General features: G+C 70.6%; 62 protein-coding genes and 2 pseudogenes (2 of these 64 running past the window's edge). 30 read left to right on the top strand and 34 right to left on the bottom strand.

Annotated features, from left to right (window positions below):
* Together OHA89_RS01795 and OHA89_RS01800 are read right to left on the bottom strand one after the other, a co-directional pair.
* A protein-coding gene (locus OHA89_RS01795; protein WP_266615625.1) for an MFS transporter crosses the window boundary here: on the bottom strand, nucleotides 1-182 show its 5' end (the start). Its footprint begins 1084 nt before the window's first position; the window shows 182 of its 1266 coding nt (coding positions 1-182); its start codon is at nucleotides 180-182; its stop codon lies beyond the left edge, outside the window.
* Entirely contained in the window at nucleotides 179-718 is a 540-nt protein-coding gene (locus tag OHA89_RS01800; protein WP_214933824.1) for a transcriptional regulator, read from the bottom strand. The genes OHA89_RS01795 and OHA89_RS01800 overlap by 4 nt, the downstream gene beginning before the upstream one ends.
* Before the next feature lie 409 nt (nucleotides 719-1127).
* On the opposite strand from OHA89_RS01800, the gene OHA89_RS01805 reads away from it, so the two are divergent.
* Nucleotides 1128-1388 carry a DUF6444 domain-containing protein gene (locus OHA89_RS01805; protein WP_353962586.1) on the top strand — a complete coding sequence of 87 codons (261 nt, stop codon included), beginning with the start codon at nucleotides 1128-1130 and terminating at the stop codon, nucleotides 1386-1388.
* Nucleotides 1389-1434: 46 nt separating this feature from the next.
* Nucleotides 1435-2055 (top strand): hypothetical protein, encoded by a 621-nt coding sequence (locus tag OHA89_RS01810; RefSeq protein ID WP_266615936.1) that lies wholly within the window; start codon nucleotides 1435-1437, stop codon nucleotides 2053-2055.
* Between the two features lie 25 nt (nucleotides 2056-2080).
* Here the strand turns inward: OHA89_RS01810 and OHA89_RS01815 are convergent, their stop codons facing one another.
* Complete coding sequence (locus OHA89_RS01815; protein WP_266615629.1) at nucleotides 2081-3046, bottom strand: GlxA family transcriptional regulator; 966 nt, start codon at nucleotides 3044-3046, stop codon at nucleotides 2081-2083.
* Between the two features lie 71 nt (nucleotides 3047-3117).
* Between OHA89_RS01815 and OHA89_RS01820 the strand changes: the two genes are divergently transcribed.
* The 6 genes from OHA89_RS01820 to OHA89_RS01845 all read left to right on the top strand — a co-directional run bounded on the left by OHA89_RS01820 (nucleotide 3118) and on the right by OHA89_RS01845 (nucleotide 5689).
* The gene (locus tag OHA89_RS01820; protein ID WP_406364980.1) at nucleotides 3118-3768 is read left to right on the top strand and encodes an HD domain-containing protein; all 651 of its coding nucleotides are present in this window, start codon (nucleotides 3118-3120) and stop codon (nucleotides 3766-3768) included.
* Between the two features lie 256 nt (nucleotides 3769-4024).
* Nucleotides 4025-4684 (top strand): alpha/beta hydrolase, encoded by a 660-nt coding sequence (locus tag OHA89_RS01825; protein WP_406364981.1) that lies wholly within the window; start codon nucleotides 4025-4027, stop codon nucleotides 4682-4684.
* Between the two features lie 17 nt (nucleotides 4685-4701).
* Nucleotides 4702-4842 carry a heme-binding protein gene (locus OHA89_RS01830; RefSeq protein ID WP_266615635.1) on the top strand — a complete coding sequence of 47 codons (141 nt, stop codon included), beginning with the start codon at nucleotides 4702-4704 and terminating at the stop codon, nucleotides 4840-4842.
* The gene (locus tag OHA89_RS01835) at nucleotides 4839-5087 is read left to right on the top strand and encodes an alpha/beta fold hydrolase (RefSeq protein ID WP_266615637.1); all 249 of its coding nucleotides are present in this window, start codon (nucleotides 4839-4841) and stop codon (nucleotides 5085-5087) included. Before OHA89_RS01830 ends, OHA89_RS01835 begins: the two co-directional genes overlap by 4 nt.
* Complete coding sequence (locus OHA89_RS01840) at nucleotides 5084-5377, top strand: alpha/beta fold hydrolase (protein ID WP_266615639.1); 294 nt, start codon at nucleotides 5084-5086, stop codon at nucleotides 5375-5377. Before OHA89_RS01835 ends, OHA89_RS01840 begins: the two co-directional genes overlap by 4 nt.
* A 9-nt stretch (nucleotides 5378-5386) precedes the next feature.
* Nucleotides 5387-5689, top strand: a complete 303-nt coding sequence (locus OHA89_RS01845; RefSeq protein ID WP_406364982.1) for an alpha/beta fold hydrolase — start codon at nucleotides 5387-5389, stop codon at nucleotides 5687-5689.
* A gap of 366 nt (nucleotides 5690-6055) precedes the next feature.
* Here the strand turns inward: OHA89_RS01845 and OHA89_RS01850 are convergent, their stop codons facing one another.
* Together OHA89_RS01850 and OHA89_RS01855 are read right to left on the bottom strand one after the other, a co-directional pair.
* The gene (locus OHA89_RS01850; protein WP_266615642.1) at nucleotides 6056-6778 is read right to left on the bottom strand and encodes a DUF4232 domain-containing protein; all 723 of its coding nucleotides are present in this window, start codon (nucleotides 6776-6778) and stop codon (nucleotides 6056-6058) included.
* Nucleotides 6771-7295, bottom strand: a complete 525-nt coding sequence (locus tag OHA89_RS01855; protein ID WP_266615644.1) for a SigE family RNA polymerase sigma factor — start codon at nucleotides 7293-7295, stop codon at nucleotides 6771-6773. The genes OHA89_RS01850 and OHA89_RS01855 overlap by 8 nt, the downstream gene beginning before the upstream one ends.
* A 104-nt stretch (nucleotides 7296-7399) precedes the next feature.
* Here OHA89_RS01855 and OHA89_RS01860 point away from each other — a divergent pair, with 104 nt between their 5' ends.
* The gene (locus tag OHA89_RS01860) at nucleotides 7400-8065 is read left to right on the top strand and encodes a DUF4232 domain-containing protein (RefSeq protein WP_266615646.1); all 666 of its coding nucleotides are present in this window, start codon (nucleotides 7400-7402) and stop codon (nucleotides 8063-8065) included.
* Between the two features lie 351 nt (nucleotides 8066-8416).
* The gene (locus tag OHA89_RS01865) at nucleotides 8417-9367 is read left to right on the top strand and encodes an SDR family NAD(P)-dependent oxidoreductase (protein WP_266615648.1); all 951 of its coding nucleotides are present in this window, start codon (nucleotides 8417-8419) and stop codon (nucleotides 9365-9367) included.
* A 452-nt stretch (nucleotides 9368-9819) separates the two neighbouring features.
* Here the strand turns inward: OHA89_RS01865 and OHA89_RS01870 are convergent, their stop codons facing one another.
* Complete coding sequence (locus OHA89_RS01870) at nucleotides 9820-10311, bottom strand: hypothetical protein (protein WP_215145508.1); 492 nt, start codon at nucleotides 10309-10311, stop codon at nucleotides 9820-9822.
* 462 nt (nucleotides 10312-10773) lie between these two features.
* Between OHA89_RS01870 and OHA89_RS01875 the strand changes: the two genes are divergently transcribed.
* Nucleotides 10774-11214 (top strand): VOC family protein, encoded by a 441-nt coding sequence (locus OHA89_RS01875; RefSeq protein WP_406364983.1) that lies wholly within the window; start codon nucleotides 10774-10776, stop codon nucleotides 11212-11214.
* 208 nt (nucleotides 11215-11422) lie between these two features.
* Here OHA89_RS01875 and OHA89_RS01880 read toward each other — a convergent pair whose 3' ends face one another.
* On the bottom strand, nucleotides 11423-12061 hold the full coding sequence (locus tag OHA89_RS01880; protein ID WP_266615651.1) for a LysE family translocator: 639 nt from the start codon (nucleotides 12059-12061) through the stop codon (nucleotides 11423-11425).
* Nucleotides 12058-13668 (bottom strand): DUF885 family protein, encoded by a 1611-nt coding sequence (locus OHA89_RS01885; protein WP_406364985.1) that lies wholly within the window; start codon nucleotides 13666-13668, stop codon nucleotides 12058-12060. The genes OHA89_RS01880 and OHA89_RS01885 overlap by 4 nt, the downstream gene beginning before the upstream one ends.
* Nucleotides 13669-13764: 96 nt before the next feature.
* On the opposite strand from OHA89_RS01885, the gene OHA89_RS01890 reads away from it, so the two are divergent.
* Together OHA89_RS01890 and OHA89_RS01895 are read left to right on the top strand one after the other, a co-directional pair.
* Nucleotides 13765-15240, top strand: coding sequence for a PLP-dependent aminotransferase family protein (locus OHA89_RS01890; protein ID WP_406364986.1), 1476 nt, complete (start codon nucleotides 13765-13767; stop codon nucleotides 15238-15240).
* A gap of 209 nt (nucleotides 15241-15449) precedes the next feature.
* Complete coding sequence (locus OHA89_RS01895) at nucleotides 15450-15977, top strand: 2'-5' RNA ligase family protein (protein ID WP_406364987.1); 528 nt, start codon at nucleotides 15450-15452, stop codon at nucleotides 15975-15977.
* Nucleotides 15978-16215: 238 nt separating this feature from the next.
* Here OHA89_RS01895 and OHA89_RS01900 read toward each other — a convergent pair whose 3' ends face one another.
* Both OHA89_RS01900 and OHA89_RS01905 read right to left on the bottom strand, forming a co-directional pair.
* Nucleotides 16216-16803, bottom strand: coding sequence for a pentapeptide repeat-containing protein (locus tag OHA89_RS01900; protein ID WP_406364988.1), 588 nt, complete (start codon nucleotides 16801-16803; stop codon nucleotides 16216-16218).
* Nucleotides 16804-17599: 796 nt separating this feature from the next.
* Nucleotides 17600-18730: an NADH:flavin oxidoreductase gene (locus OHA89_RS01905; protein WP_266615658.1), complete on the bottom strand. Its 1131-nt coding sequence runs from the start codon at nucleotides 18728-18730 to the stop codon at nucleotides 17600-17602.
* Nucleotides 18731-18952: 222 nt separating this feature from the next.
* Here OHA89_RS01905 and OHA89_RS01910 point away from each other — a divergent pair, with 222 nt between their 5' ends.
* A complete protein-coding gene (locus OHA89_RS01910) occupies nucleotides 18953-19456 on the top strand; it encodes a MarR family winged helix-turn-helix transcriptional regulator (protein ID WP_266615909.1) in 504 nt (167 codons plus the stop codon).
* 185 nt (nucleotides 19457-19641) lie between these two features.
* On the opposite strand, the gene OHA89_RS01915 is transcribed toward OHA89_RS01910, so the two are convergent.
* The 5 genes from OHA89_RS01915 to OHA89_RS01935 all read right to left on the bottom strand — a co-directional run bounded on the left by OHA89_RS01915 (nucleotide 19642) and on the right by OHA89_RS01935 (nucleotide 23162).
* Entirely contained in the window at nucleotides 19642-20592 is a 951-nt protein-coding gene (locus OHA89_RS01915; RefSeq protein ID WP_266615660.1) for an RNA-binding protein, read from the bottom strand.
* A gap of 104 nt (nucleotides 20593-20696) precedes the next feature.
* On the bottom strand, nucleotides 20697-21062 hold the full coding sequence (locus tag OHA89_RS01920; protein WP_406364989.1) for a hypothetical protein: 366 nt from the start codon (nucleotides 21060-21062) through the stop codon (nucleotides 20697-20699).
* Between the two features lie 211 nt (nucleotides 21063-21273).
* The gene (gene cpt / locus OHA89_RS01925) at nucleotides 21274-21807 is read right to left on the bottom strand and encodes a chloramphenicol phosphotransferase CPT (RefSeq protein ID WP_406364990.1); all 534 of its coding nucleotides are present in this window, start codon (nucleotides 21805-21807) and stop codon (nucleotides 21274-21276) included.
* A 139-nt stretch (nucleotides 21808-21946) separates the two neighbouring features.
* Entirely contained in the window at nucleotides 21947-22774 is an 828-nt protein-coding gene (locus OHA89_RS01930; RefSeq protein ID WP_406364992.1) for a hypothetical protein, read from the bottom strand.
* A gap of 223 nt (nucleotides 22775-22997) precedes the next feature.
* Nucleotides 22998-23162 carry a hypothetical protein gene (locus OHA89_RS01935; protein ID WP_406364993.1) on the bottom strand — a complete coding sequence of 55 codons (165 nt, stop codon included), beginning with the start codon at nucleotides 23160-23162 and terminating at the stop codon, nucleotides 22998-23000.
* A gap of 61 nt (nucleotides 23163-23223) precedes the next feature.
* Between OHA89_RS01935 and OHA89_RS01940 the strand changes: the two genes are divergently transcribed.
* Nucleotides 23224-23697 carry a hypothetical protein gene (locus OHA89_RS01940; RefSeq protein WP_406364994.1) on the top strand — a complete coding sequence of 158 codons (474 nt, stop codon included), beginning with the start codon at nucleotides 23224-23226 and terminating at the stop codon, nucleotides 23695-23697.
* Nucleotides 23698-23797: 100 nt separating this feature from the next.
* Here OHA89_RS01940 and OHA89_RS01945 read toward each other — a convergent pair whose 3' ends face one another.
* Both OHA89_RS01945 and OHA89_RS01950 read right to left on the bottom strand, forming a co-directional pair.
* On the bottom strand, nucleotides 23798-24703 hold the full coding sequence (locus tag OHA89_RS01945) for a DUF2199 domain-containing protein (RefSeq protein WP_406364995.1): 906 nt from the start codon (nucleotides 24701-24703) through the stop codon (nucleotides 23798-23800).
* Between the two features lie 165 nt (nucleotides 24704-24868).
* Nucleotides 24869-25663: a hypothetical protein gene (locus OHA89_RS01950; protein WP_406364996.1), complete on the bottom strand. Its 795-nt coding sequence runs from the start codon at nucleotides 25661-25663 to the stop codon at nucleotides 24869-24871.
* A gap of 562 nt (nucleotides 25664-26225) precedes the next feature.
* Here OHA89_RS01950 and OHA89_RS01955 point away from each other — a divergent pair.
* Nucleotides 26226-26585: a VOC family protein gene (locus OHA89_RS01955; RefSeq protein WP_266615670.1), complete on the top strand. Its 360-nt coding sequence runs from the start codon at nucleotides 26226-26228 to the stop codon at nucleotides 26583-26585.
* Between the two features lie 297 nt (nucleotides 26586-26882).
* On the opposite strand, the gene OHA89_RS01960 is transcribed toward OHA89_RS01955, so the two are convergent.
* Together OHA89_RS01960 and OHA89_RS01965 are read right to left on the bottom strand one after the other, a co-directional pair.
* Complete coding sequence (locus OHA89_RS01960) at nucleotides 26883-27530, bottom strand: HAD-IA family hydrolase (protein ID WP_406364997.1); 648 nt, start codon at nucleotides 27528-27530, stop codon at nucleotides 26883-26885.
* An 8-nt stretch (nucleotides 27531-27538) separates the two neighbouring features.
* Nucleotides 27539-28297: a DeoR/GlpR family DNA-binding transcription regulator gene (locus tag OHA89_RS01965; RefSeq protein WP_406364998.1), complete on the bottom strand. Its 759-nt coding sequence runs from the start codon at nucleotides 28295-28297 to the stop codon at nucleotides 27539-27541.
* Nucleotides 28298-28369: 72 nt separating this feature from the next.
* Between OHA89_RS01965 and OHA89_RS01970 the strand changes: the two genes are divergently transcribed.
* The gene (locus OHA89_RS01970; RefSeq protein ID WP_406364999.1) at nucleotides 28370-29677 is read left to right on the top strand and encodes an MFS transporter; all 1308 of its coding nucleotides are present in this window, start codon (nucleotides 28370-28372) and stop codon (nucleotides 29675-29677) included.
* Between the two features lie 790 nt (nucleotides 29678-30467).
* Here the strand turns inward: OHA89_RS01970 and OHA89_RS01975 are convergent.
* The 4 genes and pseudogenes from OHA89_RS01975 to OHA89_RS01990 form a co-directional block, all read right to left on the bottom strand.
* Nucleotides 30468-31031: a hypothetical protein gene (locus OHA89_RS01975; RefSeq protein WP_406365001.1), complete on the bottom strand. Its 564-nt coding sequence runs from the start codon at nucleotides 31029-31031 to the stop codon at nucleotides 30468-30470.
* Nucleotides 31032-31164: 133 nt separating this feature from the next.
* Nucleotides 31165-31533: pseudogene (locus tag OHA89_RS01980) on the bottom strand (transposase); the annotation flags it as partial.
* A 184-nt stretch (nucleotides 31534-31717) separates the two neighbouring features.
* Entirely contained in the window at nucleotides 31718-31945 is a 228-nt protein-coding gene (locus OHA89_RS01985; protein WP_266615682.1) for a hypothetical protein, read from the bottom strand.
* A 456-nt stretch (nucleotides 31946-32401) separates the two neighbouring features.
* Nucleotides 32402-33454 carry an aldo/keto reductase gene (locus OHA89_RS01990; RefSeq protein ID WP_406365002.1) on the bottom strand — a complete coding sequence of 351 codons (1053 nt, stop codon included), beginning with the start codon at nucleotides 33452-33454 and terminating at the stop codon, nucleotides 32402-32404.
* A 102-nt stretch (nucleotides 33455-33556) separates the two neighbouring features.
* Here OHA89_RS01990 and OHA89_RS01995 point away from each other — a divergent pair, with 102 nt between their 5' ends.
* From OHA89_RS01995 to OHA89_RS02025, 7 genes are all read left to right on the top strand, one after another.
* Nucleotides 33557-33964: a MerR family transcriptional regulator gene (locus OHA89_RS01995; RefSeq protein WP_266615685.1), complete on the top strand. Its 408-nt coding sequence runs from the start codon at nucleotides 33557-33559 to the stop codon at nucleotides 33962-33964.
* 120 nt (nucleotides 33965-34084) lie between these two features.
* A complete protein-coding gene (locus OHA89_RS02000) occupies nucleotides 34085-34345 on the top strand; it encodes a hypothetical protein (RefSeq protein WP_406365003.1) in 261 nt (86 codons plus the stop codon).
* Nucleotides 34346-34419: 74 nt separating this feature from the next.
* Nucleotides 34420-35487 carry a helix-turn-helix domain-containing protein gene (locus OHA89_RS02005; protein WP_266615687.1) on the top strand — a complete coding sequence of 356 codons (1068 nt, stop codon included), beginning with the start codon at nucleotides 34420-34422 and terminating at the stop codon, nucleotides 35485-35487.
* 95 nt (nucleotides 35488-35582) lie between these two features.
* Nucleotides 35583-35999: a hypothetical protein gene (locus tag OHA89_RS02010; RefSeq protein ID WP_215145561.1), complete on the top strand. Its 417-nt coding sequence runs from the start codon at nucleotides 35583-35585 to the stop codon at nucleotides 35997-35999.
* 460 nt (nucleotides 36000-36459) lie between these two features.
* On the top strand, nucleotides 36460-37008 hold the full coding sequence (locus OHA89_RS02015) for a GNAT family N-acetyltransferase (RefSeq protein ID WP_406365004.1): 549 nt from the start codon (nucleotides 36460-36462) through the stop codon (nucleotides 37006-37008).
* A 194-nt stretch (nucleotides 37009-37202) separates the two neighbouring features.
* Nucleotides 37203-37427, top strand: coding sequence for a hypothetical protein (locus OHA89_RS02020; protein WP_266615692.1), 225 nt, complete (start codon nucleotides 37203-37205; stop codon nucleotides 37425-37427).
* The gene (locus tag OHA89_RS02025) at nucleotides 37408-37833 is read left to right on the top strand and encodes a hypothetical protein (RefSeq protein WP_266615693.1); all 426 of its coding nucleotides are present in this window, start codon (nucleotides 37408-37410) and stop codon (nucleotides 37831-37833) included. The genes OHA89_RS02020 and OHA89_RS02025 overlap by 20 nt, the downstream gene beginning before the upstream one ends.
* A gap of 83 nt (nucleotides 37834-37916) precedes the next feature.
* On the opposite strand, the gene OHA89_RS02030 is transcribed toward OHA89_RS02025, so the two are convergent.
* From OHA89_RS02030 to OHA89_RS02040, 3 genes are all read right to left on the bottom strand, one after another.
* Nucleotides 37917-38153, bottom strand: a complete 237-nt coding sequence (locus tag OHA89_RS02030; protein ID WP_266615694.1) for a hypothetical protein — start codon at nucleotides 38151-38153, stop codon at nucleotides 37917-37919.
* A 96-nt stretch (nucleotides 38154-38249) separates the two neighbouring features.
* A complete protein-coding gene (locus OHA89_RS02035; protein WP_406365006.1) occupies nucleotides 38250-38828 on the bottom strand; it encodes a dienelactone hydrolase family protein in 579 nt (192 codons plus the stop codon).
* On the bottom strand, nucleotides 38821-39054 hold the full coding sequence (locus tag OHA89_RS02040; protein ID WP_406365008.1) for a hypothetical protein: 234 nt from the start codon (nucleotides 39052-39054) through the stop codon (nucleotides 38821-38823). Before OHA89_RS02040 ends, OHA89_RS02035 begins: the two co-directional genes overlap by 8 nt.
* A gap of 261 nt (nucleotides 39055-39315) precedes the next feature.
* Here OHA89_RS02040 and OHA89_RS02045 point away from each other — a divergent pair, with 261 nt between their 5' ends.
* On the top strand, nucleotides 39316-41004 hold the full coding sequence (locus OHA89_RS02045; RefSeq protein ID WP_406365010.1) for a protein kinase domain-containing protein: 1689 nt from the start codon (nucleotides 39316-39318) through the stop codon (nucleotides 41002-41004).
* Between the two features lie 284 nt (nucleotides 41005-41288).
* Here the strand turns inward: OHA89_RS02045 and OHA89_RS02050 are convergent, their stop codons facing one another.
* The gene (locus tag OHA89_RS02050) at nucleotides 41289-41666 is read right to left on the bottom strand and encodes a hypothetical protein (protein WP_266615699.1); all 378 of its coding nucleotides are present in this window, start codon (nucleotides 41664-41666) and stop codon (nucleotides 41289-41291) included.
* 422 nt (nucleotides 41667-42088) lie between these two features.
* Nucleotides 42089-42559: a DUF6069 family protein gene (locus tag OHA89_RS02055; RefSeq protein WP_406365012.1), complete on the bottom strand. Its 471-nt coding sequence runs from the start codon at nucleotides 42557-42559 to the stop codon at nucleotides 42089-42091.
* Between the two features lie 195 nt (nucleotides 42560-42754).
* On the opposite strand from OHA89_RS02055, the gene OHA89_RS02060 reads away from it, so the two are divergent.
* Together OHA89_RS02060 and OHA89_RS02065 are read left to right on the top strand one after the other, a co-directional pair.
* A complete protein-coding gene (locus tag OHA89_RS02060) occupies nucleotides 42755-43498 on the top strand; it encodes an SDR family NAD(P)-dependent oxidoreductase (RefSeq protein ID WP_406365013.1) in 744 nt (247 codons plus the stop codon).
* Between the two features lie 3 nt (nucleotides 43499-43501).
* Nucleotides 43502-43756: pseudogene (locus tag OHA89_RS02065) on the top strand (2'-5' RNA ligase family protein); the annotation flags it as partial.
* Nucleotides 43757-43796: 40 nt separating this feature from the next.
* Here the strand turns inward: OHA89_RS02065 and OHA89_RS02070 are convergent.
* Both OHA89_RS02070 and OHA89_RS02075 read right to left on the bottom strand, forming a co-directional pair.
* Nucleotides 43797-44399: a hypothetical protein gene (locus OHA89_RS02070; RefSeq protein ID WP_406365014.1), complete on the bottom strand. Its 603-nt coding sequence runs from the start codon at nucleotides 44397-44399 to the stop codon at nucleotides 43797-43799.
* A 210-nt stretch (nucleotides 44400-44609) separates the two neighbouring features.
* The gene (locus OHA89_RS02075) at nucleotides 44610-44861 is read right to left on the bottom strand and encodes a hypothetical protein (protein ID WP_406365015.1); all 252 of its coding nucleotides are present in this window, start codon (nucleotides 44859-44861) and stop codon (nucleotides 44610-44612) included.
* A 228-nt stretch (nucleotides 44862-45089) separates the two neighbouring features.
* Between OHA89_RS02075 and OHA89_RS02080 the strand changes: the two genes are divergently transcribed.
* Nucleotides 45090-45626 (top strand): NUDIX hydrolase family protein, encoded by a 537-nt coding sequence (locus OHA89_RS02080; RefSeq protein ID WP_215150834.1) that lies wholly within the window; start codon nucleotides 45090-45092, stop codon nucleotides 45624-45626.
* 292 nt (nucleotides 45627-45918) lie between these two features.
* Here the strand turns inward: OHA89_RS02080 and OHA89_RS02085 are convergent, their stop codons facing one another.
* Together OHA89_RS02085 and OHA89_RS02090 are read right to left on the bottom strand one after the other, a co-directional pair.
* A complete protein-coding gene (locus OHA89_RS02085) occupies nucleotides 45919-48594 on the bottom strand; it encodes a DUF6493 family protein (protein WP_406365017.1) in 2676 nt (891 codons plus the stop codon).
* Nucleotides 48591-50042 (bottom strand): SWIM zinc finger family protein, encoded by a 1452-nt coding sequence (locus OHA89_RS02090; protein ID WP_406365018.1) that lies wholly within the window; start codon nucleotides 50040-50042, stop codon nucleotides 48591-48593. The genes OHA89_RS02085 and OHA89_RS02090 overlap by 4 nt, the downstream gene beginning before the upstream one ends.
* Nucleotides 50043-50755: 713 nt before the next feature.
* Here OHA89_RS02090 and OHA89_RS02095 point away from each other — a divergent pair.
* Complete coding sequence (locus tag OHA89_RS02095; RefSeq protein ID WP_406365019.1) at nucleotides 50756-51418, top strand: deoxynucleoside kinase; 663 nt, start codon at nucleotides 50756-50758, stop codon at nucleotides 51416-51418.
* Between the two features lie 158 nt (nucleotides 51419-51576).
* On the opposite strand, the gene OHA89_RS02100 is transcribed toward OHA89_RS02095, so the two are convergent.
* Nucleotides 51577-52686, bottom strand: coding sequence for a C40 family peptidase (locus OHA89_RS02100; RefSeq protein WP_406365020.1), 1110 nt, complete (start codon nucleotides 52684-52686; stop codon nucleotides 51577-51579).
* Nucleotides 52687-52831: 145 nt separating this feature from the next.
* Here OHA89_RS02100 and OHA89_RS02105 point away from each other — a divergent pair, with 145 nt between their 5' ends.
* Nucleotides 52832-53485: a maleylpyruvate isomerase N-terminal domain-containing protein gene (locus OHA89_RS02105; protein ID WP_266615715.1), complete on the top strand. Its 654-nt coding sequence runs from the start codon at nucleotides 52832-52834 to the stop codon at nucleotides 53483-53485.
* Nucleotides 53486-53781: 296 nt separating this feature from the next.
* On the opposite strand, the gene OHA89_RS02110 is transcribed toward OHA89_RS02105, so the two are convergent.
* A protein-coding gene (locus OHA89_RS02110) for a GNAT family N-acetyltransferase (protein WP_266615717.1) crosses the window boundary here: on the bottom strand, nucleotides 53782-53854 show its 3' end. 422 nt of this gene lie beyond the right edge of the window; 73 of the gene's 495 nt are visible here — the last part of the coding sequence; its start codon lies beyond the right edge, outside the window; it ends in the stop codon at nucleotides 53782-53784.

Genomic DNA, 53854 nt, shown 5'->3' on the forward strand with positions numbered 1-53854 from the left:
AAGAGCAGCCACGGCAGGGTTCCGGCGGCCGTGACGACGGCGAGCGCCATCGGGTCCCGCGTCAGCGTCAACGCGAGCAGCGGCAGCGCGGCATGTGTCACCCCGTCACCGAGCGAGGACACCGTCTGCGCAGTCCACAGCCGTCCGAACCCGGTCGGCAACTTCCGGACGTCTGAAGTCACTTGGCGTCCCCTTCGGCCTGCTCGCGCGGTGCCGGGTGGAACAGTGCGAAGACGAGTGACGCGTCCGGCAGCGACGGATCGGACAGCTCTCGGTACTCGTCCGCCAGTGCCTGCAGCCGTGCACCCAGCTCCGCGAACTGCTCCTCGGTGAGCCGCAGATGCGCCATCCGTACGTGCCGCTCGCCATCCACCGGCGCTGCTTCCAGGTCCGCCACCGCATGCCGCATCAGCACATCCGGGCCTCCCTCGCCCGGATCCGGCAGCACGATCGCCCGCGCGGCCATTGCGTAGTACCGCTCGGTGACCCCCCGGACCTTCCGCGTTCGTACCACCTTCACCAGGCCGGCCCGCTCCAGCAGCCGTACGTGGTAGCTGGAACTCCCCTTCGCCAGGCCCACTCGCTCGGCGATCTGCGTAATCGTCGCGGGCTCGAAGCGGAGCACGGCCATGATCCGGTGACGCGTGAGATTGGAAACGGCTCGTAGCTGCTCGTCAGTGGTGACGTGGAACGTCTCGGGAAGATCATCGGTAGGCATGCACCTAATGGTCAACACTTCTTGACCATTAGGCAAGGGGTTTTGTTCGGGCTTCCGGAATCGGCTGTCCAGCACGTGAGGCCTTCGCTCCTGCACCCTCCTTCTCGACCTGCTCAACCCGCATCCGGGCGCCTTCGCTCCACCAGTCGCGGAAGCTCATCTGCACCGCCCGAGCCGTTGACTCGTCAAGAAACTGGTTCTGCACTGCCTGACGGTCATCCCGTACGACCCCTCCCCCAACTCCTCCAGCGCTTCGGCGTCGGCTTCCACACCCAGCCGGACAGGCGATCCACCCCTTCCTCATCGTCCGCCAGGAGCAGCAGGGGGTTGTCGACCCGGACGCCCTTGACACACGACAGGGCGGGCCGCCACCGGGTGGTGGCGGCCCGCGCCGAGATGGGTCTGAGAGCTGGTTTCAGCCAACAGCAGCAAGCCGCCGTCGTCGGATCCGCTGGAGAAGAAGGCGGGGCGTTCGCAGCGGGAGCGGTCCAAGGAGCGCAGGCCCGGCGTGCAGAAGGGCCGAGTGGGCCGGGCGCTGGAGTGGAGATGGTGGCCGAGCCCGACCGGATCGAGCGGATCGACCCCGTGGAGTGCGCCGGCTGCCACAACTCGCTGGCGGAACGAGGTCGATGCAGGCTCCGTGCCGTGCAGGTCTTCGACATCCCGCTGATTGAACAGCAGGTCACCGAGCTGCACCTGGCGCGGCGGCGGTGTGCGTGCGGGACGGTCACCGCCGCCGCGCCGGCTCCGGCGGGGGCACACGGCCCGACCTGCTACGGGCCGAACCTACGGGCGTTCGCCACGCTGCTGGCCGCCGACGGCAGATCAGCACCGAGCGCACCGCGAAACTGATCGAGGGCCTGCTCAACATCCCCTTCTCCACCGGGTTCGTCGACCGCTGCCTGACCCGCCTGGACAAGCGCCTGGCCGACTTCGAGGCACACCTCAAGCAGGCCCTGCGCCGCGCGGCGGTGATCGGCACCGACGAGACCTCGATCAGCCTTTCGGGGGCACCCGGCTTCCGCGACCCGATGGTCATGATCAGAGACCGGCCCGCCGAAGCCGCCGACCGCGCGATCCCTGGTCACTGGGAGGGCGATCTGATCAGCCTGGCTGTAGGCCTTGTCCGCAGCGATACTGTCCGGCTTCTTGCGGGGCCTGCCCAGCCCGGGCGGGGGGACGCGGATCTTCTCCAGCACCGGTTTGAACTGGGTGCAGTCTGCTCGATGTCCCTGCGCGCCAATCAGGGACAGCTGGCGGCAGCGGCGTCCGCGCTCAGGTGGAGCTTGGCGGTGAACCAGCCTTGGACGCTGACCGCCCGTACCGGTCGTGGCTGAGGAGGACACAGCGCCCCGGTGCCCGTCAGCCGACGAACGTCTCGCGGTAGACACTGGGCGGCACTCCGACGTGTGCCTTGAACAGCGTCCGGAAGTTGGCCGGGGTGCCCAGGCCGCAGTGGCGTGCGACGGCTTCGACCGTGAGGTCGCCGGATTCGAGGAGTTCGCGTGCGCGGGCGAGCCGGGCGTCGAGCAGCCAGCGCATGGGCGGCAGGCCGGTGTCGGTGTGGAAGCGGCGGATCAGGGTTCGGCGGGACATGCCAGCCTGGAGCGCCAGCTGGTCGACGGTGAGCGGCTGGTGCAGGTTGCGCAGGGCCCAGTCGTAGAGTGCAGGGCTGTCGGAGGGCTCGGGTCGCACCGGCAGGTCGATGAACGGGGCCTGGCCGCCGGTGCGGTGCGGGGCGGCCACCAGCAGGCGGGCCTGCTGGTTCGCCAGGCGGGGGCCGTGGTCGCGGCGGATGAGGTGGAGGCACAGGTCCAGGCCGGAGGAGACTCCGCCTGATGTGAGCACCTGGCCCTCGTCGATGTACAGATCCTCGGGCACGACCGTCACCTGCGGGTACCGCCTGGCCAGCGCCTGCGCGAACAGCCAGTGCGTGGTTGCCCGGCGGCCGTCGAGCAGACCGGCGGCGGCGAGGGCGAACGCGCCGGTACAGATGGACGCCATGCGGGCGCCGCGGGCTGCCGCCCCCGCCAGTGCGGCAGTCACCTCAGCGCCGGGCAGGTCCGGCTCCAGCCCGTCCGGCTCCAGGTAGCCCGGGACGATCACGGTGTCGGCGGATGCCAGGGCGTCCAGACCGTGCGCGACGGACAGCGCAGGGCCGCCGTGCATCGGGACGGGGCCGGGCCGCTCCGCGCAGACCGTGAGCGTGTACGGGCCGTCCCGCCAGCTCCCGAAGACCTGCATCGGGATCCCGATGTCCAGCGCGAGGACGTTTTCCAGGGCCACCACGACCACGTGGTGTGCCCCGCCTGCTGCCCGATCCGTCATGGCATGATTCTATCGATTCGTGGCACGAGTGCCACTCACGGCTGGGTCCGCTGCGCGCCTACGGTCGCCTCATGGACACTGAAGCCAGCCTCCTGCCCGCGCTCCCGGACACTCCCGTCGCCCGTGCCGCCGTCGAGCTCGTCCGGTCGCGTGAGAGCGAGCCGGTCGCCAACCACAGCATCCGCAGCTACGTCTTCGCCGCGCTGCTGGCCGAACACGAAGGGCTCAAGCCCGGCATCGACTTCGACGCCGAACTCCTCTTCCACGCCTGCGTCCTGCACGACCTCGGGGCCTCACCGTCGGCCCCGGGCCAGGCGCGATTCGAGGTGGAAGGCGCCGACCTGGCAGCCCGGTTCCTCACCGAGCACGGCTACGGCGCGGACAAGACCGACCCGGTGTGGGAGGCGATCGCCCTGCACACCTCGGACGGCATCGCGGAGCGCCGTGGCGTGCTGTCCTACCTCACCCGCCGGGGCATCGGGGTCGACATCGGCTTCGGAACCGAGTTCGTCACCGACGCCCAGGGCGAGGCGCTCCACGGCCGCTACCCGCGGCTGGACATGGCCACCGTGCTGGTCGACGACGTCGTGCGGCAGGCCGCCCGCTCCCCGCAGGCCGGCGCCCGCTACACCGTCCCCGGCGAATTCCTCCGCGAGCGCGGCGAACCCGGCGCCGTCACCGCCCTCGAACTCGCCGCGCGGGCCTCACGCTGGGGCTCCTGACACCAACACCGCGCCGCAGGGCTGAGCCTCGGCACCGGGCACTCCCAATTTTGGCGGCCGTGCACCAGATCCGCGCGCTCACATCCTCGCGTGGTGTCGGGGCGTCCGGCTGGCCGATGACCTGGGTACGGTTTCACGGGAGCAGGCCGTCGACGCCGTCCATGGCCGAATATGGAGGTCAGCGGTGAGGAGTCGACACGAACCGATGCGGTCGCGCCGCGCAGACGTCGGCGCGACCCGGGCTGCGGCAATCCACATGATCGTGCTCCCCGGCGGCGGGTACGCGGAGCACGCGGCACACGAAGCGGAGCCGATTGCCGGCTGGCTCGGTGGGCTCGGCATCTCGGCGAGCGTGTTCCGGTACCCGCTCCATGCGCGCCATCCCGAGCCCCTGCTGGCGCTGCGGGCCGAGATCCGGCGCCGCCGCGAACAGGGCGCCGAGCGCATCGGTCTGACCGGGTTCTCCGCAGGAGGGCACCTGGCCGGGCACGCCGCGCTCGCACCGACCGCCGACCTGCGTGAATCGGTCCAGTTCGCCGTACTCGGGTACGCGATCACGTCGATGGAGACCGAGACCTACCGGCCCTCGCGGATCATTCTGCTCGGCGAGGACGCCTCACCGCACCTGCGGCGTGAGACATCGCTGGACAAGCTCGTGACCGCCCAGTCACCACCGTTCTTCCTGTGGCACACCGCCGAGGACATCTACGTCCCTCCGGAGCACACCTACCGCCTCGCCGCGGCCTTGGCCGTGCACGAGGTCCCGCACACAGTCCATGTCTTCGCGCACGGCCCCCACAGTCTCGGGCTCGCCCAAGGGGCCGGCGACGCGATGGCCTGGACCACGTTCGCAGCCTCCTGGATCGCCGAACAGATCGACGCTCCCGCCAGAGGCACCGCGAACTCGCACCGCTGACGACAGGGGCAAACGCCATGAACATCAACCTGGACACGGCCCAGACCTTGGTCGAGAGGGCCCGCGCCCGCGCGATGGCGATCGGCGTCCCGATGAACATCGCCGTCGCCGACGGCGGCGGACACCTGCTGACGTTCGCCCGAATGGAGAGATCATGACCAGCGCAGCGCTGACCGGGAGCGCCCTGTGGACGCGAACCGTCGACGGCCTGGCGATCCGCCACCTGGATACCGGCGAACAGCCGGGGCCGACGCTCCTCATGACGAGCCCGTGGCCGGAGAGCCTCCTCGCGTTCCGCCGCATCTGGCCGCGCCTGGCGCCACTGGGCCGGCTGGTGGCCGTCGACCTGCCCGGATTCGGCCACTCGGAGGGCGCACCGAGCTCTTCGCCCCCTCCGCGATGAGCGAGTTCCTGCACGCCCTGATCGGCGAATGGGGCCTGGGCGCCCCGCACGTGCTGGGCCCGGACGTCGGCACCGGCGCGGCGCTGTTCCTGACCGCCCGCCACCCGGAGTCGGTGGCATCGGTCATTCTCGGCAGCGGTGGGGCGGCGTATCCGCTCGACGTGTCCGGCGCGCTCGCGGACATCATCGCGGCACCGGACCTCGGCTTCCTCAAAGACTTCGACGCCCGTGCGTCGGTCGGCGCGGCGGTGAAAGCGGGGGCGCCAAAGCGCGAGGAGCCCGAAGTGTGAGAGGACTACGTGTCCGCCTACGAGGACGGACGCTTCGCCGAGTCGGCTCGCTACGTCCGCGCATACCCTGCGGAACTCCCCGTCCTCGGAGACCTGTTGCCGTCGATCATGACGCCCGTGCTGGTGATGAACGCCGAGCACGACGAACTCGTACCGCCGTCCAACGGCGTCTACCTGCACGACCGGCTCCCGAACAGCCGCCTCGTCTCCTTCGACTCCGGTCACTTCTCCTGGGAGCAGGCCGCCGCCGCATACGGCGCGACCGTCGCCCGGTGGCTCAACGAAGAGCACGCCAAGGTGGCGGAAGCGTGAAGGCCCGACGGACAAGGGGAGTCAGCCTGCACTGCACTGCAAGCGGGGTTCACCGCTGTCGCGGCCACCGTTGCGGCGGCTGCCATGACGGCGTTCGCGATCGGCCCCGCCGCGACGGCGACCGCGCCGGTGTCCACGCATCCTGATCCACTACGACCTCGCCGCCGACGAGCAGCCCGAGATCATCGCCGCTGAACCGGGCGGCGCTTTCGACGTGGTGCCGGCCCGGGCTGTCAAGGTCGAGCAGATCACACACCGCAGGGCGGTCGGCACCTGCCGGCATCCCTTCCCGTCCCCGCCGGCGGCGGCGCGCACACCCCAGCACCCGGCTACGCCGTCGCGACAGGTGGTCCGGGTTGAGGTTCGTCAGGACGACGTGATGAAGCGCAGGGCTAGGCCGGGGGCCGTTGTCCAGTAGGTGACGCGGGCACCGTCGTCGAAAGCCACCCGGCCGGGCAGGTCGAGGTTGATCGGCTCGCTCACTTTGCTGCCGAGGTCGGGGCCCTGGAGGCTGAGGGGGATGGTGTTCGTGTCGTACGTATCCATGCCGCCGCCGCTGGCGAGCAGGGCTGCGTACGCCTTCTCACCCGGAGCGAGGGTGGCGGGCGCATCCGCGCTGTCCTTGATCACGGCGAAGGCTTCCCTGGCATAGGCGAACTTCAGGTAGGGGTAGTGGTAGACGTTGCACCTCTTGTTCCCGGTGTTGGTGACGGTGAGGAGGAGGTGCCTGACGCTCTTGCCCTCCTCGTCCTCGTTCGTGGCGGAGAACGCGAGGTCGCCTTCCGCACACGCGACAACGGCGGTGGGTGCAGTGGGGGACGGCGCAGTGGGAGACGGCGCAGTCGGGGACGGCACAGTCGGGGAGGCAACGGGCGGGGCCGGGCGCCGATGGGACTCCGGGCCGCCGAGGGCCATGGTCAGGCCGAACACGAGGGCTGCGGCCACTACGGCGGTGCCGCTCGCGACGGCCGTGTGTCGGCGGCGCCGACGGGAGGCGGCCCGGCGGCGTACTTCCGCGCCCGTCGTGGGGGCGGGCCTGCCAGCGCTGTCGGCCAGCTCGCGCAGGGCGGAGGAGAGGTCATCAGCCACGGTCATCCTCCTTCTTCTCGCCACTCCCGCCCGCTACGCCGACCTCGTTCGCCGGCAGCAGCTTGGCGAGGGCTGCACGGCCGCGGGAAAGGCGGGCCTTGACCGTACCGGCCGGGGCGCCGGTCTCGGAGGCTACCTGCTCCACGCTGAGGTCACACAGGTGGTGCAGCACGATCGCCAGGCGCTGGGGCTCCGGAAGCTGTCGCAGCGCCGCGACAAGGGCGACGTGCTCGGGGTCGGGGCCGGGGGCGTGACCGGGCAGTGGGGTGTGGCGTATCAGCTCCAGCCACCGTCGCGCCCGCCGCCAGTGACTGACCGCGAGACGCATCGCGACGGTGCGGATCCAGGCTTCCGGGGCCTCGGTGGCAAGGAAGTCACCCCGCCGGTCCCAGGCACGTATGAAGGCCTCTTGGACAACGTCCTGGGCCTGGCCGTGGTCACCGGTGAAGGAGTACACCTGGCCGACGACCCGCGGGAACGCCGACGCGTAGAACGCGTCGAACTCGTCCTCCGTCATGCCGCCCCCATCGGTCCAAAACTTTTTTCGTTCCGCATGCAACCCCGTGACTTCTGGCATGCGTACAGGTCGTGTAAATCGAAGCACACCACAAGGGGGCTCCGTTGACCAGGGGAAACAAGGTAACCAGCAATGCGGCGGTCGTGGCCGCTCTGGGTGCGCTGCTGCTGGCGGGCACGGCATGCGAGTCGAGCGGGGCCGATGGATCGGACGACTTCAAGCCCTCGGACCGGCCGAGCGCGACGAGCTCGCCGAAGGCGGGTGAGACGGCTTCGGCGAAGCCGGGCGGCGGTTCGGGAAACACCGGCGGCGAGGCGAGTAGCAGCAACAGCGCCGCCGTTGTCGCGTGTGCGGAAGGCGACCTCGCGTTCTCCGCCACGAACGAGGACGAGGAGGGCAAGAGCGTCAGGCACCTCCTCCTCACCGTCACCAACACCGGGAACAAGAGGTGCAACGTCTACCACTACCCCTACCTGAAGTTCGCCTATGCCAGGGAAGCCTTCGCCGTGATCAAGGACAGCGCGGATGCGCCCGCCACCCTCGCTCCGGGTGAGAAGGCGTACGCAGCCCTGCTCGCCAGCGGCGGCGGCATGGATACGTACGACACGAACACCATCCCCCTCAGCCTCCAGGGCCCCGACCTCGGCAGCAAAGTGAGCGAGCCGATCAACCTCGACCTGCCCGGCCGGGTGGCTTTCGACGACGGTGCCCGCGTCACCTACTGGACAACGGCCCCCGGCCTAGCCCTGCGCTTCATCACGTCGTCCTGACGAACCTCAACCCGGACCACCGCGCTTCCGTGAAGGCTCCGCCTGCCGCACACTCCGAGTCCCTGTCCACGCCAGAGCAGCGGAACTCCTTCGCTGATAGCAGTCGGGACCGGCGCCGGGGTTGGGCCTTCACGGAAGGGCGGGCAGAACCCAATTGGCGCGCTCAGGGGCAGCGACCGGCTTACGCGGCAAGTCGGCGCCGCCTGTCGGCGGAGTGTCGGTATCCCGGCCGTGGCGGTCGGTGGTCTATGGGCGATGTGTCGGTTCTCGCTGGAACCGTGGATGACAAGCCGCTCCCCTTGGAGCGGCCGCAAATCGCCTCGTCCTGCCGGATCAAGGGAGCCTCCCGTCATGTCGCCAACGCCCTCCACCCCGCCCTGGGATGTTCACCGGCTGCCGCGTGCCGAGGGCAGCGTCTTCCTGGTCACCGGTGCCAACGCGGGCATCGGGTACTTCATCGCAGAGCAGCTTTCCGCGACCGGAGCCACCGTCGTGCTGGGCAGCCGCAACCCGGAGAGAGCCGAAGCCGCCATGACCTCTATCCGCTCGCGCGTGCCCGGCGCGGAGGTACGCGCCATACCGCTGGACCTCGCCGACCTGCCGTCGCTCAGCGCAGTGGTGGAATCCCTGGAGGTGAATGCCCTCGATGCGGTGGTCCACAACGCAGGCGTCGCGTTCGACGACCCGCCGCGTCGCGAGACAGGAGACGGTCATGAACTCATGTTCGGTACGAATCACCTCGGACACTTCGCGCTGACCGGCCGACTGATGCCGCTGCTGTCGGCCGCACCGGCGGCACGTGTCGTGACCGTCGGCAGTTTCGCGGCGAAATCGGAACGGCTGGACCTGGACGACCTCCAGTCCCGGCGGGACTACCGGGCCAAACGCACCTACGGACGATCCAAGCTGGCACAGATGTACTTCGGGCTCGAACTCGGCCGCCGCCTGCGCACCCTCGGCAGCTCGGCGGAGAGCGTGGTGGTCCACCCCGGCGGCGCGCTGGACTCCCTCACCCCGTCACGACCACCGGTCCATGTGCGAAGCGTCGGCGCGCGGCTGCGCACGGCACCCGCCGCTCTACTCGTCCAAGGCAAGCACGCCGGCGCATGGCCAGCGGTCCGAGCGGTGCTCGACCCGGCCACGCGCGGAGGACAGCTGTGGGGACCACGTCTCTTCGGTCTGCGCGGTACACCTCGACAAGAAGCGGTATGGAGTCATCTCGCCGACACCGCTGTCGCGGCGCGGTTGTGGGACGCCAGCCGCAACCTGACCAACGTCGACCCCGCCAATCTGCGCGGATAGGCCAACCGAGCAGGCCGTGGACAACTGGCGTGCTCAGAGTGGCCAACCGGGGGTTCTGGATCGTTCTTCCGTGAAGACCAGCCTGCCGCTGGCCGCGATTACTTCGAGCGCGGAGCCCCGCGCTGCTCAGGTGACTGCCTGGTATGGACGCGGGCCGTCCTTCTGGCGCAGTCATCACGGAAGCGCGGCCAGCACCGGGCAGGCAGGGACAGACTCTCGGGCTCCTTAGCCGGCCCGGCGGGTGGGCGACTGTGGGAAGAGCGCGGGCGGTCCGGCGGCTTCGCGCCGAAGGCGGAGGCGGAGGCTCTCGCCGATCGCGGCGTTCATGGCGGGTGAGCAGTGCGGCGTGAGCGTCCTCAGGCGGCCAGCCCTGCGTGACGGGAGCCGGGACAGCATTCGAGCGAGCGCCGTCGCGTCGGCCGGGCCGCTGAGCGGCCCGGCCCTTCAGCGGATCAGGCGTGGACCGGGCGCCATGGGGTGCACTGGCGCTCGCTGCCCTTCACGACGCACCCACGCAGCTTGTACGGGTGCCCCTCGGGCAGGTTGCCGGATACGACCTTCATGTAGATCGCCTTGTGGCCGCGCGTGGAGGCGATGCGGCCGGTGCTCAGCTCGGCCTCGACCGCCCAGCCGTCGGGGCTGATGTCCTTGGCGATGAGGGAGTCGCCCGGGATGTCGGGCGCGGGCTGCGGGTCCGCGTTCCACCGGACGAAGCCCATGTCGTGGCCGTCCCTGGGGCTGGTGATGTGGACTGTAAGCGACCCGTCCGCCGACATCGCAGCAAGACCCGAGACCCCGGTCGTGGACACCGAGACATCGATGTCGGACGCGAGGTCACCCGTCTCGTCGGCACTGGCGGTTCCGGCCCCGGCCGTGAGCGCCACGCCGACGAACAGGGCGGCCGAACCGAGGACCGCGCCGACGCGCTTGTGTATCGAACCCATGTTTTCCTTCGTTCCCGCGCGCGACGGCACGCCGCCGCACGCACGTTCTCCCGCCGGCTTCGAACATCGCTGGCGGTTAGTCAAGATCACTGTAGCCAGGCCCTGTTGGAAATCTACTGGCGGGTACCTATCGAGGCGGCACGTCCGGCGGGTGGCTTCCCCGATGACCGGGAACAGCGGGGTGAGCAGGCCTGAAGGTGCGCAGCATCCGGCCCGCGATGGTCACCGGTGCGGCCATGGCTTCGGGACGCTCGGGTTCACGAGTGCGCTCTTGCCCTCTTTCGTACTGTTCTCCACCCTGCTGCCGCCGCAGGTCTGCGCGGGTCTGCTGTAGCGGTGCTGAGGCGCGATCCAGACTTTTCGGAGTCCGGCGGTCTGAGGATGTCGAGAACGTGCCACCGGCTCCGTCCCAGGGACATCAGCGGCCACCACCGGCCGCACGAGGAACAAGGAGAAAACAGCATGGCGATTCAGCGGATGGACAACGTCGGCATCGTCGTAGAGGACATGGATGCCGCCATCGCGTTCTTCGTGGAACTCGGTATGGAGCTGGAGGGCAGGGCGGAGGTCGAGGGCCTCGTCGCCGACCAGTGCACCGGACTCGACGGCGTCCGCTGTGACATCGCGATGCTCCGGACCCCGGACGGTCACAGCCGGCTCGAGCTGGCGAAGTACCGCAGCCCCTCGGTGATCAGCGCCGGGCCGCGCAACCGGCCGCACAACATTCTGGGCACGCACCGGGTCATGTTCGCCGTCGACGACATCGAGGACACCGTTGCCCGCCTGCGCCCTCACGGCGCCGAACTCGTCGGCGAGATCACCCGGTTCGAGGACAGCTATCTGCTCTGCTACGTCCGCGGCCCGGAGGGCATCATCGTCGGACTGGCCGAGCAACTGCACTGAGAAGGAGAAACCGAACCATGCAGCCGAACCTGCTGGCCCGTGACGTGACCCGCCTGGGCTCGTAGGCCACCCCCGCCCGCAGCACGGCCGGGCCCGGCACCGAATTCGGGCAGCGAGGTGGTCAGCATTTGCTGGGTGGGGTGGCGACGAGCGTGTAGCGGACGGGGAGGGCGGGTCCGGGCGCGTTGTCGGCGCCCGGCGGCTGCCGTCAGCTGAACATGGCGGCGGCCGCGAGCCCGAGGTAGACCAGCGCGACGAGGTACCGGGCCCTGCCTCGGCCCGGCGCTGCGCGACCGCGCAGCCTTCTCCCGAGCGCGCCGGCGGTAGCCGCGTACCCCAAGTCCATGGCCAGCGCGACCGTGAAGGTGATCGCGGCGAGTATCAGCAGTTCCGTGCGGGTCTGGGCACCGCTGGCATCCTGGCTCACCCACTGCGGCAGGAAGGCCAGGAAGAAGAGCATGACCTTCGGGTTGAGGACATTGACGAGGATCCCTTCGCGGTAGACGCTCCAGAGCCTCCTGGGTACGGGCTGGGCCGAGTTGCCGGGCGAGCCGGCTCCGGTGAGGGAACGGATTCCGAGGTAGAGGAGGTAGGCGGCGCCGAGCAGGGTGAGGGCTTTCAGTGCTGCCGGTTCTGCGGAGACGAGGGCCGCGACTCCGAAGGCGGTGGCGAGGGCGTGTATCACGGTGCCGGTCTCCACCCCGAGTGCCGAAACCATCCCGGCGCCGGTGCCCTGGGCGACGCTGCGCGTGCAGATGTAGACGAGGTTCGGTCCGGGCAGGCCTACGAGGGCGGCGGACGCGCCCACGAAGAGCAGCAGCTGCTGCGGGTCGGAGAGGACGCTCATCGCCGGCCCGCTCCGAGCAGGGCCGGCAGCAGGGTCAGTGGGGGCGCGCCCAGGTTGAGCAGCGCCGTGTGGAAGCGCGTGTGGGTGAAGCCGGTCCCCCAGTGCCGGCGCGCCTGGTCACGCAGGTCGAGGATCGCGAACTTCCCGCGGGTGTAGTCGCCCGCCTGGGGGTCGAGCAGGCAGCGCGTGGCCTGCTGTGCGGCGAGTGCCGGGGGTGTGTGCGCCTCTGCTTCGAACCGGGCGGCCGCCTGTTGGTGGGTGAGTTCGCCGGTGTGCAGCCCGATGACGCAGGCCAGGCGTGTCAGGCGCAGCAGTGCGTCGCGGGCGACGGCCGCGGTGTGCCGGGGGTCGCCGTCACCGAAGCCCGCCTCCAGGGCCATCTCCTCGCAGTAGTGCGCCCAGCCTTCGCTGGTCGCGTACGACTGCAGGCTGCGGCGCACTTCACCCGGGACGTGGCGCAGGATCCGGCGGTGCGCCAGGTGTCCTGGGGCGACCTCGTGCACGGCGATGTTCAACAGCTGGTGGCGGCTGTACGTGCGCAGCCAGGCGTCGCGGTCCCGGGCCGGCCACTGCTCGGGCGGACGGCGGACCCGGAACCAGCCCGGACGGTCCGGCTCCCCCGGGGCGGCGGCCGTCATGGTCGCGACCTCGTGACTCTGTGACTCTGGGAGAAGGCCGACCCGGCACGTGAGGTGCCCGCCGGGTATCAGCTGGGTCCTGTCGGCCCAGTCGGTGACGGTCTTGACCGCCTCGCGGGTGGCGGCCAGCAGGCCGAAGGCGGTGGGGTGGTCGTCGTCCAGGTGGTGCAGTGTCGTGACCACGTCGGCGCTGGGGTCGATACGGCGGCAGGCCTCCTCCAGGAGCTGTGTGAGGCGGTCTCGTTCCGCGTCGGTGCGTACGGCCAGGCTCCCGAGGTCGACCTCGCTGCCTTCGGTGGCCGCCAGCATCCGGGTGAGGCCGTCCTCGCCCAGTACCGGTGCGGCGCGCTCGCCCCGGGCCGTTGTCCGCAGGTGGGCTTCGAGACGCGCGAGCGCTTCAGCGGCCCGCCGGTCTCGGGAGGTCGTCTCCTGTCCGGGGCGGGTCAGCTGGTGCCGCAGGCCCTCGACCGCGGGCAGGGCGGCGCGGGCCTGCTCCGCGGGGACCAGGTCGAGCGTGGTCACGGCGGCGGCCACCAGGTCGGGCCAGGCATCGAGGTGGTCCCGTCGGGCGCGCGCCCGCTCGGCCTGGGGCGCGTAGTCGTTCTCGTAGCCGCTCAGATCCAGGTTGTCGATGTGCAGGTACGGGTCCCGGCGGTGCATCTGGAGGTCGCCGAAGCGCAGCGACAGTGCGTACTCGAAGGCCTGGAGCGTCGCCTCGTCGAGCGGGTCGTGTGCCGGGGCCGGGGTGTGCGGCCGGCCGGGCTGCGGTGCGCTGGGGCGGGCGGCGGCGATGGCCGACAGTGCGCGGCGTATGCCTGCTTCGGAGAGGTCTTGGGGACGGCCGTCGTATTCGTGGCGTCCGGTGTCGTTGCGTGCGGCCGGCACGGACGCGTCGAGGACGGCACGGAGGCGGGCCGAGATGGCCGGGGAAATAGGGGCGACTGGATTGACTGGGGTGACTGGCGGCATCGGGGCGTTCTCCTCGGGGCGGATAAGGTCAAGTGGTAGGCCTGAGACCAGCCAATCCAGGATTGGGGCAGGCCACACGATCCAATGGGGGCCGAAGTGGACCTTTCGCGGAATCCGGAACGGCTGGTGGAGCTGTTGCCGGACGGGTGGGCCGGGAGCGGGGCCCTGTTCCGCGGGCTCGCCGCCGCGCTGCGCCACCTCGTCGACGAGGGTGAGCTGGCGCCGGGCGTCCGGCTGCCGTCGGAGCGCAGGCTCGCTGCCGCGCTCGCGTTGAGCCGCTCGACCGTCGTGGCCGCCTACGACGAGCTGCGGGCCGACGGCACCCTTGCCAGCAGGCGGGGCAGTGGCACCCGAGTGGCCAAAAGGGCGGGGGGCGGCCGCCGCTTGGGGCACGAACTGCGGCGGGGGCAGGCCGATTCGGTCTTCGCTCGGCTCTCTCGGGGTCCGGGCAGCGTGATTTCCCTGGCGTACGCCGCGGACGCGGGCGCGCCCGAACTCGCCGAGGCACTGCGCGACGTGATCGCGGACGACCTCCCCCACCTGCTCTCCGACGCCGGCTATCACCCGCGGGGGCTGTACGCGCTGCGTGAGCAGATCGCCGTGCACATCAGCGGGCTGGGGCTGCCCACCTCGCCCGACGAGGTGGTGGTGACGACGGGCGCCCACCAGGCCATCGCCCTGACCGCCCAGATGTACCTGCGGCCGGGCAGTACGGTCGTCGTCGAGTCCCCCAGCTGGCCCGGCTGCTTCGACCTGTTCTCCGCGCACGGCGCCCGGACGGTCGGTGTACCGCTCGACGAGGAGGGAATGCGGCCGGACCTGCTGGCCGCAGCTCTGGCCGAGCACGAGCCGGACCTGTTGTTCGTCATGCCGAGCTTTCACAACCCCACCGGCCGGCTGATGAGCGCGTCCCGGCGCCGCCGCATCGCCGAGCTGGCCCAGCAGCACGATGTGGCCGTCGTGGAGGACCTCGCCTATTCGGGGCGCATCGGCACCCGGGGCGAGCTGCCGCCGCCGCTGGGAGCCCTCGCTCCCCGGGGCGGTGAGGTACTGACCATCGGTTCACTGTCGAAGTCGGTATGGGGCGGGCTGCGGGTGGGCTGGCTGCGTGCGGAGGAACCCGTCGCAGCGCGGTTCGCCCGCCACAAGGCGCTGGCCGATCTCGGCACCCCCGTCCTCGACCAGGCCGTCGCCGTCCGGCTGCTGCCCCGCCTCGCCGAACTCGAGCAGACACAGGCCCAGTCCGCCGCCCGTCGGCTGCGCCACCTGACCGGACTGCTGGAGCAGTCGCTGCCGGACTGGAGGTGGGAGCCTCCCGTCGGGGGGTCGGCCCTGTGGATCGAGCTTCCCGAAGCCGATGCCGGCGCGTTCGCACAAGTCGCGCTGCGCCACGAGGTCGAGGTGGTGGCGGGACGGACCACCGATCCCAGTGGCCGCCACGACTCCTTCATCCGCCTCCCCTTCACCTACCCCCCGGACGTCCTGACCGAAGCAGTCCACCGGCTGACCCGGGCCTGGGCCGACTTCCGCCGACACGGCCCCGCCCCTGAACAGGAATCCCCGCTGGTCTGAGCCCGTTCACCGGGCGGGCCGGTCACGGTCACGGCGCGTAAGGTGGTGTCGACCAGGCGGCGCGCAAGCTCGCCAGGCGGGCAGAGCGCGTCCTTCCGGCCTGACGCCGTGACACCACGTCACGCAGCTTGGGCCGGACCCCCCCCAACCACCCCGCAACCCCAGACTGACATTCTCGGGTCCCGTACCTGGCCTGCGATGATGATGGAATGCCAGAGCCAGGGACCACTGCCGTCGTCATTGTCTTGCCCGATGCCGCCCCGCTCCTCGATGCGGCGTGGCGTATCGACCCGGCTCTCGTGCGTCGTGGGGTGCCGGCGCACGTCTCGCTCCTCTACCCGTTCGTACCGGAATCGGCGCTGACGGGTCAGGACGAGAAGGGCGTGCGTTCCCTGGCGGCGAGCTTTCCGGCAGCTGATCTGCTCTTGGCGGAGGTCGTGACGGAGTCCGGCTTCGTCGCCGTCACCGTTCCGGGACTCCAGCCGATCGTCGATGCGTTCCGCGCCCAGTGGCCCGGGTTGCGCCCGTACAAGGGCCGCTTCGGGGCGCGGCCCGCCGCCCATGTCACGGTCGCCATGGGCGCGGACGACCCGACGGCTGCCACCCATGTCCGCGCTGCGATCGGCAGCCTGCTGCCCCTGCGCACCCGTGCGGCGGCGGTCCAGCTGGTGGTGCTGACGGAGGAAGGCTGGCAGTCGCGGTTCACCGCGCCGCTCGGCGTCCCGGACGGGCCGTGAACACCCGTGCGATGCGTGGGCGCTTCCCCTGCACGTCATACCGGCGACGCGCCGCCCCCACCCCCCGGTGACCCGTTCGGCCGCCGCCGTCCGGGGCGGCGGCGGATCGCGTGGCTCGGTGGGCACGAGCGCGGACAAGCCCGTGGAGGTCATCGCATGGCGTCTTCCCCGGAGCACCGCGCGAGGGCACCCACCTGGGCAGCCCGTCGCTCGCGGTGTCGCAGTCGTCTATTTGCCGTCACCCGGCAGAGGAGGACACGCAGACGGGGTGGTTGCGGCAGCTGAGGTCGGTGTCGGTGAGGTTGGCGCCGTCGAGGTTGGCCTCGGTGAGGTCGGCGTCATGGAGGTTGGCGCGGGTGAGGTTGGCGCTGGCGAGGACGGCGTGACGGAGGTTGCCGTTGCTGAGGTTGGCTCCCTCGAGGTTGGCGCTCAGGGCGTTGGCGTTGGTGAGGTTGGCACCAATGAGGATGGCGCGCTCCAGTCTTGCGCTGGTGAGGTTCGCGTCGGTGAGGTTCGCGTCGGTGAGGTTGGCATCAACGAGGTTCGCTTCCGTGAGGTCAGCACCGGAGAGGTTGGCCTCAAGCAGGTTCGCCTCCGTGAGGTCAGCGCCGGCGAGGTCGGGCTTGATATCGGGGTTGTCCGTACGCCATTGGTTCCATTCCGACAGGCTCCTCTTGAGCAGGGCGACTTGGTCGGCATCGGCTCGCTGAGAGGCGGCGGCCGCTCTGAGGGTGGGGGTGGCCTGGGCGGCAGGGACGGTCAGGGCGTAGCCGGCGAGGACGAGCGCGGCGATCAGGGTACGGGGGATGGTGATGTTCGTTCGCATCCTGAGTCCTTTCAATGGGTCAGGTTCCCGCTGGATGACGCGAGCCCCTCCAGGCCTGCCCCCCGTCCCAGTCCTTCTCACCCTTGAGGGATGGGAGGCACTCTTCTGGTCGCGCCCACGGTCCTGTGAACGTGTGATGCGGGGCACAGCAGTCGACGCGGCGGACCACGGTGACCGACCAGCCCTCTCGTGAACCACCCCGCATCCCCCTCATCAACGCGAGTCCCGAATATGGGAACGATCCATCACCCCAGGTGGCACCGTTCCCGGACCCGGGAACGGCTACCTGCCGCGGCCCGACTTCCGTACGGGCGCGGCCTGCTGACGGTGCGCGGGACCACCGGCTCGGCCGGGACGGCGCCCGCCGAGCCACGTGCGGCGGCGAGGGTGGTAGCGGAGCCATCCGCATCTCGTGGCCCCTCGGCCGGATCCCGCGCCAGACGGTTGAAGATCCGGGTCCACCGCTGCTGAACGGCGACCGGATCGTCCGGAAACCCGGGCCGCCTGCGAGCGGCCCGGGACGGCCCAGTAAGGGTGTGCGGAGATGCGGCAGGAAAGGGTGATGAGCCGCCGTCAGAGCGTGGTGGTGCCAGGGCTGGCGGGCTGGCGGGCCAGGTCGGCGCACGGGTGAGCAGCCATGCGGCCTGGAGGTCGAGCAAGTCGTCAGGGAAGTGGCGACGGGCGGCACCGGCCAGGCTCGGCAATCCTCGACCGGAGCGCGAACGCCCCGTGACCTCGGCGGACCGATGTCACGGGGCGTCCTCGGACTCGGACCAACCGTCCGCACGGCTACCGGCTACCGGCTGAGCGACCTGAGCGCCGCCGCGTCGTACGGCTTCAGCTCGTCGAAGCGGTTGCCGAGAACCTTCGCCGCCCACTGCGGGTCCTGGAGCAGCGCCCGGCCGACGGCGACCATGTCGAACTCGTCGCGTTCCATGCGGTCCAGGAGGTTGTCGATGTCGCCGAGCGCCGCACCCTCGCCGACGAAGGCGCGGATGAAGTCGCCGTCGAGGCCTACCGAACCGACCGTGATGGTCGGCCGGCCGGTGAGCTTCTTGGTCCAGCCTGCCAGGTTCAGGTCCGAGCCCTCGAACTCCGGGAGCCAGTAGCGCCGGGTGGAGGCGTGGAACGCGTCGACGCCCGCCGCCGCCAGCGGGGCCAGGATCGCCTCCAGCTCCTCCGGGGTCTGCGCGAGCCGTGCGTCGTAGGCCTCCTGCTTCCACTGCGAGTAGCGGAAGATCACCGGGAAGTCGGCCGGGACGCGCTCGCGGACCGCGGCCACGATCTCGGCGGCGAACTTCGTACGGGCCACCGCGTTGCCGCCGTAGGCGTCGGTGCGGCGGTTGGTCCGCTCCCACAGGAACTGGTCGAGCAGGTAGCCGTGGGCGCCGTGCAGTTCGACGCCGTCGAAGCCGATCCGCTCGGCCTCCGCGGCGGCGTCGGCGAACGCGCCGATGACGTCGTCGAGGTCGGCGCGGGTCATCGCCTTGCCGGTCCCCTCGGTGCCGTCGACGCGGATGCCGGAGGGGCCGACGGCGGGGGCGTCGGCGTACGGTGCCTCGCCCTGCTTGCGCACCATGCCTATGTGCCACAGCTGAGGCACGATCGTGCCGCCCGCCTCGTGCACGGCCGCGGCGACCTTCGCCCACCCAGCCAGCTGGTCCTCGCCGTGGAACCGCGGCACCCGGTCGCTCTGCCCGGCAGAGTCGTGACCGACGTAGGTTCCCTCGGTGACGATCAAGCCCACACCCGCGGCGGCCCGGCTGGCGTAGTACGCCTGCACGTCCTCGCCGGGCACGCCGCCGGGGGAGAACATCCGCGTCATCGGCGCCATCGCGATGCGGTTGGGGACGGTCAGGCCGTTCAGCTTGACGGGCCGGGACAAGATCTCGGCGGCGCGGGAGGCGGTGGACGTGGTGACGGTCATGCGGGTCCTCCGGGTTGAGGCTGTGGCTCGTCAGGGTGACAACGAGAAATGCATAATACACATGCTATGTATCATGCATATTGCAGTGTCCGGCCATCGTGCGGCGCCGCCCGCAGGCCGAGCCGTGCAGGGGTCCGGCGGTCCCCTGGTTCACAGGTCCGCGATAATGGAGCGCCGGAAAGAACGGGAGGCGCAGTGCTGGAGAAACTGGAGCGGGAGCTGATGCTGCTCTCGCGGCACCAGGTGCTTGCTCGGCGCGAGCGCGACCCCGAACGCCTGGAGCGGTCGGCGTACCTGCTGCTCAGCCGGATCGACACACAAGGCCCCATGTCCATCGGACAGTTGGCGGAGGCCTTCGGGCTCGACACCTCGACCGTGAACCGGCAGACGGCCGCGCTGCTGCGCTGCGGACTGGCCGAGCGCGTCGCGGACCCGGACGGCGGCATGGCACGCAAGCTGCGCATCACCGTTGACGGCGGGCGCCGGCTCGCCGAAGACCGTGAGGTCAACCGGGCCTGCCTGGCCCGGGTGGTCGCCGACTGGTCCCCTGAGGAAGTACGGGAGCTGGCGGACGTCCTGGTCCGGCTCAACCGCAGCGCCGAGGCCCTCGAAGGGCGGTACTGGCCGCGCGCGGAGGATGGCGACATCCGCGCCGCGTGCCACCCGCCGGTCCCACACGGATCCCCGACGCCTGCTCCGCAGGCACCCGCGACTCCCGCCCCGTAGGAGCGCCCACGCATCGGGGCACCCAGACCCGGCCAGCGGCCGGGCCCCGGTCGGCTGTCGGCTGTCAGCTGTCAGCTGTCAGCCGATTCTGAGCATTGGTGTTGTCCATCCGGGCCAGGTGTCCGGCGGGGCCTGATGGGACAACTTCAATGCCACCACCAGCTGGCCACCCGGCGTGAACCGGGTCACCACCGGGCGCGCAGCACGCCGTCGCTGTCGGGCAGGGCGGCACAAAGAAGCGGGTGGCGTTCGTCGTGGCAAATGGGCAGGGCGCAGGCCGCCCGGGCGCCGGCCACCAGGGCGGCGAGCTCTTGGTACTCGGTGTCGTCGACGATCGCGTGTCTGATCGTGCCGTCCTGTGCCTCCCAGACGAACTCCGCGGCTCCCTCCTCCGGCAGCGCGGCGAGGACCGCGCCGACATCGGGGTTCAGGTCAGGCCAGACGGTCAGCAGGGCGCGCGGGCTGAGAGCGGTACGAACCGCGTCGAGGTTCTCCGGCGTGAGGCGGTGGAAACGTGCGGCATTGCGGACGTAGCCCTCCTCCAGGAGCACTGTCTGCCGTGAGGCCAGCGCCGTGCGCACGCGCGCCCAGAACCCCTCGTCGGCGGCCTCCGTCACGTCCGGTTCCTCCAGCTCCGCCGCGTAGGGGGAGGTCGTCATCGGTTCCGGGAAGAGGCCGAGTTCCCGTGTACGGGCCACGGCGTCCGAGCAGAGCCGGTCGCTGCCCACGTACACGTACTGGTCCCACCCGACGTGCACGGTGAACACATCCCCCGCCTCCAGACGACACCAGGCACCTTGGTCGCGGAGCATGGCCCGGACCAGCTCCAGAGCGACCGGGAGGGAGACCTCGGCCCCGTCGTGGTAGCCGGCGAGGTCGGGCGGGAAGAGCCCGCCGAGGCCATGTCCCCCAACCGGCGGCTCCACGCCGAAGTGGACGAAAACGGTGACTTCGGGCTCGCGGATCTCCAGCCGATCGATGCCCGAGGCCTCCGCGAAGGCGCCGATCGCCGCGAGGTACGCCGCTTCGACCGGCCCATGGTCACTGACCGTCTCCTCGGCACCGGTGTAGTGGCCGTGTTCGTCACGGTCGGCGGGGTCATACTTGGTGATCCGGTGGACGAAGGACGGCGGCACGTTGCTCCCTGCGCGGTATGAAGGGCTGCCAGCGTAGTTCCCCGGTCCCGTTCCAAGTCTGATCAAGGTGATCCAGACGCTAGCCAGCGGGCCACCTATCGCGCTCAGAGGCCAAGTAGCAGGCTAAAGGACCGGCTACCCGCCTCCAGCAGGCCGGCGGGCTTCGCCTCGAACTCCCACAGGCTGGCCAGGATCTCGTCCCGTTCCGTCGTCTGCGCGTGCAGGTCACAGTCACTGTAGGCGGAGTCGGGGACGAGCAGCCAGATCGTGTCGTCGAAGATGCCGTCGCCGTACGTCTCGACGAGCTGCTTGTAGTCGGCGGGCAGAGCCGCACCCAGGGCGCGCTCGACCTGCGCCCAGTCCACCGCGGGCGGCGGTTCGGCGGGCGGCGGGCAGAGCCGGACGAGGGCGTCGAGGGCGTCGAGGGCGTCGAGGGCGTCGAGGGCGTCGAGGGCGTCGAGGGCGATCATGGAACGGACGCTACTGGACCGCCTACGGCAGTTCACCCTCGCCGGCTGCTACCACCACGCCCGCCGCCCCGTCGTCCTGACCGCACACCGACGCGAACGCGCCCGTATCCGCAGCGAGAAGGGCATCCGCTGGGGCGGCCGGTCCAAACGTCGCCGCCGCGTGAGCTGCGCGCGGCGGCAGACCGGGCGGGGCCGAGCGCTGGTTTGCCGATCAACTGACGTGGGCGGCGATGGCTCGCGCACACACCACGGATTCGGTATGCGTCGTATCGACCTCAAGGTCGTAGGTCACCCCTTGGTGAACCACATCTGCCTGCGACGCGGCCATTCCCTGGACTCGATCTCCTCGTGCGACCTCACGGCCGGCGGCGACCGCACTCTCACACTTGACGCCGACCCATAGCACCGCCAGGTCGCCCGTAGCCTTCTGCCACCGCTGTTGGGACGCGGCTCCGCCGAGGAAGACGTCGTCGACGATGATCCGGGCGCCTGCACCGGCCATCGCAGCGATGCCCTCGGTCCAGGCGGCTTCCAGCGCCCGGAAGTCCGCCCCGACGCTCACTCGGCCGTCTGCCCCGATCTCGATCCCCGCGTCCGACGCCTGCATCTTCGCGGGCAGCGCGTCGACGAACGAATCGACCCCGAACGCCAACCACGGATCCGGCAGTACGGCCTGCAGGCACCGCACGATCCCAGACTTCCCCGAGCTGGAACCACCATTGAGAATGATCATCTGAGTTGTCACCGCGCCACGGTAGGGGCACCTCCCCAGGACACGAAACGAATTTCGGCAGACACCACCCTGCTGCCACAACCCGGTGAACGTTCCCGGTCACAGCACTGGGCGGGCCTCACCTCGGCGACGCTGAAGTACAGTTCCGGCGTCAGGCGCCGTCGGCAGCCTTCCGCAGCTCGTACAGCTGCCCGGAATCAGGGTGACCGACGTGCTGGTATATCCGGGGCTTGCGGTCGGTGCCGCCGACGCTCCACGCCCGCCAGGAACACCCCGGGACGTCGATGCGGACCTCCTGGGTCCAGACGTCCCGCCCAGGCTCGTACGACCAGGTGCCGGCGCCCGAGCACCGCCGTGACGGGCCGCTGGGGTGGTCGTCGGGGTGGTGCTGGCCGACGCCGGAGGCCGTGACCCGTCCGTCCGACGTGAAGACGAGCGTGCCGCTCGTGTGGTCGACCCAGGTGCCGGCCATGGTCGCCGGACCGATCGCCGGCGGCTCGTACGCGGGCAGCGGGCCGACCGTGAGCCCGAGTGCGCCGAACAGGCCCGTCCCGGCCACCACCGCCGTGCCCCACAGCGCCACTTGCCGGACCAGTCCCGGGTGCCGGAGCCGGGCAACCAGGCCGCCCATCGAGAGCGCGGCCGTGGCCACCGCCCAAAAGGCGAGCACGGGCCGCGCCTCCACTCGGTTGTACGCCGAGAAGGCCGCGATCGGCGGGGCCACCAGGGCCGCCACCACCAGCGGCACCCACCACCACGCCTCGCGGCCGCCGATCCGGCGGCCGAGCAGGTCGGCCAACGCCACCGCCGGCAGCACGAAAATCAGGGACAGCAGGAGCGCGATCACGCCGACGATCATGCCGAAGGAGAGCAGGCCCGCCACCAGGGCGGTGTGGTCGACCGGGGTGTCCGGCGGCGGCTGCGTCCGGACGTACAGGAGGACCACCACGACGGCGAGCGCGACCTCCAGGCAGCCCAATTGCGCAGCCGCGGGGCGTCCTGGCGCAGGGCCTTCGTGCCCAGGACGTAGTCGGCGTCGGCCCGGGGCCTCCTTTGAGGTCTGTGCCGGCCTACGACCAGGGCACGGGCGGCCGCGAAGTGCTCGTCGCCGCCGGCCGTGCACGCCGACCAGCTGAAGGATCCGGCCGTCCGCAAACCGCTGCCCGCGAGCCCGGTACGCCGAGCCCGGCCGGTCCCCGTCGTCACGCGGCGAGGAAGAGGTCGAGGCTGGCAAGGTGCCTGACGCGGGTGCGGTCGAGCGCGTGGCCGTTCCACCAGGCATCGAGGCGAATGAGGTTGAGCGCAACGGCGGAGAAGACGTGCTCCAGGTGGGTCGTCTGGAGACCGAGGTAGCGGGCACGTCCCATGCCGGTGAACGAGCCCGCCGGCGCCGCTCGCCTTGTCGGCGGCCAGCCGTAGGGTGACCGGGTGAGCGACATCTATGAGCTGATGATTTCCGTGGACCTGCGGGATGAGATCTCCGAGCAGGAGCTCGTCGAGCTGAGCTGGCATCTGGGGATCGGGCCGCAACCAGAGCGTCTGTTCATCGTCACCGCGTTCCCAGTCGTGGTGGACGACTCGGGGATCCCGGTGATCGAGGACGATCCGTATCCACTGCTGGCTGAACGCGGAGCGGCATCGCGGGTGGGTGGTGTGCTCTGCTCGGCACTGGCCAGTCGCGCGGACCTGCCGCGGAAGGGCTGGTCGCTGATGTCCCGACAGGAGATCCACCCGGACGAGTTCGAGAAGGTCGGCGAGCTGCTCTGCTGGCTGGCCACAAGGGCTCACGAAACGCATCTGCTGGGGGATGGCGCGGTCGGGATGGGATTCCTCAGGTTCTATGAAGCCGAGGTTCCGGATGTCCTGCAGGTCGCTAGCGGACAGGTCAGCTGGCCAACCTGAAGAGAACGGCCGAGGTCGGCTACCCACCGGAGCCGGCGGGTTTGGGGCGGTCCGTCGCCCGGCCGGACTCATGGCCGGGGCCCGGGGCCCTTCTTTCGGATCAGGACGGATCTGCCCAGGCGAGGGAACGCCAGACCTCCTGGGCCCAGGCGAGATCCACGGGCTCTTCATGAGTGCAGAACACCCCGGCGGCGGTGCCGGAGGCCGGCACCGTGAAGCCGTAGAACTCGTGCCGTTCCCGGCCGTGGTCGTCCGGGGCCAGCCAGAAGGCGTGGCGGAGGCCGCCGGGCAGAAGCTCGGTGAGCCGCTGCGCGGGAAGCTTGTCGGGGGCTCCGGCAAGCAGTGCGGAGAGGAAGTCCTCAGGGGTACGTCCCGGGTTGTCGTCCGTGAACACGGTCACGGCGACGCTGCGGTCCGGCCCGGCGAACTGGTCCGCTCCGTCGGCGAACCGGGCGGTGAGGCCCGCGCTGCGGACGATGGACCAGTGGTCGCCGAGGTCGGTTCGCACGTCGACGGGGAGCTGGTGCGGGAAGCGGCTGAGGACGTGGTCCCGGTCCCAGGTGTCTTCCAGGACGCGGGTGGCCGTCGGGTGGTGGCCTACGACGAGGTGGGGCAGCTCCTCAGGGTCGGCGACCCGGGCGGTGAACGGGGCGCCCAGCAGGTCGTCGCCCCAGGGACGAATCTTGTTGGCGAGCCTGCCCCTGAAGGCGAGATCGGCGTAGCCGTGGTCCTCCCACATGTCGTGGGCCTTCCGGAGGGCGGCGTCGTCGACCTCCAGCCAGATGCCCAGGACGAGTTCCGTCTCGTGCGTCAGCCGGATGAGCAGCAGGCACCGGATGAACGAGCCGACGCCGTCAACCCGGAGCAGCGCGGAAGGGCCGAGCCGGTGCCGGGCCTCTTCAGGTGCGGTGAGCGCAGCGTCGGGCAGGTTGTAGCCGACGTCGATACGCCGCTCGTCCGTGAGAGAGTCGCCGCAGCAGGAACAGGAGGGCAGGTGGCTGGTCACGCCGCCAGCTTAGGTAGCGGATGCACTGCCCAGATGCCCGGGGCGCCCTCGGGGCGGCCACTCACACAGATCTGGCCGCACGGTGATCCGAAGGAAACGCCTTGGGTCGGCAGGACGCGAAGGCCCCGCGCCCGGTCGCCAGGCGCGGAGTTCCTCCCCGTGTTGCTACTGCTTCACCCTGGTCAGGTGCACTGCCGCGATGTCACTCGCGGTGACGGCGACCTGGTAGTCGGTGTCGACCGCGGTGGCGGTCGCCTTGACCTCAACATCACCGCCCTGGAAGGGGGTGGTTCCCGTGGGGTCCGCCTGGGCGCTCCAGGCGACGGGCGGGCCGGGTACGCACTTCACGGTGGCGCTGTACGGGCCGCGGATCAAGATGTTCCGCTTGACCTGGGTGACCAGGCCCGACACGTCCACCTGGGCCGGCTTGTTGCAAGTGACTTTGCCGTGCACGGTGGCCTTGCCGTTGAGTGCGCTGGCCTGGCCCTCGAGCGTCACCCCGACGCCAAGCGAAAGCTCGGCAGGGGCGGCCGGATTCTTGACGTGCACCTGGCCGCGCAGGGCGGACTCGCCGCCCTCGCAATGCTGCTCGTAGACGGCGTCAAGGGCCTCGACGTACCCGTTAGGGCCCCAGTTGATCTTCGAGATGGTGAAGGACCCGGTCAGTGTGCCGCAGCCGCGGCCGTTGCCGTCGTGGTTGAGGCCGGGAGCGTTGGCCCCGTTGAACGGGTAGCGGGTGGCGCCCTCGTACGTCTTGGCCTGGAGCTGCTGGCCTTCCGGCGCAGACAGGGAGACGGACCACCAGTCACCGTTGGCGCCGCTGATACTGACGTCGACCAAGCCGCGGGCCGCGGACCCGCTCACCTGGATCCGGTCCGTGCCAGCGGAGTAGGCGTAGGAGCCACCGCCGGTGATGTAGTCCCCTGGGTCGCCGCTGAAGCTGACGGTCCCCTCCGTCACCGGCTGCGCATGTGCAGCCGCTGCCGTCACAAGGCCACCCGTGGCCAGCGCCAGCGCGAGCCCCAGCCCGGTTGCGGTGCGTGCCAGAGCGCGACGCATCGTGTGTTTCGTCAAAACTATCCCCCCACGTGACATGCGTGGAACCCTGCGCGGCCTGCTGCCGCAAGGGCCACCGGAGTCTCGCAAGACGGGATACCTGGGGCAACTCCTTTTGCAGGATGGGCTGTTGGGAGCGCTGAGCCTGGTGGCTGTAATGGAAAAGGCCCTGCCCCGGGTCCGCGCCCAGCGGCTCCTGGACGCCCTGGACGCCCTGGACTCACAGAGCCACGACGGCGCGCTTCGCGCCCGACACCGGCTTGCGGACGAGCGACGAGCCAGAACCTGCCGCTGCTCGGATACGTCGATCCATACGACGACTCCGTGTCCTCGTCTCAACGGCGACTGCCGACGCCACTTCCACAGCAGGCAGCCCGAGCCGTGGCCGTGCTCATCGGACATAGCGCGCTAGCAGTCGCGCGGCGAGTCCGGCGGGCAAATCTCAACGGGCTGATAGCTTCCACAGGTGATCAACGGTGCACACACGATCATCTACGCGAGCAATGCGGAGGCGACGCGCGCCTTCTTCCGCGATGTGCTCGAGTTCCCGCACGTCGACGCCGGAGACGGCTGGCTCATCTTCAAATCCCCACCTGGCGAACTGGCTGTACACCCAGCCGATCCGCAGGCCGCCGGCAACAGCGAGCTGTTCCTGATGTGCGACGACCTCGCCGCCACGGTCACGGATCTGAAGGCCAAGGGCGTCGAATTCACCACGGACATCTCCCACCAGGGCTGGGGACTGGTCACCACCCTGGCTGTACCGGGCGCGGGCACGCTCGGTCTGTATCAGCCAAGGCACGACACCGCGTACGACCTGGAATGATCCGCATCACCGTACGTTGCGGCGCCGTGCCTTCGGGTGATGGGCACTCAACTTCTCCCAGCGGGAGGGCCGACTGGCTCCCCCTGAGCCCCGACCACCCCTGATCCTGCCCGGCGGCAAAGAGATCCGAGCCGAGCGGGCGTGCTGCCGGCCGGGGCAGTATGACGGCCGAGGTGTGACGGCTGCCGGGCCTGCCCGCAGCCAGCAGCGCCACTGGGGCTGGGAGCACGGCCTTGACGACCGCACAGCACCAAAATATCCCGCGCACCCACACGTCGGCCCTGGCCACCCCGGCGGTCAGTTGCCGGTCCGGCCTCGGCCCGCGGCGGCCGCGTCGAGCCGGTGCTCCCGCAGTGTCGCGCGCAGTTCGTCCAGGCCGGTGAACAGCGCACCGCGCAGACCGGCGGCGCGCGCCGCGCACACGTTCTCCTGCCTGTCATCCACGAAGAGGACGTCCGCCGGTTCGACTCCGAGCGCCCGCACACACCATGCGTATGCGCCCGGCTCGGGTTTCGCGTGACCGATCCGGCAGGAGAACCCGCACACCTCGAAGTGCCTCAGCCAGGCGTGGTGCGCTTCGTAGTGCGCGGCCAGTTCCGGTGGGATGTTGGAGAGCAGGCCGAGGCGCCGGCCCGCTGCCGCGAGCTCCTCGATGAGCGTCACCATATCCCCGTCGACCGCGCTCCAGCCGGAGATATCGGCCTCGATGAGCGCCCCGATCCGTGCGGCGTCGAAGCGTACGCCCAGAGACGTCCCCACCTCGCGCCAGTAGGCCGGACCGGTCAGCTCACCCCGGTCGTACGGCGGGCGCAGCCGCCAGTACGCTTCCCAGAAGGCGGGCGCGGGCGCCCCGGCGGTCGAGACGAGCACCGTTCTCGCTTCCGGGGACTGGTGCTGTGCGATGACACCGAACAGATCGAAGAGGACGGTGCCTTGGGACGTCATGGTCCGTCTCATACCTTCCGTACGGTGACGCCGGCCGTCGCCAGCGCATCGGTCACCTCGGTCGGCGCCGACTCGTCGGTGACGACGGCGTGGAGCGCGGTGGGTGGCGCCACGAACGCCAGGGCCGTGCGGGAGAGTTTGCCTCCCTCGGCGACGGCGATGGTGCGCCGGGCGGACGCGATCGCCGCGCGTTTGACAGCCGCGTCGGCGAGATCGTAGGCGGTCAGCCCGTCGTCGGCGGTGAGGCCGCAGCAGCCGATGACGGCCGTGTCGAAACGGACCGCCGCGAGGGAGGCTTCCGTGAGGGGGCCGGTCAGCGCCAGCTCGCCCGGCCTCGGCTCGCCGCCCGGGAGCAGCAGCCGCACCGAAGGGGAGCCGGTCAGCGCGTTGGCGGCGTGCAGCGACAACGGCATGATGGTGACGCGGCGGTCGCGCAGTGCCCTGGCGACCTCCAGGCACGTCGTCCCGCTGTCGATGACGACGGACTCGCCATCGGCGATCAGCGCGGCGACGTCCGTCGCGATCCGGCGCTTGACCTCCGCCCCCTCCTGAGCCCGCAGTCCGAACGGCGGCTCCTCGCCGCGGAGGAGCAGGCTGCGTGCACCGCCGCGGAAGCGTTCCAGCACGCCCTGTTCGGCCAGGATCTCCAGGTCACGGCGCACCGTCATCTCGGAGCAGTCAGCGAGCGCGGCCAGCTCGGCCACGCTCAGTTCGCCCGCCTCCCGTACGGCGGCGGCGATCCGGCGGTGTCGTTCGGTAGTCCCCATGAAAGCATTGCACACCAGGTGTGTTCGATAGTCAAGCTATCGAACACGATAATTGTTCGTTATGTTGCTGCCATGAACCAAACCCTACGAGCCGCCCGACTTGCCACGTTCTCCTTCTTCGCCCTGAACGGCTTCCTGATGGGCATGTGGATCGTGCACATCCCCGCGGTCGAGTCCCGGACGGGGATCGGCCATGCCGTACTGGGGTGGCTCCTTCTGCTGCTGGGCGGTGGTGCGTTCGCCGGGATGCAGCTGTGCGGCCGCCTCACCGACCGCATGGGCGCCCGCCGGGTCGTGCCTGCGGGTGCCGCGCTGTGCAGTGCGGCGGTGGTGCTGCCGGCCCTGGCCGTCGACGCACCGACCCTCGGGGTGGCGCTGTTCCTGCTCGGTTTCGGCAACGGCTGTCTCGACGTCAGCATGAACACCCACGCCATCCAGGTGGAGCGCGGATACGCCCGACCCGTCATGTCTGCGTTCCACGCGGTGTTCTCGCTCGGCGGCGTGCTCGCCGCGCTGGTCGGCGCGCGGCTCATCACCTGGGGGTGGGACCTGGGAATCACCCTCACTGCCGTCGCCGTGACCGGTCTCGTGGTGACCGTTGTCGCCACTCCGGCTCTCCTCAGCCCGCGGGGCGGCGCTCCCAGCTGCGCCCGCTCCGACGCTACGGCCGTCGGCGTCGCCACGGCGTCCACCGGTACGGCGGCCGACGGCGCACGCCCGGCACGGCGGCGGCGGACACCCCGACGGGTGTGGGTCCTGGCCGTGTTGACCCTGCTGCTCATGCTCTGCGAAGGCGTCGCCAACGACTGGAGCGTGCTGCACCTGGAGGACGTACTCGGCGCGTCCGCCGCCACCGCGGCCTTCGCCTACGGTGCCTTCGCCACGGCCATGACGGTGGGCCGGCTGCTCACCGACCGGGTCGCTGCCCGCACCGGGCCCGTGTTCGTCGTTCGCTACGGCGCCTCCGCCGCGGGCGCCGGTCTGGCCGTCGCCGCGCTGTCGCCGTGGGTGGTGCCCGCGCTGGCGGGCTGGGCGGTCTTCGGGCTCGGCCTGTCGGGCTGTGTACCGCAGTTCTTCAGTGCCGCCGGACATACCGAGGAGGACGCGGCCGGTGCCCATGTCTCCCGGGTCGCGGGGCTCGGCTATCTCGGGATGCTGGCAGGACCCGCAGTCATCGGCCCGCTGACCCATCTCGTACCGCTGAACCTCGCCCTGCTGCTGCCCGTAGCACTCTGCGCGGCGGCGGCTGCGGCCGCGGGCGTGCTCCGCGCCGAGCGTCCGCCGGCGTCCGGGGCGGCTCCCCAGCCAGCGTCGTCCGGCACGCCGTCGGTCGACACGGCGCGGCCTGGGTCTAGGTATGAAACTGACGCAGGTTGTTGACAGGTGGGGCTCTCGTATTTGGGAGACCTGTACGACTGCACGCGAGCTCTCGAGGCGGGCGAGGCACGGCTCACCGCGGATGGACTTCCCGCAGAGTTCGGGCGCGGCAAGGCGCTTTCAGCTCTACTACCTCAGGCCGACGCAGTCGAAGACCCCGACTGGTTGTCGCGGTCGATTCCACCATCATCCGTGCACACCAGCACACCTCCGGGGCCCGCAGAAAGGGGCCCCGGCCGGTGCCGCTCCTGCGGAGGACTGACCACCAAGATCCACCTTGCGCCGTGGGGGCGGACATCCCAGCCCCCAGACCTCGCCGGGGCATTCACCGACCTGGTCCGCACCCGCCGCGGATCCTTCCTGCTCGAATGGATCCGCCAAGCCGAGCAAGACGCCCCGAAACCGATGAGCGGCTTCGCAGGCTTCCAGCGTCAGGACCTCGGCCGCTGGACTCACCCTCCACAGGAGCTCACGCGTTGTCGAAGGCCACGTCGACAGGGTCAAAACTGTGGCGGAGCCCGGCGGGCGGAACGCCGCAGGAGCCGGTGCGGGTCTCGTGTTCTGATCCCGCTGAGGCCATATGCGCCAAGAGGCGGGCGGTTGGAGTCCGGCCGAAGATCCTGGCGCTGCTGGCCGCCCGTCGAATCCGGCGGGCGGGGCGGCGGCCCGGCTACTACCCCCAGAGCGCTCTGGGTACCGGGCCTGACCCGCACACCCATGCCGGCACGAGCTGGATCTGACCCTACCGGCCCGCCCGGCCTGGCTCATGTGCGGAGCTGCCGCTCGCGTCCGGTCAGTTGGTGACCGGCCACTCCAGCGGTTCCCCGTGGAAGCCTTGCATCAGCTCAACCGCGACGGGCTTGCGGCCCTCCGGGATGAGAAACGCGGTGCAGATCTTCTCCGACTGGCCCGGGGTCAGCTGCTTTTCCGAGTCCGGCTCCGGGCAGTTGGGCCACTTCGCGTCACCCATCATGACCAGGAGGGCACGGGTTCGCTGGCCCGAGTCCGTCTTGATCACCAAGTCGTCGTCCATGTCGCTGATCTCCATCGCCGTGCCGCTCTTGTGGGTGAGCGTCGACCAGACGTAGACGGGTATCTGCGGGCCGTCCTTGTCGTCCTTCTTCAGGCCCGAGTTGTCCATGTCGGCCTGAGTCCCGGTCTTCACCTCAGTCGGCGTGACCGTGAACTTGGCATCCGCCGATCGCGTCTTCGAGCTCTCCTGCGCCGGGCTGGCCTCACCCAAAGCGAACTTCGTCTTCTTGGCACCAGCCTTGGAACCGGAACCTGAACTGGGCGACTGGGAGCTAGAGCTGTTGCTCTCCCCCAGGCCCAGGTCATTGCAGCCGGTCAGCGCCACGGCCAGAGTGTGGTGCTGACTAGCCGTGCAGCTCCGTGCGGTCGGAAGGAGCGGTTGGCGTTCGCGGCGGTGACTGCGGTCAGTCCCGCTGGGCCTCGAGAGAGGCGGGCCGGCCGGTCCGGCGGGATGTGCGGCGGGTGATTCGCCTGGCCATCAGCGTGATCGCGGCCCAGGTGCTGAGCGACTCGGAGTGCTGGATCAGCCGTTCGCAGTCGCGGGCGTGCCGGCGGGCGTGCATGACGCAGGCGATCTACCGCTCGACGACCCAGCGGCGGAGCTGGACGACCAACCCCTTGGCGCCCTTGGGCCGACTCACCGTCTTGACCGTCAGGTTCAGGTAGTTCGTCGCCCAGGTCACGAGCTGTCCGGCGTAGGACGAGTCGGCCCAGACGATCGTGATCTCCGGATGCGTCAGCCGCAGCCGGAACAGCACTTCCTTCGCCGCGTCGCGGTCGGTGATGTCGGCCGGGGTGGCCATCACGAACAGCGGCAAGCCCTTTTGCTCGCCGTGACAGCGCAGCGGAGACGGCCTCGGGCCTAACGCCGCCCGGGGACCACTCCCCCGGGCCGTGGCGGCCCGGCTGGTTGGGGACCGCCCCCCGGCAAGGCGTGAGCGCGGCGGGCGGCCTGCGGGCTTCGACCGCTGCGACGCGGAAATGGGAGTTGCGGGCAGAAAGGCCCGCCGGTCAGGCGACCTCCTGGCGCTCGGGCGCCTTCCGTGTCTTCACCCCGCCGACGATGAGCGCCAGCCCCAAGACGACGATGCCGAGGTAAGCGGTGGACGGAAGGTCGATGACCTTGTGCAACCAGCCCCACTCCGTGCCGAAGAGGGTCTGCGAAGCGAAACTGACAAGCCCCTGGGCTCCTACGACGTAGCCGATGCTTTCGACGGTGTATCCGATGGTTGTTCGCACGGATCAACCCTCTCCCAGCGGCGCCGCAAGATCGTCCTCCACAGGGCCGAGAACACAGTAGGCCAAAGGATGCAGTCGCATGCGGAGAGCACCGGCACAGCACCGCTCGACACGTGAAAGAGATTCTGGCCGAGGGCGGCGACACTGCACGCCGGCTGAGTGAGCTGTTCAACCAGTTCATGGCCTGGAATTTGGTGCTCATGGGCGCTTTCCTGGGCTGCTAGCCTCAGTTATCAGGGCAATCTCCTCCCTTCAGCCCAAACGCGACGATGGGGAACCTCAGGTAAGGGCTCACCACCATCGCGGGCGCGTCCGGCATTGAGCCCACCGTCAGGGCCCCCCGCCGAGCCCGGCCCCGGCGCCCCCTCTTGGGCGTCACGCGTCGGCCGATTGGCGGCCTGGTCAGCCGGCCTCCCCGTACGCCTCACGGGGACGAGGACGTGATGCCATGGCCCGTCAGCCCGCCGCGCGGTCGGAGGCCTGCGGGCGGCGGCGCCGCGCGGGGTCGGTGAGGTGCGGCGGACGCCAGACCCCGTCGGGCTGGTAGACGTTGGTGCCCGGCGGGACGATCTCGTCGATCCGGTCGAGGGCGGCGTCGTCCAGGACGACCGAGGCCCCCTCGAGGGTGTCGTCGAGCTGCCCGAGGGTGCGCGGCCCGATGATGACCGAGGTCACGGCCGGGTGCGCGAGCGGGAAGGCCACCGCCAGCTCGGGGAGCGTGCAGCCGAGCCGCTCGGCCACCCCCACCAGCTCCTCCACGGCGTCGAGCTTGGCCGCGTTTCCGGGCAGCGCCGGGTCGAAGCGGGCGGGGTGGAGCGCGGGCCGTCCGCTGCCGAGGTCGATGGGCCGGCCCTTGCGGTAGCGGCCGGTCAGGAAGCCGGAGGCGAGCGGGCTCCAGGTCAGCGCGCCCATGCCGAGCCGCTCGACGACGGGCAGGACGTTCGCCTCGACGCCGCGCGCCAGCAGCGAGTAGGGCGGCTGCTCCGTCCGGAACCGCTGGAGGCCCCGGCGCTCGGCCACGTGGTGGGCCTCGACTATCTCCTCGGCGGGGAACGTCGAGCACCCGAAAGCGCGGATCTTGCCCGCACGGACCAGGTCGCCGAGTACGGACAGGGTTTCCTCCACGTCGGTCGTGTGGTCCGGCCGGTGTACCTGGTAGAGGTCGATCCAGTCGGTGCGGAGCCGCCGCAGGCTCTCCTCCACCTCCGTTACGATCCAGCGCCGCGAGTTCCCGCCGCGGTTGCGGCCCTCGCCCATCGGGAAGTGCACTTTGGTGGCGAGCACAACGTCGTCGCGGCGCCCGTGCAGCGCCTTGCCGACGATCTCCTCGGACTCGCCCGCCGAGTACATGTCAGCAGTGTCGACGAAGTTGATGCCCCGGTCGAGAGCGCTGTGGATGATCCGCGCGCAGTCGTCGTGGTCCGGATTGCCGATGGAGCCGAACATCATGGTTCCGAGGCAGTACGTGCTCACTTCGATGCCCGTGCCGCCGAGAACGCGGTAGCGCATGGTCGACCCCCTTGTCGGTGACGGGCGTTGTCCGCCCTGGTGCCCGGGACTCTACGACCTAGAGTCGGGTCTAGATCAAGTACGACAGGACGGGGGCGGACGTTGACGCAGGTCGAAGCGGGGCTGGGCATCGGTGAGGTGGCTGAGCGGACGGGCTTGAGCGTGCACGCCCTGCGCTTCTACGAGCGTGAGGGCATCCTGCTGGCCGCCCCCGCGCGACGCCCCGGTGGCCGCCGCGTCTATACCGAGGGCGACGTCGGCTGGCTCAACCTCTGCGTCGTCCTGCGCGCATCCGGCATGCCGCTGCCCGTCATCCGCCGGTACACCGAGCTGGCCCGGGCCGGGGCCGGCAACGAGCCCGAGCGCCTCGCCCTGCTGCGCGAGCACGAGGCCCGGGTCGTCGCGCAGATCGCCGAGCTCAGCCGCAGCCTGGACCTGGTCCGGCACAAGGTCGCGGTGTACGAGGACCTGATCGGGCACGAGCCCCAGCCGGCCCAGGCGCCCGCCTAACGGTTGGGGCCGGCTTGCCGGTCTCTCGACGCAGCACCAGCCCTCGGCCCCCGGATCTGCGGCGCCAGGGGACGGCAGTTCCGTCACGATCGCGACGCCGGCGGGGGCAGGTGGGCGTGGATGTACTCGGCCGTCCCCTGGAAGCGCAGGGTCACCGCATGCTGGTACGGAACCGTGGCTGTACCGGCCGGGCAGCGGGTTCTGGCGGATGACGGCCTGTCTGGCACAGAACGCGCGGCGGCCGTTGACGGCCTGGGCGTCGCCGAGCAAGGCGTGACGTTCGTCGGCTCGTCGGCTCGTCGGCTCGTCGGCTCGTCGGCTCGTCGGCCAACGCCACAACGGACCTGGTATGCGCCGGAAAGCATGTGTCTTGATAATTGATCGCGTGGCCGTGGGAGTGGGGCACGGCTGTGCGACAAACCGATGAGGGGCCGGATCGCTGTCAAGGGCGAGGCGTGGGGGATCAGATGGGGCTGCTGGTTGCGTCGGATGCTGTCGGGGCAGGCGAGGACGGGTTCGATTGGTTCTGCGAGACGGTGTCCGACGAGGTGATGCCCGTCATGCTCAGCACCCGGCATGCGGCCGGCTTCCGGGCGAGCATCACGGACCTGGATCTCGGGGTGGTGCGGCTGATTGCTCTGGCTTGCTCACCGGTGCGCTCGCGCCGCACCGCGACTCATGTCCGTCGTGGCGATCCCGAGCACGTGCAGCTGGCGCTTCTCACGCAAGGCGCTCTCGTGGTCTCTCAGCGGGGCAACGAATCGGTGGTCGCGGGGGGACTCGTACTCACAGACACCTCACGACCGAGCGAGGGGGCATGCACAGACGGGCAGATCGAGTCGGTCGTCATGCAGATTCCCCGTCAGGCCCTGGCACTGAGCTCAGACCGGGTGGACAGCCTCCTTGCACAGAGCCTGGCCGCAGACGTGGGCTCAGGGGCAATCCTCGCCGACTTCCTGAAGTCGCTGCTCACACGCGGCCCGCACTGCCGCCCGGAGGAACTGCGCGGAATGGGGACCGTCGCCCTCGACCTGGCCACCGCGTTTCTCGCACGGCAGCTCGGTGACCCTGGTCAGGCGCCTGCCGAGGCCCGTGCGCAGGAGACACTGCAGCGGATCTACCGCTTCATCGAGAACAATCTCGGCGACCCGGGCCTGACTCCTCAGGTGATCGCCGACCGGCACAACATGTCGCTGCGGGGTCTCTACGCCCTCTTCGGCGACCAGCCCCTGACCGTCTCGGCACGCATCCGCCACAGCCGGCTGGAGCGCGCCCACACAGACCTCGCATCAGGGGAATTGAGCGGTCAGCCCGTTCAGGCAATCGCGGCCCGCTGGTGCTTCTCCAGCGCCACCGGGTTCAGCCGGGCGTTCCGCGAAGCCTACGGCATCACCCCGACCGAACACCGTGCGATCGCCCTGGCCGCCTCACAGCACGCTGAGCACACAAACCCAGCACGCCATGCACACCACCATGCGCTGCCCGGCCCTAGATTCTCCGCTGGAGACAGCACCACAGTGTGAGTTGCGGAAGTCGGTAGCCTGCCTGAGCAGGGCGACCGACGGCTACTCATGGTGTGAGTGTCGATGGGTGACAATTCGTCAAGGGGAGACATCGCATGTCTGGAATGTTCGGCAAGGTCGCGGCCGTGGCGGCTGCGGCGACGGCGGTCGTGGCAATGGCGGGGGCGCCCGCGAGCGCGGCCGACACGGCGTACAACACGCGGAGCGTGTGGCTGGACGGCCAACCGAGTGGGGCAAACGCAAGCGCGTGCACCACCAGGAGCATGTACCTGGCCAGCGGCACCTACACGTGGACGCAAATCTTCGGGGGCAGCCGCACGCCGACCCGCGACATCTACTTGGCCACGGGCACCTACACGTGGAGGGACTGCGTCGTCCCCCATAACGGCTACTACGAGCAGACGTCCAGCCTGTCCAAGCCCGGTTCGGAGACGGCGTACCTCATCGACCCGAGCTTCGGCCAGCTGGCGGGCACTTACACCTTCGGCTCACTGCTCGACCCGCACTTCTGATCGACCGCCCGGGCATCGCCCGGATCCGCTGAGGCGGGCCGGCCCGCCTCAGCGGCGTACTCCAACGCCTCCGGCAGGGCACCGCGCGTGGTGATCAGCTCGGGCGCACCCGGGCGGCGCAGCTGCCCGAGGCGGCCCCGCTCGGCGATGCGAGCCTGCTGCCACAGGTCTTACTCATCCCGTCGGCGAAAGAGCACACGCGCCCGGTGCAGGGCGCGGAGATGGCGGAGCTCGACTGGGGCCCCTGGCTGAGGGGTACCTGCGCACGTACCGGGCGGTGGTGGAGGAGTTCGACCCTGCGACCGCGAGGACCGGCTCGGGCGTCCTGCCAGATGGGTCTCAGCGCAGGTATCGGGGCGGCCGTAGAGCCCTTCTCACGTCACGGCCCGACCGGGACGATCACGACGCCGAAGCCGTAAAGCGGTGGACAGCCCTATGGTGCTGGGCGAGCATCTCCGCGATGAACAACGAACCTCTCCCCATCGCCAAACGCATCCGCTTCGTCGAGCTCAGCGCAAAAGCGCTGCGGGCTCTTGCTGATGGTGACCTCGCCGGCGGCAGCGCCGAGGCCGGGGTCGCCCTTGACGAACACTTCGTCTGCGACCGTGCCCGCTGGATCTTCGGCTATCGCGCTGACCAGCTCGCCGAGGACCCGTCCGCCGCGCCGTGGATCACGCGCGCCGCGGTGTCCGAACCGGACGGGGCCGTCGTAGGCGACGCCGGGTTCCACGGGCCGCCGGACGAGGCCGGCATGGTCGAGGTCGGCTACACCGTCGTGCCCGGGTACCGCCGCCAGGGCTACGCCCGCGCCATGCTGACGACGCTGCTGGCCAGGGCCGCCGCCGAACCCGGTGTCAGAACCGTGCGGGCCACTATCGGATCCGACAACAACGCCTCCCTCGCCACCATCGCGGGCTTCGGTTTCACGCGCGTCGGCGAGCGGGGAACCGAACGTGACGGGATCGCGATCGTCTTCGAGGTCCCGGCAGACGCGATTCAGGCCGAGTAGCCGTACGGCCTCGGCGGACATGGTGATCGTCCCGGCCGGGCCGCCGTGACAGGAGAAGGGCCCCACGGGTTGGGTGAGTTGTGAAGCCGAGACCTGGGCTCACGGTGCCTCACGCTCACACTTCGCCGAGCTCGCCAGTGCGTGGGAGGCCGCGCGGCAGTCCGCCTCCGCGAGACCCGGGCCGCAGGCCCGCCGTGGGCCGCAATGACCGGCAGTTCATCTCCGGCAAGAACAAGCAGAACGCGGTCAAGGCCACGGTCCTCACCGACGCCGCAGGCAAGCTCCTGTTCTACGAACGCCAGCGCAAAGCTCCCTCCTCGCGCCGCATCCGCGTCGAGCACGGCATCGCCCATCGAAAGTCGCTTGGTCCGCTTGTCGGACACGCCTACCCTCTGGCCCATGATCCAGACGAGGCATGACGACTTGCGTAGCTATCAGGTGGGACCAGTACACGCGGAGCTTCGCGGGCTCACGGTAAGTGACGACCGTGAAGGCATGCTCGAAGGGACGCCGCACCTGCACCGTCGCTTTCGTCTGATGGGCATCGAGAAGGCGATGGCAGCGACGCCGCATTTGTATGTGCACGATCTCGACAAGCTCCGAGCCGATGCGGAGCGGCGGGTCGAGGAGTGGCTGCCGCGAGAGGCGGTTCATGCTCGGCTGACGTCATGGTGGACGCCCGAGGCCATGGCAGACCCTGGTCATACGGCGCTCTCGGTGATGTGGTTCCAAACGCCGGCGCAGGATCCCTTTGCCTACCTGGCCACGATCGTGCGTCCCCTGGACTGGACTTCACTTGCCGGGTTTGTTCCATTTGAGGATTAGGTATGTGTTGAATGTGCTGGTCACAGCCATTCACTCAGATCACCCCGCCCCATGCCCACGTCAACGGCCCCGGCACCGATCAGTCACCTGATCGGCCGGACAACTGCGACCCTGCCGTCAGAGTCCGCCCGGCGCGCGCGCAGGTGCTGCCAGGCGGCGATGCCCCGGGTGATCCCCCAGGTCAGGAAGAGGGTGTACCAGAACAGGGCCCAGGCGGCCTGCGGGTGAGCGTCCTGGGTGGCGAAGGCCGGGGCCGAGACCACGCGGTCGGCGGAGAGCAGGTACTGCATCGCGAAGTACGTGAAGCCCCAGAGGGTCATGCCGATCGCGGCGAGGCCCGACGGAACGGTGATGAGGAGCGCCGGGATCCGGCGGCCCCAGGGGCGGACCAGGCCCCTGAGCTGCGAGGTGCCGGGCTACTTGATGCGGTCGAGGAACCCGAGCACCCGATGGGTGGCCTGAGTTGCGGCGTGCTCGTCGTGCGACGGCAGGCTGCTGTCGGCGAACAGGTGCCTGTCGCCTGGGTAGAGGAACAACTCGGCATCCGCCGCCATCTCGACGAGCAGGCGGGCCGCGTCCACATCGCCCTCCCCGGCGAAGAACGGATCTGCGTCCATGCCGTGGATCTGGACCGGGACGTCCTGGGGCCAGACACCGCCGAACTCCGAGACCGGGACGCATGCCTCGAGCAGCAGTGCACCCTTCGCGCCGGGGCGGGTTTGGGCCAGCTTCTGCGCCGGTAGGGCGCCGAGTGAGAACCCGAGGTAGACGAGCTCCGCAGGCAGCCCTTCGGCGGCGGCGGCTCCGCGCGCGATGATCGTGCCGAACCCGACGCTCTCGGCGTAGCCGATACCCTCCGTGAGGCTGTCGAATATCCGTCCATCGAACAGATCCGGAGTGTGCACGGTGTGCCCGGCCCGTCGCAACTGCTCGGCGAACTCGCGGACGCCGGCGGTCAGCCCGTGCCCGTGGTGGAAAACCAGCACCTCAGCCATGTCGCTCCCCTCGTGCTGCGGTGCCCGGGCGGCGCCGCAGCACGAGTATGGCCCGCGCCACTGACATCTGCGGGTCGTAGCCGGACGGGATCAGATCCCGCTGGATGGCCTCATCGGCCCACTCAGCCTGCAGGTAGCGGACCTCACCGAGGAGTTCACCGATGCGGGTCCGCTGGGTGAGCTGGTCGGCCAGGATCTGGGACCGGTGTTCGCCGGCTTGGGCCATCGCCGCGGCGATCGCGGTCCTCGCCTCGCCTCGCCTCGGGGTTGTCGTAGAGGAAAGTGCGGGAGACGTCCGCGCTGCGGGCAACGGCGGCCACTGATCTGTGCCTTGATCTCAGGTGAGATGTCTTGGCGATCACGGCTGTTGGAAGGTTCAACCTGCGTGCCGAGGGCCGGGCCGGGCGCACGGGCACATATGCGAACCCCTACCCTGGTGCCCGCCACGTGGCGAATTTCGAACAGTGCGACGAACGGGATGTGACAGGTGACGGGGGCGAACGGCGCGGATCTGGCCGGCGAGGTTCTGGGCGGGCGATACCGCGTGACCGCCACGATCGGCCGCGGTGGCATGGGTGTGGTCGCCCGGGCGGTGGACCAGTTGCTGAACCGCGAGGTCGCCGTCAAGGTCCTGCGGGCCTACACCGACGCCTCCCCGGCCGAACTGGCCGATCTGCGGGTCCGGATGCAGCGGGAGGCGCAGGCCGCCGCCCGTATCCGGCACAGCGGTGTGGTCACCGTGCACGACGTGGTCGAGGAGCAGGGGCTGCCGGTCATCGTCATGGAGCTGGTCGAGGGACCCTCCCTCGACGCTGTGCTGGCGGAGCGCGGCTCACTGGATCCGCGCGAAGCGGCCGCGATCGGTGCCAAGCTGATGGACGCGCTCGACGCGGCACACCGGGCCGGGGTCCTCCACCGGGACGTCAAGCCCGGCAACGTACTGCTTGAGCGCAGCGGCCGGGTCGTGCTCACCGACTTCGGCATCGCCAGCATGGAGACCTCCGGCGACGAGGCCCTGGCCAAGCTGACCCAGAGCGGTCAGATCGTCGGCTCTCTCGACTACCTGCCACCGGAGCGCGCACAGGGCCAGGTACCGGGTGCCGCGTCGGACATCTGGGCGCTCGGCATGACGCTGTACGCGGCCGTGGAGGGCGCTTCGCCCTTCCGTCGTACGTCGGTGTGGTCCACGCTGGCGGCGATCGTCGGCGAACCGCTGCCGGAGCCCCGGCGAGCCGGACCGCTCACCCCGGTGTTGCAGGCGCTGATGGCCAAGGATCCGCTGCAGCGGCCCGACGCCGGGCAGGCGCGCGAGATGCTGGAGGCGGTGGCCGCGGGCAGGAGGGCGGACCTCGCGGCGGCACCGGCGCCCCAGCCCGTCACTCCGCCGGGCTTCGGTCCCGCCCTCGCCGTGCCTCTCGCCCAGCCTGCCCCCCAGCCCGTCGCTTCCTACTCGGCCGGCGCGTACGCTGCCCCGCCGCTGGTGGGCGCCGCGCAGCCGGGCATGGCGGCGGGTATGCCCGCCGGTCACAACAGCAGTTCCGAGACCCGTGCCACGACGGTCCGCGCGCGGCGCCGCCGCACCCGTACCATCGTCGCGGTGGCGACCGCCACCATCCTCACCTGCGGCGGAGTCGCCTACGCTCTGATGGACATGCGAGGCGTCGAGGGCAGCGCTGGGTCGAACGCGGCGTTGCCCACGGCGAGCACGACCGACGGCCGGACCTCCCCGGGGGACCTGATGTCCATCAGCCCCGGCGAGAAGTCGTCCGGTACCCCATCGAAGAAGGATGGGGGCCGAGAGCCAGGTCCCACGTCAGCGCCCGGCAACGGAGGTGACAAGCCGGCAGGGGACCCGTCAGCCTCTCCGAAGGCAACGCCCGGTTCCACGGCGAAGGAGCCCACCCCGGTGTCGACGGCGTGCACCGGCTGGGCCCACTCGAACCGCAGCGATGGCTTCGGCCACGCGGCCCAGAACACCCACCTCTACACCGGGCCGTACGCGGGGTGCTCCTATGTGACCGAGGTCAAGTCCGGCGCGAAGGTCTACTACCACTGCTATGTCACCAATGCCCAAGCCAACAAGTGGATCTACGCCCGTATCGCGGGCACGGACACCGAAGGCTGGGTGTTCGGCGACAAATCCACCCTGGACAGCGGCACACTCGCCCGCTGTTGAGACTGATCCGCAATTCACCAGAGGGTGAGTCGCTGGTCGCAGCCAGGGCCGCGTCGGGGCGCTGCGGACTCTCCTCGGCCGCCGAGTCCATGAGGACGGCGGCCGAAGGATCCGCAGCGAGCGTGATCCTCCTCCAGGACTGCGTCCTGCCCACCCGGCACGAACCGCACCTCGCCGCGGTGTCATCACGGCTCTCGAACAGGTCAGTGCGCCCGGATCCAGGCCCCTTGGTCCGATCGCCAACGAAATCCCCTGCTGCCGCCTGGGTCCCCCCGTACGGAGGGTCACTTTCCGTCGGTGATGTAGTAGTCGTTCTTGAGGTACTCCAAGGTGTAGCTGCCCAGGTCTTCCTCGGAGAACGTGGCGGAGGACCTGACCGCTTCGAGCGGCATCTCGATCTTGTCGAGGGTGTGGACCCGGACGCGCAGCGGATCGACCGTCGCGGTCTGCAGGGCCTTCTTCTGCTCGGGTGAGATCATCTGAAACACGATCACGTACGTCGACGTGCACGGGCCGAATCCCTGCTCCTCTGCCTTCTTCGCGCCGGGCCCGGCCACTTCGCAGACCGTGTCGATGTCCTCACGCCCGAGGCCGTGGAGGTACTGCTCGTACCGCTGGATCGCGCGCTCCTTCGTCCTGGGCGCGGGCAGGTTACCGGTCACAGCGGCCGACGGCTTCTCGGTTCCGGCGGACGCGGACGGCGTGCCCGACGGCACTGTCGCCGGTGTGGACGCGGACGGCTGCGAAGGCTTCGCGTCAGCGTTCTCCTTCGCCTTCTCCGGACCGCACCCGCACGCCGCCAGCGCCACGCATGCCGATACCGCCACGCTCACCATCGTCCGCGTTTTCATCAGATCCCCTCCACCAGCCGACTGCCCATCAAGAGCTCACGCAGGATACGGCGGAACGGTTCCCCCTCAGTTGGGGGGCGTTCGACCACTTCAAGTTCGGCTGGAAGCTCTGCGGAAAGTGTGGCGGCATGTCCTTCGCCGACGACAGCGAGTTCAACGGCGACTGCCCAGTCAGCGCCACACACCACGCGGTCAGCGTGGAGTTCGGATCAAGTGGGCAGACATCGACCAGGTCAATGGTGGCGGCGGTGGAGCTTCAGGGTGGTGACGACCGCCACGCCGAGGGTGATGTGCATGAGGGCCAGGGCCACGACGGTGCCGCCGTCGGCGCCGGACGACAGCGGGCCGGCAACCGACAACAGCGCCAGGCCACCGCCCACGTACTGCCCGATCCGCAGGAAGACGGGCTTCCACAGGGCCATCAAAAGGGCAGCGCCCGTCCCGACGACCAGCGGGACCACGGAGGCACCGATGACGCCCCCGACCGTGATCGGGTGCTCTGCGCCGCCGTCGACGACGACCAGCGAGGCACCGGCCAGCGTCGCGACGGCAAGAACGATCAGATTGACCACGGCCGCGCCGACCGCGCCGGTGACCAGCACCATCCACCAGCCGAGGCCGGAACGGCGGACCGAGGGCACGGCGGGCACGGCGGGTACAGCGGGTACAGCGGGGCCGGAGTTTGGAACGGCACTGCTCGACATGAGACTTCCTCCAACGTGTGAAGTGCTGCGCTGCGCCGCCCTAAGGCCAGCGGCATACGAAGAAGCCTCCAACCTGAACCTCACTTGAGGTCAAGCCCTCCCCCGGCTCTCCCGGCCCTGCAAGGTCAGACCATAAAGAACAAGTTCATGCCAGCATGCACGGAGTGACCCCTCCTGCCTCGATGAGGAGACCTCGTGAATCACACGACCTGCCGGATTCTGGTGACGGGTTCCGCCGACGGCCTGGGACGGGCCGCAGCGCACTCGCTGCTGTCCGCGGGACACGAGGTGGTGGTGCACGCCCGGAACCCGGAGCGCGCGGCCGGCCTCGGCCCGCTGCTGGACCGAGGAGCAGGCATCGTGGTGGGCGACCTCACGGACCGCGACGCCGTCCGGCGCATCGCCGCAGAGCTGAACGACGCGAAGCCGCTCGACGCGGTCATTCACAACGCCGGCGTGTGGAGGGGTCCCGCGGTCATGCCGGTCAACATCGTCGCGCCATACCTGCTCACGGCCCTGCTGCGCGAACCCCGCCGCCTGGTGTACCTGAGCAGCGGCTCACATTTCGACGGACACCCCCACCTCTCGCTTGCCGGCATCGACTGGCGGGGCGAGCACGCCGGCTCGTACGCGGACAGCAAGCTGTTCGTCACGGCGCTCGCGGCTGCCATGGCCCGCCTGCGCCCCGGGGTGCTGAGCAACGCCGTCGATCCGGGCTGGGTGCCGACGAAAATGGGAGGTCCAAACGCCCCGGATGACCTTGAACTGGGCCACCGGACGCAGGAGTGGCTGGCGACGAGCGACGATCCCCAGGCCCTGACGACCGGCGGGTACTGGTACCACCGCCGGCAGCAGCCGCCGCACCAAGCGGTCAACGACCGAGCGTTCCAGGACCGCCTCCTGGAAGCGCTGGCCCATGAAACGGGCGTCTCGATCTGACCCATGTGCGAGGGCTGCACCAGGCATGAATCCAGCGCGCACGCGCCTGGCGTTCAGCCGCGCCGGGAAGCCGCTCGGATCCAGGTGGCGGCGGCGTCGGCAGACAGGGCGCCTGGGCTTGGACGGCTCCCCGAGGTGCTGCATCTCCTTCCCGAGCCCGACACGCAGTTGCGGCAGCTCACCGAGGCGATCGCTGATCGTTGGCCTGAGGATCCGCCGTATGGCGGCCGGTTCGCCGAGATCGTGCCGCACCTGACCATCGCTCTCGCGCCCCTGCCCCGCGGCTCGGACCTCCCCGTCAGTACGGGCCGCCGAGGAAGAGCCGCGTGCCGTGGTGGCGCGGGCGGTCGCCACGTTCGTGGGCCGCGTCGGAACGGTCGGCGGGGGTCGAGAGCCGGGCAAGAGCCCGGAGGGTTTCCAGGCCGGCCATCACCTCGTCACGGCGCTCCGCGGACTTCATCCAGGCCGGCAGCCGGGCGAACATCGCCATCGTCGGGGAGGCGTGACGCTCGCGCAGCCGGGCGCCCACGTAGGCGGCGAGGGCGTCGACGTGCTCCTCGTCGTAGGCCCACAAAATCCGTCCCGCACAACGGGTCTGAAGCCAGAGCGGCCGCCGGAAGAAGGGGTCCTCGGTGCCGCCGGGCACCGCGCCGACCAGACCGGCGCCCCGCTCCTCGGCCGTCCAGTCGGCGACCGCGCCGCAGCCGGCGCAGGTGAGTCGGCGGGGCTGGAAGAGCAGGGCGCTGAAGTACTTCGGCGCCGGGAGGCCGGGCCGAGGCACGACGAGCGCGCGGCCCCCGCACCTCGGGCAGACCACGAGCACCCGGCCGGTGAACTGGACGAGCCACGTGCCGTGGTCGTGGTGGCGGACCGGATGAGGGTGCGCGGGCTCGTAGCTCATGACGGACACCCTGTCAGGGCGCGACCCGCCCCAAGGACCGGGGTACATGGCTGCTGTTCGCGGCTGAGGGCTCGGCGTCAGGTGAGCGCGAAGGTTGTTCCAGACGAGGACGACCGGAGCCCCGGGCTGATCGTGCGCGCGCACGATCAGGTCCCGAGAACCCGAGTTCCGACGGAGCCGGGCCTTCCTCGCCCGGAATCCCCGGACCTCCTAGAAGGCGACGTGAAAGTCCGATCGCGTCTTCCCCTGCACGGCGGAGGTGAGCTCAGCCCTCGGGGCATCGGGGGCGGATGCGGATGCGGTGATGGCGGGTGTGGCGATCACTGCTTCGGGTGCGGACACGGCGACGGGGGTGGCGATCGCGGCGGCGATGGCGAGGATGGCAGTGGCGCGCAGGGTCCACTTCAGCATGGTGAGGCTCCGATCTCGGCGTGTGATGGCATGCGTCTTGATCGTCGCCACCCATCCGGTGTCCGGGCATCGTCCGAAGGTCGCGGCCGTCTCCCCCGCACGGGGGAGACGGCCGCCGCGGTGTGCCTCACGTCCTGGTGAAATCGACTCTGGGCCCGCCCTGGGGACACCCCGCTTGGGTGCACCGTTCTCCGATGCAGCGGGTGTCCGAACGAACCTCCGCATCCGAACCGGCGCGCGATCCTGTTCCCGGGCGCTCCCGGAAAGTATGATCAAGCAATGTCCGACACGACCGAGACCGCACACGGCTGGCTGAGCAAGGACGAGCTGGAAACGGCCAGGGCGCGCATGCCGATCCTGTACGTCGAGGCCGTCCCCGTACGCGTGGATGACAGCGGCGAGGTGACCAGCATCGGCCTGCTGCTGCGCATCGGTCCGGACGGAACGGTCAGCCGCACCCTGGTGTCCGGCCGCGTCCTGCACCATGAACGGGTCCGTGACGCGCTGCTGCGCCACCTGGAGAAGGACCTCGGTCCGGTGGCCCTACCGCGCGTCCCCGCTTCCCTCCAGCCCTTTACGGTCGCCGAGTACTTCCCCACGGCGGGCGTCACTTCCTACCACGACCCGCGCCAGCACGCGGTGTCCCTCGCCTACATCGTGCCTGTGGCTGGTGACTGCCGCCCCAGGCAGGACGCTTTGGACCTGGTCTGGTTCAGCCCGCAGGAGGCGGCCTCCCCGGCCGTGCAGAGCGAAATGCCGGGCGGGCAGGGTGTGTTGCTCAAGCAGGCGCTCGCGCACGCCGGGCACGTCTACTGAGACCCCCGCGGCGAGCGGAGCGCCGTCGGGGCCCGCGAGATCCCAGTTCTCGTGCAGGTCGACGTCGAACCCGTCCCTGAACTTGGCGTTCTTGAAGTCGGCGAACGGATCGGTGGTGCTCGTGAAAATCCCGTCCCGATCGGGCAGATTCCGGCACATCCTCCCGGGGGTCGGCCGATCGGGGGCCCGCTGCGCTGTCGTGCATCAGAGGGGGTTGGATGGCCTCACGGTCCGTCCGTGAGGCCACCCGCAAGGCCACCCGTGAGGCCGGACACCCAGGGCCGGCGGCGGGTCAGGCGGGCGCCAACTCCTGGTTGCGGTCGAGGGCTTTGCCCAGGCGGATGGCCTGCGTGACGAGGCGGGACCGGCCGCCGCGGGCCGCGACTGCGGCGAGGCCGGCCGGGTGCGAGGAGGCGGCCGCGGACTCTTCCACGCAGTCGGCGGCCATCTCGAGGAGGTCGCCGGTGCCCCGCGGGTCGGCAATGCCGGCGAGCAGGGCGGGCAGGGCGGCCGCCAGGACGGACCAGGTGGTCGTGCAGGCGCCGGTCGCGGCGGCGGTGCGCAGCGAGTCGGCGAGCCGGTTGGGCTTGACCGTGCCCAGGGTCAGTTGCTCCCCCAGGTCGGAGCCGAGGCGTACGGCGTCCAGTTCGCCGCGGGCGGCGAGGGCGAGGAGCGCGTCGACGGCCCTCAGCCGGTCTTCGGCGTGCCGGGCGCCGAGTCCGGTGGCGACGGCCAGGTGGAGCGCCGGGCCGGCCGGGCCTCCGGCGGCCGCGAGCAGGGGCAGCACGGTGGTCCCGCCCCGTCCTTCGTGGAGGGCGCAGGAGGTGATGGCCGGGAGCGACCAGGCGGCCAGGGTCTCGCGGTCCTCGGGGAGGGTGGCGACCAGGGCGGCGTCGCCGTCGCCGTCCCAGCAGCGGCCGGTTGCCATGCGGGCCTGTCCCAGCTCCCGGAACGGCTTGGGGAATCGGCGTAGAACGGTGGGGCGTTCCCCGGTGTCCAGGGTGAGGTGCTCCGGCCACTCGTCGTAGTGGCGGGCTACGGCCGGCGCGGTGCGGCGGGTGACGGCGGCGGGCAGGCCTTGCTCGCCGAGCCAGGCCGCGAGCCGGTCCCCTTCGGGTGTGCCCAGGGCGGCGGCCGCGGGGATGGCGGTGGGGTCGCGGCGGGTCCGTAGCAGGGCCTGCGCGAAGTCCACCGGGGCGGGGGTCTCGCCGAGCCGTGCGTACGCGGCGAGGCGCTCGATCAGGGTGCGCGGGTCCAGGGAGCCGCTCGTGTGGGTGGGAACGGCGAGCAGGAAGGGGAGCGGCCGGCCCGCGATGTGCCGTGCCGCCTCGGCCACGCGGGCGTGGGCGACGACGTGGAAGGCGGGGTGGTGGCAGTCGCTGCGCCAGGACGCGAGCGCGCGCCCCGGCGGGTGGAGCGGCGCCGCCGGGCGTGCGCCTAGGACGGCGGCGGCGACGTGTTCAATGCCGGGCAACTCGCTGGTGTAGTGGCGGGACTGCTCGGGGTCGAGCCACCAGCGGCCGGCCAGCGCGGGGCGCAGCGCCGCCGCGAGGGCGGCGCGGTCCCGGTGGGCGTGCCGGACGAGGCCGTCGAGGGCGCGTTCGTACTCCTCGACGCTCGCGGTGCGGGAGTTGACCACGGCGGCGACGAGCTCCGCGGTCTCCTCGACGCTTTCCGGGGCGGGTGCGAGCGGGACCTGGGCCGGGGGCGGCGGAAGGATCTCCCGGTAGGGGGCATCGTCGGTGGCGGGGGCGGCGTCCGGGCCGAGGATCTCCACAGCCCGCGCCCGATGTAGGGGGCTCAACAGGTGTGCGGATTCGGCGAGTCCGGCGCGCACGTGCGGGTCGGAGACGAGATGCGCGGCGGCCAGCTTGAGGGCCCGTTCCTGGATGTCGGTGTCGGTGTGCCCGAAGGCCTCGCCGAGTACGGGCAGCAGCTCGGGGGCGGCGGCCGGATCGCGGACCAGCTCCCGGCCGAGCAGCACCAGTTGGGCGCGGACCAGCTTCTTCTCGGGGCGGAAAAGGACGGTCAGGGACATCTCGGCGAGCAGGCGGGGGGCGAGACCGCCGGCCGCGGCGAGCCGGGCCAGGGCCTGCTGGGCGTGCCCGGCAACGGCGGACGGGGCATCGGCGGCCAGCGCGATCCAGTCGGCGACACGCTCCCGCTCCTCCTTCGCGGTCGGGTGCAGGCCCTGCAGGATCGCGAGGTACGGCTTGAGGTGGGGGGCGGTGCCGCCGCGCAGCAGACGGGCCGTGCACCCGTCCAGGAGGGCCGTACGGTCGACCAGGCTCTCTTCGGCGAGGGCGACGAGCGCGGTCGGCCAGTGGTACGGGCCGGCGGGCTCGCCCAACCAGCGGAGCGAGGTGACCGGCTCGGCGGTCTCGAAGAGGCGCGGGACGAGCTGGGCGGTGTACGGGTCGCTGCGCAGGGCGTCGACGAGGGGGGTGCGGTAGGTGGGCAGGGACGAGGCCCAGCCCTCGAGGCAGCCGTCGGTGGTCGGCATCGCGCATCCGGCGAGACCGACGAGCACGCGGATCAGCGGGTAATCCTGCTCCGCGGTCGCGGCCCGCGCGGCGAGCCGGTGGGCGAGGTCGCCGAGCCACCGGGGCTCCCGGTCGGACAGGACGTCGAGGAGGACGCCGGTCGGGAGCGCCTGCCAGCGGCGCAGGTCGCGTGCGGCGATCCAGGAAGCCGCGGCCGCCGCACCGGTGGTGCATCCGGCGCCGGCGACGACCAGGGCCGGGTTCGCCAAGTCCCGTTCCCGCCAGTTCTCCCAGCCCTGGGAACGCAGGTCGGCTCGCAGCACCTTCAGCTCGGCGAGCAGCTCCCGGCGCTGCGCCCGGTCCAGGGGCTTCAGCAGTCCCGGCAGGTCGGCGGCGCGCCCGGCCCGGACGGCGGCGAGGATCTCCCGCGCGGGGAGGTCGGTCTGCGCGGCGGGAGCGGATGTGTCCTGGGCGGTGGCGTTCATCGTGCGGCTCCGGCGGGGGTGGTGGTGTGCGTGGTGTCGGGGTGCGTGGCGTCGGGGTGCGTGGTGTCGTCCGGGTGCGAGGCGGCCCGCCGGGCCATGCGGGTGGCGAGGGCGTGCTTGCAGGGGCCCCGGCGGCCGCGGTAATCGGCCCACCACTGGCAGGTGCAGCTGAGGGCGCCGCCGGTGCCCCGGACCTGGTAGCGGCGTTCCCCGGAGGCGACGACGGCGGTGCCGGCACCGTCGTCCAGGGTGACAGCGCCCTCCGCCAGCAGGGCGCGGGCGGCGACCAGGCGCGGGTTGTGGCGTTCTGCGCGACGGGCATCGTAGGGCAGTTCGCGATGGAAGTAGGCGGCTTCGGCGAGGTCGTAGCCGACGCGGCCGGCCGTGCCGAGGTGCGTGAGGGCTGCCCGTACGCGCTCTACGGGCAGCCCGGACTGCTCGGCGAGGTCGGCCGGGTCGATGCGCGGCTCCCAGGCCAGCAGCACGGAGATCAGGTCGGCGTCCTCGGCCGCCGTGTCCGTGGCAAGGGCCTCCAGGACGCCGCCCTCGCCGGAGAACCCGCGGTCGGGCTCCGGGGAGAGGGTGAGCGTGAGCCGCATGCCGGGCAGCCCGACCTCCCATGCGGAGGCGGTGGGCCCGGCGCCGTCGGCCGGAGGCCCGTACACGCGCAGGCCGGTCGCGTTGCGCAGTACCCGCTGGAGGGCCGCGAGCCGGTCCGGGCCGGGCAGGCAGACCGCACCGGGCACGGGGCGGGTGGTGGGGCGCAGCGTACGACCGGCGGGCACCACCCACAGGGCGGCGCTCGCGGCGCCGCCGGCCGCGGGAGTGCGCGGGAGCGAGCGCAGGAAGCGTACGGCTTCGGCGGCGGTGAGTTCGGCGCGCAGGTCGAAGCCGGTGGTGATGGCCTGGGATTCGGCGAAACCGCGCAGCCAGCGGTCGGGCAGCGGCACCTTCTTCTCGACGACCGGACCGTCGAGGGTGGTGACGGTCAGCTCGTCGGGGCCGACGCGCAGGTGCAGCGGGTCGTCGCCGGTCAGTCGGGACAGGGCCTCGCGCAGCGGGTTGTTGACGTCGACGTTGGTGGTGCCGTGGCCGGTGTCGGCGCCGCCCAGTCCCTCGGGGAGCACGTCGAGCCGGGCGTATACCCCGCAGCACCCGGAGAAGGACTCGAAGCGCAGCCGGTCGCCGTTGCCCGTGACGACCGGGTCGAGGGAGGCCCGCAGGGTTCGCCGGTAGTAGCGGGCGGCAGCCACGTCGGCGACGGCGAGCAGGGCGCGGGCAGTGGCCTGAGGGCTGTTCAGGAACCCGGCGAAGAACTGGGGGTGGGCCTCGGCCCCGGCCGGCGTCAGGCCGCCCGCGGTCTCCAGGCCGAGCATCCGTCCCGTGCCGGCGGCGGTGGTCAGCGAGGATGAGCCCGCGTAGGCGAAGGTGTGTGCGGTTCGCGTCATGACCGGAACGCTAAGCGGGACCACTGACAACGCCGCTGCGCTCCCCCGGCCCTGCCGGTACGGGGGGGCACACGGGAGCGATTGCCTGACGATTCGTCAAGTCGGCGGCGTTGCCTGGGCGATGATCCGGGCGGCGGCGAACTCCGCGAGGCAGGCCTGTTCGGCCTCGTCGAGGCATCCGTCAGCGTCGTCGCCGATGGGGATCCGCAGGGGCGCGGCAGTGTCGGATCCGATGATGTCCAGGGCCCCCGAAAGTCCTCGGGGCGGCGGGTACGGAGACCTTGCTGAAGCAGGTCTGGGACGAGCACGCCGACCCGTTCACCAACACCGCCGCCCCCGATCTCTACCGGATGGCGCCAGCCACACCAGGTGCTCTGTCGCAGGACGCGGGTGTAGCCCCCTCGAACGACACCGGGCCGGACCATGACGGACGGCCCAAGGCGGACGCCGGCGCTCTGGCCAGCACGGGGAGAATCGTCATTTAAGATTCAAGGCGGCTGCGGGACTGCGGACCGTCACTGTGCGCGGCGACTGCGGAACGATCAGGCCTGTCGAGGAGAACGGCCTGGCCAGGGCCCTGGGCCGGACGGGAACCACATGACGCTGATCATGAAGGTCCCGCGGAGTCGCGTGGCCGCCGACGTGCGTCTCAGGGGTGTGACGCGCCGAGCACACCCGGCCACGAACGGAAGACCCCCGGGGAGAAGTGAGGTATGGCAGTGATCTGCGTCGGAGGCATGATCGGAATCGGCAAGACGAGCGTGGCCGAACTCCTCGCCAAGGAATTGGGCAGCGAAGTCTTCTACGAGAGCGTGGAAGACAATCCGATCCTTCCGCTCTTCTACACGGCGAGCCCCGAGGAGATCCAGGCGAGGCGCTACCCCTTCCTGCTCCAGCTCTACTTCCTGCAGACACGGTTCGCCTCGATCAAGGAGGCGTACAAGCAGGGCGACAACGTCCTCGACCGGTCCATCTACGAGGACTGGTACTTCGCCAAGCTCAATCACGACCTGGGCCGGATCAGCTCCCTCGAGATGCAGGTGTACGAGGGACTGCTCAACGAGATGATGCGTGAAATCGACGGCCTGCCGTACCGCAAGGCACCCGATCTCATGGTCTACCTCAAGGCGGACTTCGATACGGTGCTGCACCGTATCGGCCTGAGGGGCCGCGATTTCGAACAGGACGAGAGCCTCGTCGAGTACTACCGGACGCTGTGGTCCGGCTACGACGACTGGGTACACAAGCACTACTCGGCCAGCGAGGTCCTCGTCGTCGACATGAGCCACACCGATGTGGTGAACAACCCCGAGGACGCGGTCCGCCTGGTGCGCGAGGTCAAGGACGCCCTGGCCGCGGTCAGGCACCAGGTCTGACCTTGTGGGCACGGTCCGCTGCCGCACGGTGGCCGGGATCGGGAAACCGCCAGGCACGGTTCTGGTCGGAGGTGCGCGGCGTCCTGCTGCGCACAGACGGTCCGCTCCGCAGCCCGGCCGACGGTCGCGATCACCCGTCGGACGGCGCCGCACCCACGTCAGCGGGTGAGGAAGCGGGTGGCACCCACGTAGACGCGGCCGGTGGAACCAATGGGTTCCTCCTTCACCACGTCACCGGTTCGAGGCGAGTTGATCATCATCGGTTCGCCGTTCCTCGTCCCCGAGTAGATGCCGACGTGGGTGACCTCGGTGCCGGTGGCAGGGCGGAAGGCGACGATGTCGCCGGGCCTCAGGTCCTTCGTGTCGGTGATGCGCACCCCGACGGCCGAACCGGCGGGTGCCTGCCCGCCACCCGCGTCGAACTGCGGCTGGGCGTCCCGGGGGATCGTCATACCGAGGGCGGAGTAGACCTGGCCGGTCAACCCGGAACAGTCGTAGCCGAATCCGGAGGTGCCCGACCACAGGTAGTCCAGACCCATGAAGGTGCGTGCGGCGGCGACCACGTCCTCGCCGCGCGGCGCGGCCGGCACCTTCGCCAGGTCACCGGCTCGGAAGAACACCCGGGCACCGCTGTGGGAGTAGGCGGTGACGACGCCGGGCAGCGGGCCGGCTTTCACGGGGAATGAGGTGTTGTACGAGTACTCGACTGCCTGCCCCGACCCGGCCCCTGTGAAGGCGGCCTCGGCGGTGGTGAAGCCCCGGGCCGTGGGGCGTCCGACCCGTTCCTGGTGCGTACCACCGGGCGGCCGCCGGTGATCGCTGGTCAGCTGCCGGTCGGGAATCCAACCTGGGTAGGCGCCTCGTCCGGCCTGGTCCCTGGGAGTGGGCTGGCCATGCACCCATACGTGGTCCCATAGGAGGCCGCCGTGCCACATCGTCTGGTCGACGGTCACCTCCACGCCGTGGAGCGCCTGCGTCTCCCCGGCTACGTCACGACGCTCGTCCAGTGACATGGCCGCCAGCCAGCCGCGGATGTCCGCGGGATTGGCGGTCGCGGGAGCGTCCACGGGCCGGACCTGCCCGGGGCTCACCCAGACCTGGGCCACCGCCACGTCGACATAGCAGGTCGGGGCACCGTCGCACGGACTCGCCGCGGCGGGCGTGGAGCGGTCGGCCGGACCGGCCGGAACGGCGGGGAGTGCGGCGGCCGGGGCAGCGAGGGCGAGGAGCGCTGCGGCAGCCGTCAGGGCGGTCTTCACTGAGTACATGAGCCGATTCTGTCCACTACGCCGCGTCTGCGAACCCCTCCGGCGGTGGAGCGGGAGGGACATGGTGCCCGGCCCGGCAGGCCCGGCGGCACCCGCAGCCCCGGACGGGTACTCGGCCGGCACGTCCGAGTACTAGCTTGTGGGCGTGGACCTCTTCTCAACCTCGTGGGCGGCGTTGCGGGCGGCGGTGGCCGGGCTCGGTGACGAGGACTTCGCGCGGCCGTCCGGCTGTGACGGGTGGCTCGTGCGGGATCTCGTGTGCCACCTCGTCATCGATGCCCAGGACGTCCTGATCACCCTCGTCACCCCCGCCGATACGGAGCCCACCAGGGACGCGGCGACCTACTGGGAGGTAGGCGCAGCCCCGGCCGCACAGGACCCGCTCGACGCACTGACCGTGCGCCTGGCCGCCGCGTACGGGGAGCCGTGGCTGCTCAGGTTCCACCTCGACGACGTCGGCTCTGCCGCAGGCCGCGCCGCCGCCCTCGCGGATCCCTCGGCCCGGGTCGGCACCCGCGGCCAGGTCCTCACCGCCGGCGACTACCTGTCCGCGTACGTCCTGGAGTGGACGCTGCACCACCTCGACCTCGTCGCGCATCTCCCCAACACGCCGGGGCCGCCCGCCGAAAGCCTCGCCGCGGCCCGCGCGCTGCTCGAGCGGATCGCCGGGACGGCGTACCCGCCGGGGTTCTCCGACAAGGACGCGCTGCTGGTCGGCACCGGCCGACGCGCTCCGACCGCCGCCGAAGAAGGCGCACTGGGCGAGTTGGGAGCGCGCCTCCCGCTCGTCCTCGGCTGACCGGTCAAGCCCGCTCGGACCGTGGGGGTGCCCGATCTCAGTGAATACTGGCGGGGTCGCCTTCATCGCCGCGTTCACTCCGCAAGCAGACCGACTTGCCATGTCGCTCGGCCGGATGGCGGTGTCCCTCCTCCCCCGGGCTTCGTCCGGGGCGAGGAGGCACAGCACGGAGTTGGCGACCGGCCGGCCAGGTACCGCCGGAAGAAGGCGTCGATGCAAGCCGCGCCGACCCGGCGTTGGCCGGCTCGGTCAGCCGCGGAACACAGGTGGAGCTGCCGGGTTCGGTGCACCGCCATTCAGCGCGTAGTGTCCGGCCATTCCTCACGCAGCATCCCGAACAGCACGGTGTCGTAGCGCTTGCCCGCCACC

The sequence above is a fragment of the Streptomyces sp. NBC_01546 genome (assembly GCF_045208355.1).
Lineage (GTDB): Bacteria > Actinomycetota > Actinomycetes > Streptomycetales > Streptomycetaceae > Streptomyces.

Bases quoted from the DNA above. Each gene is read 5' to 3' on its own strand.
- OHA89_RS01800 (WP_214933824.1), bottom strand. From the start codon at position 718: ATGCCTACCGATGATCTTCCCGAGACGTTCCACGTCACCACTGACGAG.
- OHA89_RS01815 (WP_266615629.1), bottom strand. From the start codon at position 3,046: ATGACGGATCGGGCAGCAGGCGGGGCACACCACGTGGTCGTGGTGGCC.
- OHA89_RS01820 (WP_406364980.1), top strand. From the start codon at position 3,118: ATGGACACTGAAGCCAGCCTCCTGCCCGCGCTCCCGGACACTCCCGTC.
- OHA89_RS01825 (WP_406364981.1), top strand. From the start codon at position 4,025: ATGATCGTGCTCCCCGGCGGCGGGTACGCGGAGCACGCGGCACACGAA.
- OHA89_RS01830 (WP_266615635.1), top strand. From the start codon at position 4,702: ATGAACATCAACCTGGACACGGCCCAGACCTTGGTCGAGAGGGCCCGC.
- OHA89_RS01835 (WP_266615637.1), top strand. From the start codon at position 4,839: ATGACCAGCGCAGCGCTGACCGGGAGCGCCCTGTGGACGCGAACCGTC.
- OHA89_RS01840 (WP_266615639.1), top strand. From the start codon at position 5,084: ATGAGCGAGTTCCTGCACGCCCTGATCGGCGAATGGGGCCTGGGCGCC.
- OHA89_RS01855 (WP_266615644.1), bottom strand. From the start codon at position 7,295: ATGACGGAGGACGAGTTCGACGCGTTCTACGCGTCGGCGTTCCCGCGG.
- OHA89_RS01865 (WP_266615648.1), top strand. From the start codon at position 8,417: ATGTCGCCAACGCCCTCCACCCCGCCCTGGGATGTTCACCGGCTGCCG.
- OHA89_RS01870 (WP_215145508.1), bottom strand. From the start codon at position 10,311: ATGGGTTCGATACACAAGCGCGTCGGCGCGGTCCTCGGTTCGGCCGCC.
- OHA89_RS01875 (WP_406364983.1), top strand. From the start codon at position 10,774: ATGGCGATTCAGCGGATGGACAACGTCGGCATCGTCGTAGAGGACATG.
- OHA89_RS01880 (WP_266615651.1), bottom strand. From the start codon at position 12,061: ATGAGCGTCCTCTCCGACCCGCAGCAGCTGCTGCTCTTCGTGGGCGCG.
- OHA89_RS01885 (WP_406364985.1), bottom strand. From the start codon at position 13,668: ATGCCGCCAGTCACCCCAGTCAATCCAGTCGCCCCTATTTCCCCGGCC.
- OHA89_RS01895 (WP_406364987.1), top strand. From the start codon at position 15,450: ATGCCAGAGCCAGGGACCACTGCCGTCGTCATTGTCTTGCCCGATGCC.
- OHA89_RS01900 (WP_406364988.1), bottom strand. From the start codon at position 16,803: ATGCGAACGAACATCACCATCCCCCGTACCCTGATCGCCGCGCTCGTC.
- OHA89_RS01905 (WP_266615658.1), bottom strand. From the start codon at position 18,730: ATGACCGTCACCACGTCCACCGCCTCCCGCGCCGCCGAGATCTTGTCC.
- OHA89_RS01910 (WP_266615909.1), top strand. From the start codon at position 18,953: ATGCTGCTCTCGCGGCACCAGGTGCTTGCTCGGCGCGAGCGCGACCCC.
- OHA89_RS01920 (WP_406364989.1), bottom strand. From the start codon at position 21,062: ATGATCGCCCTCGACGCCCTCGACGCCCTCGACGCCCTCGACGCCCTC.
- OHA89_RS01935 (WP_406364993.1), bottom strand. From the start codon at position 23,162: ATGGGACGTGCCCGCTACCTCGGTCTCCAGACGACCCACCTGGAGCAC.
- OHA89_RS01960 (WP_406364997.1), bottom strand. From the start codon at position 27,530: ATGACGTCCCAAGGCACCGTCCTCTTCGATCTGTTCGGTGTCATCGCA.
- OHA89_RS01965 (WP_406364998.1), bottom strand. From the start codon at position 28,297: ATGGGGACTACCGAACGACACCGCCGGATCGCCGCCGCCGTACGGGAG.
- OHA89_RS01970 (WP_406364999.1), top strand. From the start codon at position 28,370: ATGAACCAAACCCTACGAGCCGCCCGACTTGCCACGTTCTCCTTCTTC.
- OHA89_RS01990 (WP_406365002.1), bottom strand. From the start codon at position 33,454: ATGCGCTACCGCGTTCTCGGCGGCACGGGCATCGAAGTGAGCACGTAC.
- OHA89_RS02000 (WP_406365003.1), top strand. From the start codon at position 34,085: ATGTACTCGGCCGTCCCCTGGAAGCGCAGGGTCACCGCATGCTGGTAC.
- OHA89_RS02010 (WP_215145561.1), top strand. From the start codon at position 35,583: ATGTCTGGAATGTTCGGCAAGGTCGCGGCCGTGGCGGCTGCGGCGACG.
- OHA89_RS02015 (WP_406365004.1), top strand. From the start codon at position 36,460: ATGAACAACGAACCTCTCCCCATCGCCAAACGCATCCGCTTCGTCGAG.
- OHA89_RS02025 (WP_266615693.1), top strand. From the start codon at position 37,408: ATGATCCAGACGAGGCATGACGACTTGCGTAGCTATCAGGTGGGACCA.
- OHA89_RS02030 (WP_266615694.1), bottom strand. From the start codon at position 38,153: ATGACCCTCTGGGGCTTCACGTACTTCGCGATGCAGTACCTGCTCTCC.
- OHA89_RS02035 (WP_406365006.1), bottom strand. From the start codon at position 38,828: ATGGCTGAGGTGCTGGTTTTCCACCACGGGCACGGGCTGACCGCCGGC.
- OHA89_RS02040 (WP_406365008.1), bottom strand. From the start codon at position 39,054: ATGGCCCAAGCCGGCGAACACCGGTCCCAGATCCTGGCCGACCAGCTC.
- OHA89_RS02055 (WP_406365012.1), bottom strand. From the start codon at position 42,559: ATGTCGAGCAGTGCCGTTCCAAACTCCGGCCCCGCTGTACCCGCTGTA.
- OHA89_RS02070 (WP_406365014.1), bottom strand. From the start codon at position 44,399: ATGAGCTACGAGCCCGCGCACCCTCATCCGGTCCGCCACCACGACCAC.
- OHA89_RS02080 (WP_215150834.1), top strand. From the start codon at position 45,090: ATGTCCGACACGACCGAGACCGCACACGGCTGGCTGAGCAAGGACGAG.
- OHA89_RS02085 (WP_406365017.1), bottom strand. From the start codon at position 48,594: ATGAACGCCACCGCCCAGGACACATCCGCTCCCGCCGCGCAGACCGAC.
- OHA89_RS02090 (WP_406365018.1), bottom strand. From the start codon at position 50,042: ATGACGCGAACCGCACACACCTTCGCCTACGCGGGCTCATCCTCGCTG.
- OHA89_RS02095 (WP_406365019.1), top strand. From the start codon at position 50,756: ATGGCAGTGATCTGCGTCGGAGGCATGATCGGAATCGGCAAGACGAGC.
- OHA89_RS02100 (WP_406365020.1), bottom strand. From the start codon at position 52,686: ATGTACTCAGTGAAGACCGCCCTGACGGCTGCCGCAGCGCTCCTCGCC.